At 74.3% G+C, this 54,007-nt stretch carries 56 protein-coding genes and 1 pseudogene (1 of these 57 cut by a window edge); 32 read left to right on the forward strand and 25 right to left on the reverse strand.

The window, feature by feature from the left end:
* Positions 1-1,437: tetratricopeptide repeat protein (locus TR49_RS11355; protein WP_042380414.1), on the forward strand; the 1,437-nt coding region annotated here is incomplete at its 5' end.
* Positions 1,438-1,496: 59 nt separating this feature from the next.
* On the opposite strand, the gene TR49_RS11360 is transcribed toward TR49_RS11355, so the two are convergent.
* The 3 genes from TR49_RS11360 to TR49_RS11370 are packed head-to-tail and all read right to left on the reverse strand — an operon-like array spanning position 1,497 to position 6,143.
* The gene (locus TR49_RS11360) at positions 1,497-2,354 is read right to left on the reverse strand and encodes a universal stress protein (RefSeq protein WP_042380416.1); all 858 of its coding nucleotides are present in this window, start codon (positions 2,352-2,354) and stop codon (positions 1,497-1,499) included.
* A 25-nt stretch (positions 2,355-2,379) separates the two neighbouring features.
* Positions 2,380-5,130, reverse strand: coding sequence for a bifunctional acetate--CoA ligase family protein/GNAT family N-acetyltransferase (locus tag TR49_RS11365; protein WP_042380419.1), 2,751 nt, complete (start codon positions 5,128-5,130; stop codon positions 2,380-2,382).
* A 26-nt stretch (positions 5,131-5,156) separates the two neighbouring features.
* Positions 5,157-6,143 (reverse strand): Acg family FMN-binding oxidoreductase, encoded by a 987-nt coding sequence (locus tag TR49_RS11370; protein ID WP_042380421.1) that lies wholly within the window; start codon positions 6,141-6,143, stop codon positions 5,157-5,159.
* Between the two features lie 499 nt (positions 6,144-6,642).
* Between TR49_RS11370 and TR49_RS11375 the strand changes: the two genes are divergently transcribed.
* Complete coding sequence (locus TR49_RS11375) at positions 6,643-7,185, forward strand: Rv1733c family protein (RefSeq protein ID WP_052434203.1); 543 nt, start codon at positions 6,643-6,645, stop codon at positions 7,183-7,185.
* A gap of 43 nt (positions 7,186-7,228) precedes the next feature.
* Here the strand turns inward: TR49_RS11375 and TR49_RS11380 are convergent, their stop codons facing one another.
* Together TR49_RS11380 and TR49_RS11385 are read right to left on the reverse strand one after the other, a co-directional pair.
* Complete coding sequence (locus tag TR49_RS11380; protein ID WP_042380424.1) at positions 7,229-7,963, reverse strand: response regulator; 735 nt, start codon at positions 7,961-7,963, stop codon at positions 7,229-7,231.
* A 148-nt stretch (positions 7,964-8,111) separates the two neighbouring features.
* A complete protein-coding gene (locus TR49_RS11385) occupies positions 8,112-8,984 on the reverse strand; it encodes a universal stress protein (RefSeq protein WP_042380426.1) in 873 nt (290 codons plus the stop codon).
* A gap of 265 nt (positions 8,985-9,249) precedes the next feature.
* Here TR49_RS11385 and TR49_RS11390 point away from each other — a divergent pair, with 265 nt between their 5' ends.
* From TR49_RS11390 to TR49_RS11415, 6 genes are all read left to right on the forward strand, one after another.
* A complete protein-coding gene (locus TR49_RS11390) occupies positions 9,250-11,001 on the forward strand; it encodes a sensor histidine kinase (RefSeq protein ID WP_236653325.1) in 1,752 nt (583 codons plus the stop codon).
* Positions 11,002-11,108: 107 nt separating this feature from the next.
* On the forward strand, positions 11,109-11,582 hold the full coding sequence (locus tag TR49_RS11395) for a hypothetical protein (protein ID WP_201776176.1): 474 nt from the start codon (positions 11,109-11,111) through the stop codon (positions 11,580-11,582).
* A 215-nt stretch (positions 11,583-11,797) separates the two neighbouring features.
* Positions 11,798-12,652: a universal stress protein gene (locus TR49_RS39870; RefSeq protein WP_052434204.1), complete on the forward strand. Its 855-nt coding sequence runs from the start codon at positions 11,798-11,800 to the stop codon at positions 12,650-12,652.
* A gap of 38 nt (positions 12,653-12,690) precedes the next feature.
* On the forward strand, positions 12,691-13,431 hold the full coding sequence (locus TR49_RS11405) for a helix-turn-helix domain-containing protein (protein WP_042380429.1): 741 nt from the start codon (positions 12,691-12,693) through the stop codon (positions 13,429-13,431).
* A 17-nt stretch (positions 13,432-13,448) separates the two neighbouring features.
* The gene (locus TR49_RS11410; protein WP_236653326.1) at positions 13,449-14,465 is read left to right on the forward strand and encodes an Acg family FMN-binding oxidoreductase; all 1,017 of its coding nucleotides are present in this window, start codon (positions 13,449-13,451) and stop codon (positions 14,463-14,465) included.
* A gap of 370 nt (positions 14,466-14,835) precedes the next feature.
* Positions 14,836-15,663: a universal stress protein gene (locus TR49_RS11415; protein ID WP_042380431.1), complete on the forward strand. Its 828-nt coding sequence runs from the start codon at positions 14,836-14,838 to the stop codon at positions 15,661-15,663.
* Between the two features lie 17 nt (positions 15,664-15,680).
* Here the strand turns inward: TR49_RS11415 and TR49_RS11420 are convergent, their stop codons facing one another.
* The gene (locus TR49_RS11420; protein WP_042380434.1) at positions 15,681-18,110 is read right to left on the reverse strand and encodes a glycoside hydrolase family 65 protein; all 2,430 of its coding nucleotides are present in this window, start codon (positions 18,108-18,110) and stop codon (positions 15,681-15,683) included.
* Positions 18,111-18,326: 216 nt separating this feature from the next.
* Between TR49_RS11420 and TR49_RS11425 the strand changes: the two genes are divergently transcribed.
* Positions 18,327-19,343 carry a zinc-binding alcohol dehydrogenase family protein gene (locus tag TR49_RS11425; protein WP_042380793.1) on the forward strand — a complete coding sequence of 339 codons (1,017 nt, stop codon included), beginning with the start codon at positions 18,327-18,329 and terminating at the stop codon, positions 19,341-19,343.
* A 47-nt stretch (positions 19,344-19,390) separates the two neighbouring features.
* Here the strand turns inward: TR49_RS11425 and TR49_RS11430 are convergent, their stop codons facing one another.
* Positions 19,391-20,116, reverse strand: coding sequence for an HAD family hydrolase (locus tag TR49_RS11430; protein WP_042380436.1), 726 nt, complete (start codon positions 20,114-20,116; stop codon positions 19,391-19,393).
* 152 nt (positions 20,117-20,268) lie between these two features.
* On the opposite strand from TR49_RS11430, the gene TR49_RS46380 reads away from it, so the two are divergent.
* Both TR49_RS46380 and TR49_RS11435 read left to right on the forward strand, forming a co-directional pair.
* Complete coding sequence (locus TR49_RS46380) at positions 20,269-20,397, forward strand: hypothetical protein (protein ID WP_268874072.1); 129 nt, start codon at positions 20,269-20,271, stop codon at positions 20,395-20,397.
* A 123-nt stretch (positions 20,398-20,520) separates the two neighbouring features.
* Positions 20,521-20,814, forward strand: coding sequence for a hypothetical protein (locus tag TR49_RS11435; protein WP_042380438.1), 294 nt, complete (start codon positions 20,521-20,523; stop codon positions 20,812-20,814).
* A gap of 99 nt (positions 20,815-20,913) precedes the next feature.
* Here the strand turns inward: TR49_RS11435 and TR49_RS41370 are convergent, their stop codons facing one another.
* The 3 genes from TR49_RS41370 to TR49_RS11450 form a co-directional block, all read right to left on the reverse strand.
* A complete protein-coding gene (locus TR49_RS41370; protein ID WP_084724795.1) occupies positions 20,914-21,291 on the reverse strand; it encodes a PASTA domain-containing protein in 378 nt (125 codons plus the stop codon).
* A 75-nt stretch (positions 21,292-21,366) separates the two neighbouring features.
* Complete coding sequence (locus tag TR49_RS11445; protein WP_042380441.1) at positions 21,367-22,227, reverse strand: universal stress protein; 861 nt, start codon at positions 22,225-22,227, stop codon at positions 21,367-21,369.
* Positions 22,228-22,608: 381 nt separating this feature from the next.
* Positions 22,609-25,392, reverse strand: a complete 2,784-nt coding sequence (locus tag TR49_RS11450; RefSeq protein WP_084724797.1) for a SpoIIE family protein phosphatase — start codon at positions 25,390-25,392, stop codon at positions 22,609-22,611.
* A 101-nt stretch (positions 25,393-25,493) separates the two neighbouring features.
* On the opposite strand from TR49_RS11450, the gene TR49_RS11455 reads away from it, so the two are divergent.
* The 3 genes from TR49_RS11455 (at position 25,494) to TR49_RS11465 (ending at position 29,935) form a co-directional block, all read left to right on the forward strand.
* A complete protein-coding gene (locus TR49_RS11455) occupies positions 25,494-27,680 on the forward strand; it encodes an ATP-binding SpoIIE family protein phosphatase (RefSeq protein WP_084724798.1) in 2,187 nt (728 codons plus the stop codon).
* Positions 27,681-27,762: 82 nt separating this feature from the next.
* Positions 27,763-28,782, forward strand: coding sequence for an alcohol dehydrogenase (locus TR49_RS11460; RefSeq protein WP_042380447.1), 1,020 nt, complete (start codon positions 27,763-27,765; stop codon positions 28,780-28,782).
* A gap of 139 nt (positions 28,783-28,921) precedes the next feature.
* Positions 28,922-29,935: a patatin-like phospholipase family protein gene (locus tag TR49_RS11465; RefSeq protein WP_160311574.1), complete on the forward strand. Its 1,014-nt coding sequence runs from the start codon at positions 28,922-28,924 to the stop codon at positions 29,933-29,935.
* Between the two features lie 23 nt (positions 29,936-29,958).
* Here the strand turns inward: TR49_RS11465 and htpX are convergent, their stop codons facing one another.
* On the reverse strand, positions 29,959-30,864 hold the full coding sequence (htpX, locus tag TR49_RS11470; protein WP_042380451.1) for a zinc metalloprotease HtpX: 906 nt from the start codon (positions 30,862-30,864) through the stop codon (positions 29,959-29,961).
* A 193-nt stretch (positions 30,865-31,057) separates the two neighbouring features.
* On the opposite strand from htpX, the gene TR49_RS11475 reads away from it, so the two are divergent.
* The gene (locus TR49_RS11475) at positions 31,058-32,188 is read left to right on the forward strand and encodes a sigma 54 modulation/S30EA ribosomal C-terminal domain-containing protein (RefSeq protein ID WP_052434205.1); all 1,131 of its coding nucleotides are present in this window, start codon (positions 31,058-31,060) and stop codon (positions 32,186-32,188) included.
* 6 nt (positions 32,189-32,194) lie between these two features.
* On the opposite strand, the gene TR49_RS11480 is transcribed toward TR49_RS11475, so the two are convergent.
* Both TR49_RS11480 and TR49_RS11485 read right to left on the reverse strand, forming a co-directional pair.
* Positions 32,195-33,253, reverse strand: a complete 1,059-nt coding sequence (locus TR49_RS11480) for a lysylphosphatidylglycerol synthase transmembrane domain-containing protein (RefSeq protein WP_084724800.1) — start codon at positions 33,251-33,253, stop codon at positions 32,195-32,197.
* Positions 33,254-33,452: 199 nt separating this feature from the next.
* Positions 33,453-33,809 (reverse strand): annotated as a pseudogene (locus TR49_RS11485) (peptidase S8); the annotation flags it as partial.
* Positions 33,810-33,928: 119 nt separating this feature from the next.
* Between TR49_RS11485 and TR49_RS11490 the strand changes: the two are divergent.
* Complete coding sequence (locus TR49_RS11490) at positions 33,929-34,300, forward strand: VOC family protein (protein WP_042380454.1); 372 nt, start codon at positions 33,929-33,931, stop codon at positions 34,298-34,300.
* 22 nt (positions 34,301-34,322) lie between these two features.
* Here the strand turns inward: TR49_RS11490 and TR49_RS11495 are convergent, their stop codons facing one another.
* The gene (locus TR49_RS11495; RefSeq protein ID WP_042380805.1) at positions 34,323-34,583 is read right to left on the reverse strand and encodes a hypothetical protein; all 261 of its coding nucleotides are present in this window, start codon (positions 34,581-34,583) and stop codon (positions 34,323-34,325) included.
* Positions 34,584-34,703: 120 nt separating this feature from the next.
* On the opposite strand from TR49_RS11495, the gene TR49_RS11500 reads away from it, so the two are divergent.
* The 4 genes from TR49_RS11500 to TR49_RS11515 all read left to right on the forward strand — a co-directional run bounded on the left by TR49_RS11500 (position 34,704) and on the right by TR49_RS11515 (position 38,763).
* The gene (locus TR49_RS11500; RefSeq protein WP_042380456.1) at positions 34,704-35,576 is read left to right on the forward strand and encodes a universal stress protein; all 873 of its coding nucleotides are present in this window, start codon (positions 34,704-34,706) and stop codon (positions 35,574-35,576) included.
* 100 nt (positions 35,577-35,676) lie between these two features.
* Positions 35,677-36,636, forward strand: coding sequence for a serine hydrolase (locus TR49_RS11505; RefSeq protein WP_084724801.1), 960 nt, complete (start codon positions 35,677-35,679; stop codon positions 36,634-36,636).
* Between the two features lie 59 nt (positions 36,637-36,695).
* Positions 36,696-38,129 (forward strand): amidase, encoded by a 1,434-nt coding sequence (locus tag TR49_RS11510; protein ID WP_042380458.1) that lies wholly within the window; start codon positions 36,696-36,698, stop codon positions 38,127-38,129.
* Between the two features lie 70 nt (positions 38,130-38,199).
* Positions 38,200-38,763 (forward strand): Chromate resistance protein ChrB, encoded by a 564-nt coding sequence (locus tag TR49_RS11515; RefSeq protein WP_042380460.1) that lies wholly within the window; start codon positions 38,200-38,202, stop codon positions 38,761-38,763.
* Between the two features lie 51 nt (positions 38,764-38,814).
* Here the strand turns inward: TR49_RS11515 and TR49_RS11520 are convergent, their stop codons facing one another.
* The 6 genes from TR49_RS11520 to TR49_RS11545 all read right to left on the reverse strand — a co-directional run bounded on the left by TR49_RS11520 (position 38,815) and on the right by TR49_RS11545 (position 44,583).
* Complete coding sequence (locus TR49_RS11520; RefSeq protein WP_042380463.1) at positions 38,815-39,066, reverse strand: hypothetical protein; 252 nt, start codon at positions 39,064-39,066, stop codon at positions 38,815-38,817.
* On the reverse strand, positions 39,063-39,836 hold the full coding sequence (locus tag TR49_RS45465) for a COG4280 domain-containing protein (RefSeq protein ID WP_042380465.1): 774 nt from the start codon (positions 39,834-39,836) through the stop codon (positions 39,063-39,065). Before TR49_RS45465 ends, TR49_RS11520 begins: the two co-directional genes overlap by 4 nt.
* Positions 39,837-39,876: 40 nt before the next feature.
* Positions 39,877-41,073 carry an ABC transporter ATP-binding protein gene (locus TR49_RS39875; RefSeq protein WP_052434206.1) on the reverse strand — a complete coding sequence of 399 codons (1,197 nt, stop codon included), beginning with the start codon at positions 41,071-41,073 and terminating at the stop codon, positions 39,877-39,879.
* Entirely contained in the window at positions 41,070-42,863 is a 1,794-nt protein-coding gene (locus tag TR49_RS11535) for an ABC transporter permease (RefSeq protein WP_042380466.1), read from the reverse strand. The genes TR49_RS39875 and TR49_RS11535 overlap by 4 nt, the downstream gene beginning before the upstream one ends.
* A gap of 3 nt (positions 42,864-42,866) precedes the next feature.
* Complete coding sequence (locus TR49_RS11540) at positions 42,867-43,946, reverse strand: ABC transporter substrate-binding protein (protein ID WP_084724802.1); 1,080 nt, start codon at positions 43,944-43,946, stop codon at positions 42,867-42,869.
* A gap of 202 nt (positions 43,947-44,148) precedes the next feature.
* Positions 44,149-44,583 carry a hypothetical protein gene (locus tag TR49_RS11545; protein ID WP_042380473.1) on the reverse strand — a complete coding sequence of 145 codons (435 nt, stop codon included), beginning with the start codon at positions 44,581-44,583 and terminating at the stop codon, positions 44,149-44,151.
* A 92-nt stretch (positions 44,584-44,675) separates the two neighbouring features.
* Here TR49_RS11545 and TR49_RS11550 point away from each other — a divergent pair, with 92 nt between their 5' ends.
* Positions 44,676-44,942: a GlsB/YeaQ/YmgE family stress response membrane protein gene (locus TR49_RS11550; protein ID WP_042380475.1), complete on the forward strand. Its 267-nt coding sequence runs from the start codon at positions 44,676-44,678 to the stop codon at positions 44,940-44,942.
* Between the two features lie 40 nt (positions 44,943-44,982).
* On the opposite strand, the gene TR49_RS11555 is transcribed toward TR49_RS11550, so the two are convergent.
* Complete coding sequence (locus tag TR49_RS11555) at positions 44,983-47,316, reverse strand: FdhF/YdeP family oxidoreductase (protein ID WP_084724803.1); 2,334 nt, start codon at positions 47,314-47,316, stop codon at positions 44,983-44,985.
* A 141-nt stretch (positions 47,317-47,457) separates the two neighbouring features.
* Here TR49_RS11555 and TR49_RS11560 point away from each other — a divergent pair, with 141 nt between their 5' ends.
* The 4 genes from TR49_RS11560 (at position 47,458) to TR49_RS43730 (ending at position 49,091) form a co-directional block, all read left to right on the forward strand.
* Entirely contained in the window at positions 47,458-47,853 is a 396-nt protein-coding gene (locus TR49_RS11560) for an STAS domain-containing protein (RefSeq protein WP_042380478.1), read from the forward strand.
* 54 nt (positions 47,854-47,907) lie between these two features.
* Positions 47,908-48,336 (forward strand): ATP-binding protein, encoded by a 429-nt coding sequence (locus TR49_RS11565; RefSeq protein ID WP_236653327.1) that lies wholly within the window; start codon positions 47,908-47,910, stop codon positions 48,334-48,336.
* 132 nt (positions 48,337-48,468) lie between these two features.
* The gene (locus TR49_RS43725; RefSeq protein WP_042380480.1) at positions 48,469-48,750 is read left to right on the forward strand and encodes a hypothetical protein; all 282 of its coding nucleotides are present in this window, start codon (positions 48,469-48,471) and stop codon (positions 48,748-48,750) included.
* A 113-nt stretch (positions 48,751-48,863) separates the two neighbouring features.
* Positions 48,864-49,091, forward strand: coding sequence for a hypothetical protein (locus TR49_RS43730; RefSeq protein ID WP_160311575.1), 228 nt, complete (start codon positions 48,864-48,866; stop codon positions 49,089-49,091).
* Positions 49,092-49,154: 63 nt separating this feature from the next.
* Here TR49_RS43730 and TR49_RS11580 read toward each other — a convergent pair whose 3' ends face one another.
* Positions 49,155-49,577, reverse strand: a complete 423-nt coding sequence (locus TR49_RS11580) for a cupin domain-containing protein (RefSeq protein ID WP_042380484.1) — start codon at positions 49,575-49,577, stop codon at positions 49,155-49,157.
* A gap of 236 nt (positions 49,578-49,813) precedes the next feature.
* Here TR49_RS11580 and TR49_RS11585 point away from each other — a divergent pair, with 236 nt between their 5' ends.
* From TR49_RS11585 to TR49_RS11595, 3 genes are all read left to right on the forward strand, one after another.
* On the forward strand, positions 49,814-50,101 hold the full coding sequence (locus TR49_RS11585) for a hypothetical protein (RefSeq protein WP_042380487.1): 288 nt from the start codon (positions 49,814-49,816) through the stop codon (positions 50,099-50,101).
* Between the two features lie 43 nt (positions 50,102-50,144).
* Positions 50,145-50,351 carry a hypothetical protein gene (locus tag TR49_RS11590; protein WP_042380489.1) on the forward strand — a complete coding sequence of 69 codons (207 nt, stop codon included), beginning with the start codon at positions 50,145-50,147 and terminating at the stop codon, positions 50,349-50,351.
* A 112-nt stretch (positions 50,352-50,463) separates the two neighbouring features.
* Positions 50,464-50,673: a hypothetical protein gene (locus TR49_RS11595; protein WP_042380491.1), complete on the forward strand. Its 210-nt coding sequence runs from the start codon at positions 50,464-50,466 to the stop codon at positions 50,671-50,673.
* On the opposite strand, the gene TR49_RS11600 is transcribed toward TR49_RS11595, so the two are convergent.
* Positions 50,666-51,340 carry a dienelactone hydrolase family protein gene (locus TR49_RS11600; protein ID WP_042380494.1) on the reverse strand — a complete coding sequence of 225 codons (675 nt, stop codon included), beginning with the start codon at positions 51,338-51,340 and terminating at the stop codon, positions 50,666-50,668. The genes TR49_RS11595 and TR49_RS11600 overlap by 8 nt on opposite strands.
* A gap of 200 nt (positions 51,341-51,540) precedes the next feature.
* On the opposite strand from TR49_RS11600, the gene TR49_RS11605 reads away from it, so the two are divergent.
* Entirely contained in the window at positions 51,541-51,777 is a 237-nt protein-coding gene (locus TR49_RS11605) for a hypothetical protein (protein ID WP_042380496.1), read from the forward strand.
* Between the two features lie 47 nt (positions 51,778-51,824).
* On the opposite strand, the gene TR49_RS43735 is transcribed toward TR49_RS11605, so the two are convergent.
* Positions 51,825-51,968: a hypothetical protein gene (locus TR49_RS43735; protein ID WP_160311576.1), complete on the reverse strand. Its 144-nt coding sequence runs from the start codon at positions 51,966-51,968 to the stop codon at positions 51,825-51,827.
* Positions 51,969-52,128: 160 nt separating this feature from the next.
* Between TR49_RS43735 and TR49_RS11610 the strand changes: the two genes are divergently transcribed.
* Positions 52,129-52,458, forward strand: coding sequence for a hypothetical protein (locus tag TR49_RS11610; protein ID WP_042380498.1), 330 nt, complete (start codon positions 52,129-52,131; stop codon positions 52,456-52,458).
* A gap of 184 nt (positions 52,459-52,642) precedes the next feature.
* Complete coding sequence (locus TR49_RS11615) at positions 52,643-53,017, forward strand: helix-turn-helix transcriptional regulator (protein ID WP_042380500.1); 375 nt, start codon at positions 52,643-52,645, stop codon at positions 53,015-53,017.
* Positions 53,018-53,225: 208 nt separating this feature from the next.
* Here the strand turns inward: TR49_RS11615 and TR49_RS11620 are convergent, their stop codons facing one another.
* Positions 53,226-53,618: a VOC family protein gene (locus TR49_RS11620; RefSeq protein ID WP_369405307.1), complete on the reverse strand. Its 393-nt coding sequence runs from the start codon at positions 53,616-53,618 to the stop codon at positions 53,226-53,228.
* A 71-nt stretch (positions 53,619-53,689) separates the two neighbouring features.
* On the opposite strand from TR49_RS11620, the gene TR49_RS11625 reads away from it, so the two are divergent.
* Positions 53,690-54,007 carry the 5' portion of a MarR family winged helix-turn-helix transcriptional regulator gene (locus TR49_RS11625; protein WP_042380503.1) on the forward strand. It continues 129 nt past the right edge of the window, so the window shows 318 of its 447 coding nt (coding positions 1-318); its start codon is at positions 53,690-53,692; its stop codon lies beyond the right edge, outside the window.

The following is a 54,007-nucleotide window of genomic DNA, read 5'->3' on the forward strand; positions in this document are numbered from 1 at the left end:
TGGCGGGCGGAGCGGAAGGTCGTGCAGGCGGCACACCTGGTCAGGCTCGCCCGCCGTTGGACGCCCTCGGAGCTCGAACGCGCGCGGCTGGTCGGCTCCGACCCGCGGATCGCCGCCGCGCTGAGGGCGGCCGACCGGTTCGGCGTCAGTGAGGTCCTCGCCGCCGGGCCGGAGCTCCTGGAGACGTGGGGTGATGCCTGGGCGCCGAAGGCCAATCCCCGTGGCGCCGCGCTGGTCGCCGCCGCGCTCGACTGTCGGCGAGCGGGCCTGGTGGATCCGGTGCCGCAGGAATGGCTGCGCGTTCTCCATCGCCGGTACCTCGAGGCGCGCGGCGGCGGCGATCTCCAGCCCGAGCCATTCGACGAGGCGCTCGCCTGGGCCTGCAAGGCCGTGCACGCGAGCAGCAGCCTGCTGGTGGGCAACTACTCGCAGGGTTACGCGGCCTTCGACTACCTGCTCGACAGCCCGGAGCTCGAACCCGTCCCCGATCACCTGCGGGAAGGCCTGCTGCCGCTCATCACCCCGGTGCAGGCGTACGACGTCGGGCTCGGAGCCTACCGGGACAGCAAGTACGCGATCGCCCGCCGGGCCCTGGCCGCCGCACGCGACGCCACCGTCCCGGGGGCCGACTTCGCGCTGGCCGTCGTCACGGGGGACAGCGGGCACCCGGCGCAGGCCGTGCGGGCACTCTCACGCATCGCAGAACAGCGCACCCGGACCCTCGGCCCGGACCATCCGGACAGCCTGGCCGCACGACACCAACGCGCCTACTTCACCGGGATCCAGGGCCGGGTGGAGAAGGCTGCGGAGCAATTCCGCTCGCTTGCTGCCGACTGCGCGCGGACGCTCGGCCCCGACCACTCCGACACGTTGGCAGCGCGACACCAACTGGCCTACTTCACAGGGGAATCAGGCCATCCGGAGATCGCCGTCCGGCAGCTGGAACAACTGGTCGCCGATCGTCGGCGGATCTCGGGCCTCGCCGACCCCCAGACCATCGCGGCCAGGCGGAGCCTCGCCTGGTACCTCGGGCAGAGCGGCCGATCCGAGAGGGCCTTGGCTGACCTGACGAGCCTGCGCCACGACGCCGAACTCGCCCTCGGCGCCGAGGATGCGCACACCCTCGCCATCCGCGTGGCGATCGCCCAGATCCTCCTTGAAAGGGGCGAGGCGAGGCGCGCCGCCGCACTGCTGTCCGTTCTGGTCTCAGCCCGCAGCCGGGTGCTGGGCGCTGATCACCCTCACACGCTCTTCGTGCGTCTGCAGCACGCTCTCGCTCTCGCCAAGGCCGGTGACCGGGCGGAGGCCCTGGTCATGTTGCAGTGCCTGTGCTCGGACGCCGCACGATGCCTGGACGTCGGTCATCCACATGCGAAGGCCGTCCGGGAGGCGCTGGACCGTGTCCGATCCGGCGGTGGCCCGGCTCGACGACGGTGACGTCAGGTCGTCGCTGTCTGCTCCCGGTTCACCGCAGCAGTCGGTCCGCCGAGGGCAGGTCAGGCGTGCGGGATGATCGCGACGGGGCAGCGGCCGTAGTGGAGGGCCGCGTGGACGGTGGGGCCGAGGGCGGGGGCGGCGGTGTGGCGACGGCGGCCGAGGACGAGGAGGCCGGCATGGTCGGTCTCGTCGACCAGGATGTGGGCCGCGCTGCCGGTCTGGACGTCGAAGGAGAGCCGGACGTGCGGGTGCTTCTCGGCGAGGGGGCGGATCGTCTCGCGTAGCCGTTCCTCGGCATCCCTGCGGACGGCCGTCCGCTCTGCCTCGCCGGGCGGGATCAGACCGGTGGTCCACCAGCGGGCCGGCTGCTGCGCGTGCACCACGCGCAAGGACGCGCTGCGGCGCTCGGCCTCGGTGAGGGCGAAGTCGAGGACCGGGGTCCTCTCCCCCTCGCCGAGGCGCAGGCCGAGGACGATGTCGTGGCCTGGGGGTTCCGGGTCCTCGTCGCCGCGGACAAGGACCACGGGGTGTTCGGCGCGGGCGGCCACGGCCAGGGACGTGGACCCGAGCAGCAGGCCGGCGAAGCCGCCGGTGCCGCGTGAGCCGAGGACGAGCGTGCTCCCGGGCTCGGCCGCGCGCAGGAGCTGTGTGGGCGCGTCGCCGGGCAGCAGGACGTGGCCGATCTGCAGGCCGAGATGGCGCTCGCGCATGTCCTGGACCGTGCGGGTGAGCAACTCCACTGCTTCGGACTTGAGTTGGAGATAGGCCTCGGGCGCGGGCACATCGTCGCGGTGCGGCCAGTGGGCGTGGGCCAGCCGCACCGGGGCACCGGTGAGCGTCGCCTCCGTCGCGGCCCACTCGGCGGCGGCCAGGCTGGGCTCGGAGCCGTCGAAGCCGACGACGAGCGGGAGTGCCATGGGTTCTGTCCCTTCCGCAGGAGACTCAGGCCGGTTGGCCGGGGGCGTCGGGGAGGCGGCGCAGGCGGCGCAGGTAGGGGTCGGGGGTGCGGCACGGGGCCAGCCGGACGCGGGCGTCGACGCAGACCACGCTGTCCGGGCCGCAGATCAGCGGGTTGAGGTCGGCCTCGGCCAGCTGCGGGACGTCGGCGGCCATCCGGTCGAGGCGGGCCAGCAGGTCCTCGATCCGGGCCAGGTCGACGGGCGGTCTGCCGCGGTAGCCGAAGAGGAGCGGCGTCGTGCGCAGGGAGGCGAGCATCGCGCCGATGTCGGCGTCGGTGAGCGGGGCCAGCCGCGCGGCGCGGTCGTCGAGCAGGTCGGCGGTGGTGCCGCCGGCGCCGAAGACGACGAGCGGGCCGAAGACCGGGTCCTGGACGACACCCGCGAGCAGCTCGGTCCCCGCCGCCCGACGCGCCTGGACGAGCACGCCGTCCATCCGCTCGCCGAAGCGGGCAGTGAAGTCCCGGTAGACCGAGCGGACCTGGTCGGGATCCGCCCCGGTGGCGCGGACCGCGCCGAGCTCGCTCTTGTGGATCTGACCGGGCCAGTGGGCTTTGAGCACCACCTCGCCGCGCTCGCCCGTCCGGGCCAGCACGGAGGCGGCCCGGACGACTGCGTCCTCGTCCTCGCACCAGAGCGCGGCCGCCAGCGGCAGGCCGTAGCAGCCCAGCAGCCCGGCCACGAGCGCGGGTTCGAGCCAGCCGCCGTCCGGGTGCCGTTCGAGGTAGCGCTCGACGAGCGCGGCGGCGTCGGCCGGGCGGCAGCCGGGCGTGGCGCGCACGGACGTGACCGGCTGCGCCAGCCAGCGCGCCCGGTCCAGGGCCCGCGCGAGGGCGCGGGCGGCGGACTGGGCGTCCGCGTAGGCGGGGATCCGCTCGCCGTCCGCGCAGCGCAGGAAGCGGACCGGTTCGCGCTGGTCCAGCAGCACCGCCGCGACGGGGCGAGGCCGCCGCCCGGGACCGGCGAGCAGCGGGGCCAGCGCCTCCTCGGTGGTCTGCGCCGTGCCCAGTGTCGTGGGCGCCAGGCAGAGCAGCACGGCGTCGACGGCGTCGTTCGCGGCCAGCGCGTCCACGGCCGCGACCAGGGACTCGGTGGACGCCGCGGCGGTGGTGTCGACCGGGTTGGCCGGGGACGCACCCGCAGGCAGCAGCTCGGCCAGGCGCGCGGCCAGCGGCGCGGGCAGCCCGAGAACGCTGAGGCCGTGGTCGGCGCAGGCGTCGGCCGCGAGGACACCGATGCCGCCCGCGTTGGAGACGACGGCGACGGCGCCGGTGGTGCCCGGCAGCGGCTGGGCGTCCAACAGTGCTGCGGTCTCGACGAGTTCGGCGATCGAGTGGGTCGCGGTGATCCCCGCCTGGGTGAACAGCGCCTGCCGGGTGACGGTCGGGGTGGCCGCGGCGGCCGTGTGCGAGGCGGCGCCGCGGCGACCGGCGACGGACCGGCCCGCGTCCACGGTCAGGACCGGGATGCGCCGGGCCACGCGGCGCGCGGTGCGGGAGAAGGCGCGCGGGTTGCCGAAGGACTCCAGGTGCAGCAGGGCGAGGCGGGTGCGGCCGTCCCGCTCCCACCACTGCAGCAGGTCGTTGCCGCTGACGTCGTACTTGTCGCCGAGGGAGACGAAGTCGGAGACGCCGATGCCGAGGGCGTCGAGCTGCTCCAGCAGGGCGATCCCCACGCCACCGGACTGGACGGCGACGCCCGCGCCACCGGGCTTCGGGTCGGCCCGGCCGAACTCGGCGTCGAGGCTGGTGGACGGATCGGTGACGGCCAGGCCCAGGCAGTTCGGGCCGACCAGGCGCATGCTGTGGCGGCGGCAGGCGTCCAGCAACCCGGCGGACTGAGCCCGCGTCAGGCCGGAGGCGAGCACCACCAGCGCCCGCACGCCACGCCGCCCGCACCCCTCGGCGACGGCGGTGACCTGCGTCGCGGGCACGGCCAGGACAGCAAGGTCGGGCACGCCGGGGAGCGCGTCGAGTGAAGGGAAGCACGCCAGGCCGTCGATCTGCGCGGCGTGCGGGTTCACCGGCCAGAACGCACCGGTGAACGCGCCGTGGCGGATCTTCAGCAGCAGGCTGTGCCCCACGGTCCCGGGTCGCCGCGAGGCGCCGACGAGCGCGACGGAGCGCGGCCGCAGCAGCGGTCGCAGGCTGGCGATGTCAGCCCGGCTGCCGCGTGCCTCCACGGCGTCCAGGTACGGCGTGGAGGCCTCGTCGAGGACGGCCTCGATCCGGACCTCGCCCTCGGCCCAGCGGCGTTTCACGGCCAGGCCGAGGTCGGAGAAGACCCGCTGCATCGCCTGGTTGTCGCCGAGGGTTTCGGCGACCAGGGCCTGGATGCCTTCGGCTCGTGCGGCGTGCACGAGGTGCTCGATGAGCAGTGTGGCCACGCCCCGGTGGTGCCAGTCGTCGGCGACGGCGGCGGCCATCTCGGCCCGGATCGGGGTCTCGGCCTCCGCCTCGTACTCGACGACGCCGAGCAACTGCCCGCCGTCCGGTGCGAACGCGCCCAGCGCGACGAAGCCGGGACGGGGTGGCGCACAGAGCCGGTCGGCGGTGAGCTCCGGCGCTCGGCGGCTGATGCCGAAGAACCGCAGCCGCTGGTTCTCCGGTGACATCCGGTGCGCGTGCAGCTCCAGGACCGCGTCGTGGTCGCCGGGGCGCAGCGGGCGGATGGTGACGACGGTGCCGTCAGCAAGCAACGCGTCGGCCTGGCGGGGCGGTTCGTGCGAGGTGACCATGGGTGGTGTCGCCTTGTCCGTCAGGTTCAGGCGAGGGCGGCGGTCGCGGCCCGGCGTGGGGTGGGCGCACCTTCGGGGCCGTAGCCGAGACGGATCAGGATCTGCACGTGCTCCGGCCCGCTGCGCGGGTCGCGCAGCATCCAGCGCAGGTCGGGCCACTCGACGGCCTGGTGCAGCAGCGAGGCCCGCACCTGGTCGCGGGTGGCCAGCAGCAGCACGTGCTGCAGGGCGAGCCCGGCGCGCAGCCAGTCGGCGGGCCGGTCGTGGTCGGTGGCGAGCACGGCCAGCTGCGGGTGCCGTTCGAAGGGCTGGGCCGGCTGGGAGGAGGGCGGGTGCAGTGCGGAGAAGTCCCGCATCGGGAGGTGCCCTTCGGCGTCATGGGGACCGAGTGCCTCCGGAGGGATGCCGAGGTCCGAGTCCGCCGGGGAGCGGATCCAGCGCCGGCTCTCCTCGCGGCGCTCCTGGTCCGCGATCGTGCGGGCCTCGGCCTCGTAGGTCAGGGCGAGCAGCCGGTGCGTCTCGTCCGGGTCCGGCAGGTGCAGCCTGGCGCCCTCGACCAGGGCGGCGTCGAGGAGCTCCGCCCACAGCGGACCCGGCAGCGGCCTGGGCGAGAAGGGGCTGCGGCTGGTGTGCCGCCGCCAGATCTGGTCGTAGAGGCCGTCCACCGCCGTGGCGGCAGCGGAGGTCGGGGACGGCCTCCGTCCGGCCAGCCGGACGGAAGCGAGGAGCAGCGGCTCGTGCGGGTCCGGGAGCAGCCGCAGCACCGGCTCCCAGCCGTGGTGGGCGACGGCCAGCCGAAGGTTGAACGCGGCGGCGCCGACGGAGAGGTGCAGCCCGCGCGCGTCCGGGTCCTCCGCCCGCAGTTCGCGGTCGAGCGCCGCGCGGATCTCGAGGGTGTGCGTCTCCGGACGCAGCCGGAAGCGCCACGGCTGGGTGTTGTGCATCGACGGCGCGGCCACGGCAGCGGAGACGAGGTCCTCCAGGACGGTGGCGTCCAGGGTCGCGGGAGTCATGGCGGCCTCCTTCGGCATGGCGCGGCAGGGAACGGCACCGCGTGGCACCGCCTGGCGCCGCGCGGCGATGCATGGCACTGCCTGGCACTGCGTGGTGCCACGAGGCGATGCGTGGCACCACCTGGCGCGCCGATCTCGCTTGCTGGTTCGAGCCTGCCGGGCCGCCGCACGACCGGAGCAGGGCCGCACGGTGCCCTGCAGCGCGCCGATAGGCCCTGGTCGCGTTCCGTCCGACCCACGCCGAGGGCCGGGTTGCGCCCCGCAGGAGGCGCGGCCAGAGGGTCGACGGGAGGGGCGGGCGCTCGATGGGGACGTTCGGCACCCCCGAAGGGCCCGCCCGGTCCTGCCCCGCTCAAGCGCCTGGGGAGAGGCTTGGACGAGTGGGCGAAGTCCGCCACTCCGAACGACGCCGCACGCACCGAAGGAGGGCAGTCCGATGGCCGCGCCGGCAGCCGATCCCCGTCCGTCCGCCCCGGGGCCGAGACGTTCGCGTCTCGCCATGGCGCGCGCCCGTCGCCGTAGCCCGCTGCGGCGGCGCAGCGACCGGTGGCGTTCCGCGCTGGTGCAGGTCCAGGCGCTGGGACTCGTCGCGGTCGCGGTGCTGTGCGTCCTGCTCGGGCTGTCCTTCTACCAGCAGGGCCGCGCCGACGCCCTGCGCACAGCGCAGAGCCTGCATCCGGTGCAGGCCCGCGTCGCCGACCGGCCGTACCCGTCCGGCGTGGGCGGCGATCTGGCCCAGGTGAGCTGGACCGCACCGGACGGTTCCACGCGCCAGGGCGTCGCCGGCGTGCCGGCCGCCGACCACGTGGGGGACCAGGTGCAGATCTGGCTGGACGGCAGCGGCAACGTGGCCGTCGGCCCCACCTCGACGGCGAACGTCGTCGGCACCGCTGTGATCTCGGCTCTTCTCGTGATGGCCGGGGCCGACGCGGTGCTCATCTCCGCCGGAGCGGTGGCCCGCTCGCGGCTCAACCGCATGGACCAGGAGGCGTGGGCGAAGGAGTGGCTGGTCTACGAGCCGCTGTGGTCCCGGCGCGGCTGAACGGCCGGAGTGTGGACCGGATCCCTGCTCGGTGCCTGCTGTCTCAGTCCCGGCTGTCCGGCCGTGCGGTGCCGCCGACGCTCGCGGCGGACGCCGCTGCGTGCTCGGCCGCCTGGGAGGCGATGACCGCCGCCTGGACCCGGCGTTCGACGCCGAGTTTGGCGAGCATCCGGGAGATGTGGTTCTTGACGGTCTTCTCGGCCAGGTAGAGGCGTTGGCCGATTTCGCGGTTGGTCAGTCCCTCGCCGATGAGGGCGAGGATGTCGCGTTCCCGGTCCGTCAGCCCGGCCAGCGCGTCCGGCTGTTGCGGCGGCTGGGCGGACTGGCCGCGCAGGCGGGCCATGAGGCGGGTGGCCGCGCCGGGGTCGAGCATGGACTGGCCGCGGCCGACGGTGCGGACGGCGGAGACGAGGTCGGTACCGCTGATCTGCTTGAGGACGTAGCCGGAGGCCCCGGCCATGATGGCGTCCAGCAGGGCGTCCTCGTCGTCGAACGAGGTGAGCATCAGGCAGGCGAGTTCGGGCAGTTGGGAACGCAGCTCGCGGCAGACGGTGATGCCGTCGCCGTCGGGCAGGCGCACGTCCAGCACGGCGACGTCGGGGCGCAGCGCTGGGACGCGGGCCAGGGCCTGGGCGCAGGTCCCGGCCTCGCCGACGACCTCCAGGCCGGGTTCGGCGTCGAGCATGTCGTGCACGCCCCGGCGGACGACTTCGTGGTCGTCCAGCAGGAAGACCCGGATCGTGCGGGCGGCGGGAGCGCCGGAGCTTTCGCCCGTCATCCCTCTCCTCCTGTTCGCCGCTTCTCGTCGGTCGAGCCTCGGTCCCGCCTTGGCGGGCATGGCGGATCGACAGGATGATCCCGCGCCGGCCGGGTCTCCCGGTAGGGCCGAACGGCCCCTCGCGGCCCCCGACCGCCGAAGCAGGGTGTCAGCGCGGGATCACCGCGACGGGCGCCTTGGCCAGGTGCAGGACGCGGTGCGGGACGCGGCCGATCGGCTGACTGAAGCGGTGGGTGTGCTTGCGGTGCGCGCCGACGACCACCAGGGAGGCGTCGGTGGAGGCGTTCACGATGACCTCCTCGGCCGGACCGAGCTCCACGCGGAGGTCGACCGCGACGTTCGGGTGCGCGGTCCGCGCCGGGGCCAGCAGCTGTGCGAGCTCGTCCGTCTCCTCGGCCTCACGCCGGGCCTGTTCCTGGGGCGGGACAGCCATATATCCGGGGAATGCCTGCGGATACATCCACGAGCGGACCACCCGCAGCGGGACGCTGCGCCGTTCGGCTTCCGCGAAGGCGAACTCGACCGGTTCGGGCTCGCCCGGGGCCACACCGACCACGACCGGACCGCGCTCGGCGGGGGCGCCCTCGGTCGGTACCAGGACGGTGGGCACGGTCGTGTGCGCGATCACGCCACCGCTGACCGATCCGAGTAGGACGCTCAGGAAGGTGTTGTGCCCCTGGCGGCCGGTGACCAGCAGACTCGCGCCGGACGACGACATCCGCAGCAGGCCCTCGACGGCGCCCTCCTCGATCAGCTCCGGCTCGACCTGGAGACCCGGATGGCGTGTGCGCGCCTCCTCGGCGGCGTTCTCGAGGAAGGTCTGCGCGGCCTTGCGCGCCTCGTCGACCATCTCCTGGTTGTAGGCCTCGGGCAGGCGGTAGGCCTGCATGCTCCACGCGTGGCCGATGCGCAGCGCCGCACCGCGCAGCCGGGCCTCCTCGGCCGCCCACTCCAGCGCCACACGGGAGTTCTCGGAGGAGTCGAGGCCGACCACGACGGCCTCGGTCGGCGAACTGTTCATCACTGCCTCCTGCTGGGGGACACTCCTGCTCGGGGGACGGCCGGGCCCTCGGGAGGCGGCCGGGCCGCCGGGCCTCGCCGGCGCGGATGCTCATGCTGCTGCTTCCAGGCTGACACCGCGCGGGCCGACTGGCCAAAGGGCTGACCGGCCCCCGGTTCCGGGCCGCCGGGCCCGGAACCGGAACTGGTGCGTCCGTCGCGCGGGCTGGGTACGGTGACCTTGACCGGGAAGCCCGGTCGACGCGCCATCGGGGGTGGAGGAACGGGTGTCCGAGGAACCCTCGCCGGAGACGGACACGGGAGACCTGCGCCTTCCTGACCTCCGCCTGGACCAGCTGCTCGAGGAGTTGCAGTCCCGGCTCGACCTCGCCCGCGGCACCCGGGACCGGGTGCACGCGCTGCTGGAGGCGGTCCTGACCGTCGGTCGCGAGCTCGACCTCGACCAGGCGCTGCAGCAGATCGTCGAGACCGCCGCCACGCTCGTGGACGCCCGCTACGCGGCCCTCGGCGTCATCGGCGAGAACGAGCTGCTGGCCAAGTTCCTCACCACGGGCATGACACCCGAGCAGGTCAAGGCCATCGGGCCGTTCCCGACCGGCCACGGCATCCTGGGCGAGCTGATCCGGCACCCTGAGCCGCTGCGCCTGCAGGACATCGCCGAACACGCCGCCTCCGTCGGGTTTCCGGCCAAGCACCCGCCCATGCACAGCTTTCTGGGCGTGCCGATCCGGGTCCGCGGCGAGGTGTTCGGGAACCTCTACCTGACCGAGAAGCGTGGCGGCAGCCAGTTCGACGCCGAGGACGAGTCGGTGCTGCAGACGCTCGCCGTCGCCGCCGGGGTCGCCATCGACAACGCCCGTCTCTACCGCGACGCACGGCTGCGCGAACGATGGCTGGTGGCCAGCGGCGAGATCACCAGCCGGCTGCTGTCCGGCGCCGCCGAGCAGGACGTCCTCGCCGAGCTGGTCCAGGCGTCCCTGGAGATCCTCGAGGCGGACCTGGGCGTCATCGCGCTGACCCTGCCGACCGCCGGAGGCACGGGACTGGCGGTGCAGCTGGCGGAGGGCCTGGACGCCGAGCTGCACCGCGGCCTGCTGCTGCCGCTCGAGGGCACCTTCATGGGCGCCGCCTTCACCGCTGCCAAGCCCGTCACCAGCGCCGACATCGCCCACGACCCGAGGGTCACGGCCGGGCCGCCGCGCTGGCAGGGGCTGGGCGCGGCCGTCGCCGTGCCGCTGGGCCGTGGCCCCGCGGGGCCACGCGGCGTGCTGATGCTCGCGCGCCGGACCGGTCTCTACCGGTTCACCTCGGCCGACGTGGCGCCGCTGAAGGCCTTCGCCGACCAGGCCGCGCTGGCCCTGGAGCTGGCCGCCCGGCGCAGCGACGCCGAACAGCTCGCGCTGCTGGAGGACCACGACCGGATCGCCCGGGACCTGCACGACCTCGCCATCCAGCGGATCTTCGCGACCGGGATGACCCTGCAGAGCGCGCAGCGGTTCATCGACCACCCGCAGGCCGCCGAACGGGTCGGCCGGGCGGTGGACGACCTCGACGAGACCGTGAAGATCATCCGCACCTCGATCTTCGGGCTCCGGTCGCACGCGTCCGCGCAGGAGTCCGCCGGACTGCGGGCCCGGCTCGTCGAGACCGTCTCGCGTTTCGTGCCCATCCTCGGCTTCACGCCCTCGCTGCGGCTGGAGGGGCTGCTCGACACCGACGTCCCGCCCGACCTGGCCGACGACGTGCTCGCGGTGCTGGAGGAGGCGCTGAGCAACGTGTCGCGGCACGCCTCCGCCAAGGCCGTCGACGTCTTCGCCCGGGTCATCGGCGGCACGGCCCCCGAGGTGGTGCTGACCGTCGCCGACAACGGCGTCGGCCTGCCCGAGGGCGGCCGTCGCAGCGGCCTCGCCAACCTCGAGGAGCGCGCTGCCAAGCACGACGGTGCGCTGCGCCTTGACCCGAACGCCGGGGGCGGGACCCGCCTGACCTGGCAGGCACCGCTGCGGCTGGAGGGCTGAGCCCCCGGACGCCCCTCGTCCGATACCCGTCCGACAGCCGTGAACCGATCCGCTCCCGGGTGCGTAGGTCAGCACAAACCCGGGCAGTGGAGGTGTTGAGGATGGCCATGACGGACACGACGGTGAGCGGAGCCGGACTGCGTCGCAGCGGCCGCGTCGCAGAGGCCGGGGTGCTGTGGTTCCTCGCCCTGGTCACCGCGGCGGCCCTGGCGGTGGACGCCTTCGTGCACGCGGACCTCGCACCCGGCTACGACGGCGTGACGGCCGACGTGAGCCAGGGCGACCTGTTCCGCATCGAGGCGGCCGCGGCGGCGCTGGCCGCGCTGGTGGTCCTGGTGTGGCACCGCAGACCGGCCGCGTGGGCGTTCGCCTTCCTGGTCGCCGCCGGGGGCGTCTTCGCCGTGATGCTGTACCGGTACGTCGACGTCGGCTCGCTGGGGCCGCTGCCCAACATGTACGAGCCGATCTGGTACCCGGAGAAGACCGCGTCCGTCATCGCCGAGGCGGTGGGCGCCGGCACCGCCCTCCTCGGCCTGGTCCTGGCCTGGCGCTTCCGACACCGTCGAGTCGCCGCCGCCTGAGCGCGCGCATCGAGGGACCCGTCCCTGACGGGTCCCTCGATGCGCGCGAGGGCCGTTCGGACCCGCAGGAGGGGACCGAGCGGCCCAGTGCTCCGCCGGAGCGACGGCACGGCGGAGCACCCTGAGGGGACCGGTCGGCCCTGTCCGCCGCTGCGGCGGGAGCGAACGCTGGGAGGTGAGCCATCCCCGCCGCGCCGCACGGAAGGAAGAGGGCCATGACTCCTCCGCTGATCGTCGGAGTCGACGGTTCCGACGCGAGCCTCGCCGCCGCCCAGTGGGCCGGACGCGAAGCCGCCGCCACCGGACGCCACCTGCGGCTGGTGCACGTCCGCCCGGACGGTCTGTGGATCCTCGCGGGCGACGAACGCGCCGAGGAGGCCGAACTCCAGACCCTCCAAGCGATGAACGGCCTCGCCGCCGAGCTGCGCCTGGCTCACCCCGGGCTACGGGTCGACGTCGAGCCCGTCACCGGCCCCGTGGACCTGATGCTGCTGCGCAGTGCCGACGACGGCGGCACGCTCGTCCTCGGGACCCGGGGGAGCGGGGGTTTCCAGGGGCTGCTGCTCGGCTCCGTCGCCCAGGCGGTGGCCGCCCGGTCGCAGAGCCCCGTCGTCCTCGTGCCGCGCCGCGCGGCCGCCGTGGGGCCCGGTTACCGGATCGTCGTCGGTGTCGATCCCGGCGGCGACTGCCGCCCGGTGCTCGACTTCGCGTTGCGCCGCGCCGAGGAGCACGGGGTCGTGGTGCGCGCGGTGCACGTCTGGCAGCCGCCGCTGCTGTGGGGTGCGGGCCCCGTGCAGCCGGGCGAGGCCGAGCGGCGCGAGCTGGAGCGGCACCACGCCGACGCCCTGCACGACGCGGTGACGGCCGCGCAGCACCGCTGTCCCGCGGCGGAGGCCACGGCCGCCGAGCTGACCGGCGACCCGGCCGCCGTCCTGGTCGAGGAGGCCGAGAAGGCCTCGCTGCTGGTCGTCGGGCGCCGTCGGCACCGGCCGGTCTCGGCGCTCGGACCGGTCCTGCACGCCGTCCTCCACCACGCCTCCTGCCCCGTCACCGTCGTCCCGCACTGGTGACCTCGGAACCGGCCGAAGCCGAAGAGGGAGTAGCGATCATGTTCGCAGCATGGGCATCCGCAGGACCGGCCGACGCCTCGCGGCAGCCCGCGGAGCGCCGCCACGCAGGCGACCTGGGGCGTCGGGTCAGCCACCGGCGGCAGGAACTCGGCCTCAGCGTCGCCGAGGTGGCCCGGCGGGCCGGGATGACGCCGGGCTTCGTCGACTGGATCGAGACCCGTCCGGCCGAGATCGGCCCCGGCGAGCTCGCGCGCATCGCCGCCGCGCTCGACACGACCCGCAGGGAGCTGCTCGGCGCCGACCACGACGCGGCGCCCGGCCGGGCCGGACCCGACCGCCGCGCCGTCTCCGTCGCTCTCACGGAGGACGAGTGCCGCAGTCGGCTCGGCCGCCGCGGCATCGGCAGGATCGCGTTCGACCCGGGCGAGAAGGCGGGCGGTGAGCTCGTCGTGCGCCCCGTCAACTACGAGGTCGTGGACGGTGTCGTGCTCTTCCGCACCGAGGAGGCCGGGGCCCTGTCGGGCGTCGTCGGACGGCCGGTCGTGCTCGAGGTCGATCGTCTGGACGACGTCCTCGCCCTCGGCTGGAGCCTGCTGGTCACCGGCCTGGCCGAGGCCGACCCCCGGGAGGAGGACCGCGTCGGAGCCGACGAGGAGGGTCCGCTGCCCTGGGCGGCAGGTCCGCGCGATCTCCTGGTGCGGATCCGCCCGGACCGGATCACCGGGCGCGAACTCCGCCCCGCCACGGACAGCGCGGCGCCGACCGAAGACAGCCAGTGAGAACGGAGGCGGCCGCCATGACCGACGACTCCCGCACCGCCCACAGCACCTACGCGTCCGACGCCCTGACGCCGGACCGGTTCGCCTTTCTGGCGGCCGCCGGGGGCGCGGCGCCCTCCCTGCACAACAGCCAGCCGTGGCGCTTCCGCGCCACCGACGACCGGCGCGGCCTGCTGGTGGACCGGGACCCGGCCCGTGCGGTGCCCGTCACCGACCCCACCGGGCGCGCGCTGCACGTCTCGATCGGCGCCGCTCTGCTCAACGTGCGTGTCGCCGCTGCCTCGCTCGGTCTGGAGATCCGACTGCGGCTGCTGCCGGACCCCGAGCAGCCGGACCTGGTCGCGGCCCTCGCGTTCGACCGGCCTCCGCCCGGTGCGGGACGGCACCCCGACGCCGAGCTGTATCCCGCCATAGCCGAGCGCCACAGCAGCCGACAGCCCTTCACCAACCGCGACGTGCCGGAGCGGCTCGTCGGCGAGCTGATCGCGGCCGCCGACCACGAGGGCGCGGTGCTCGCCGTGCTGGAGGAGGCCGAGACCCGCCGGGTCCTCGCGCTCACCACCGACGCCGAGCGCCGCACCGCGGCCGATCTGACGCGCGAGGCGGAGACCCGTGGCTGGGTCCGCCTGGAGGCCCCCGCGACCGACGGCATCCCCGTCGAGGCGCTCGGCCCGCTCGACCGGGACGCGCGGGTGCCCGTGCGCAGCTTCACCGGGCACCCGCCCCACGGCGTCCCGGCGTCGGCGCGCTTCGAGCCGCTGCCGCAGCTCGCCACGTTCACCACCCCGCACGACGACCGCAGCGCCTGGGTCCGCACGGGCATGGCCCTGGAACGGGTCTGGCTGCTGGCCACCCTGAACGGCCTGCGCTGTTCGGTGCTGCACCAGGCCGTCGAGTGGCCCGACACCCGCTGGCAGCTCCGCGACCCGGAGACCGGCCCGGGCTACGTCCAGATCATTCTCCGTCTCGGCTACGGCCCTCCCGGCGCCCCGACCCCGCGCCGACCCGTCACGGAGATCCTCCGCCTGGACTGACGCGCGCCGCTGGGGGGCGTGGGACCACATCCGTCCCGACGTCTCCGGCGGGGGTGGGCCCAGGCCCGTCCTCAGGCCCGAGGGGAGGAGCCGGGCCCGAGGCCGGCTCGCTCCCGTGTCTCGGGCCCGGGGTCCCCGGGCCCAGCCCCAGGTGCCCGCTGGGACGCGGCCCCACCGCCCCGACTTCGGCCGGGAGGCCCGCCAGGGCGCGCCCGGGGCACTGGACGCGACCCTGGCCGACGCGCGGAGCCGCAGGGGCGCATCTGGCGCGAGCTCTGAAAGAGCCGCTCTGCGCTGGTGGGTTCGCCGGGCAGGGGGACACTGGAACTGCCGGTCTTCGACACGGGCAGGTGCACCCCAGGAGGAAGCCATGTCTGGTCCCATCGTGCTCGGCGTGGACGAACAGGCCGACGACGGGCCCGCCGTCGGCTGGGCGGAGGCGGAGGCCGCCCTGCGCGGGGCGCAGCTGACGCTGCTGACCGCGACCGGAGGGGCCGTCGCGGACTACGCCCGCCAGGCCGTCGACGAGCTCGCCGACGTGGTGCGCAAGAGGAGCCCGGGCCTGCTGGCCGTCTCCGTCGAGGTCGCGGACGGTGAGGCGCGCGACGCGCTGACCGCGGCGGCGGAGACGGCGGAGCTGCTCGTCGTGGGGGCCCGCGGCTCGGGCGGGTTCCCGGGGCTGCTGGTCGGCTCGACCAGCCTGCACACGGCGGGCACGGCCAGCTGTCCCGTGGTGGTCGTCCCCGACCGAGGCAACGCGGGCGTGGACCGGCCCGGGGGCGTGGTCGTCGGCGTCGACGCCAGGGACCCGGACGAGGCGGTGCTGCGCTTCGCCTTCCAGGCGGCCGAGCGCCGGCAGCTGTCGCTGCGCGCGGTGCACGCCTGGCGCTACCCGCTGATCACGCAGGGGCGCGGGATGCCGCCCGTCTACGAGCGCGGCCACGTCGAAGCGGAACAGGAGCGGACGCTCGCCGAGGTGCTGGCCGGCTGGCGGGAGGAGTTCCCCTCGGTGACGGTGACCATGGACAGCGTCAAGTCCGCGGCGGCCAAGCCGCTGGTCACCCTCTCGGCCGAGGCCGACCTCGTCGTCGTCGGGCGTGAGGGCCGCCGCGCCGGACCGCTCAGGCGGCTCGGGTCGGTCAGCCTGGCCGTCGTCCAGCACGCGAGCTGCCCGGTGGCCGTGGTCCCGGCGAGCTGACGGCCGGAAGCGGAACTTCACCCACCGGGGAGATCGACCCGCACGACCTCGCCCGCCCGCAGGGTCGCCTCCGTGCCTCGGATGACGACGTGGATCGGCGGCGCGGTCCCGGGCGGGACGGTGATGGAGGCGTGGCGGTGCGCCAACCTGACCAGCACGTCGCCGTGGCCGTGGTAGTGCAGCGTCAGATCCAGCTGCCCGAGCTGCGGCGGCAGCACCGGATCGAGCACCAGCGCGTCCCGCCGCAGTGACAGGCCGGAGTAGCAGCGCTCCAGCAGGTCGACCACGCCCGCCATCGCGCCCAGGTGCACGCCCTCGGCGGTGGTGCCGCCCTGGATGTCGTGGACGTCCGCGGCGACGGCCTCCCGGAAGAACCGCCACGAGGCGCGTCGGTCGCGCCGGGCCAGCACCCAGGCGTGCACGACGGCGCTCAGGGTCGACCCGTGGGAGGTGCGGGCCAGGTAGTAGTCGACCGTGCGCTCCATCAGGTCGAGATCGACCCGGTAGCCGAGCCCGGTCAGCAGCCGCCGCACCTCGGCCGGGGTGAACAGGTACCAGAGCATCAGCACGTCGGCCTGCTTGGAGGCCCGGTAGCGGTTGACCGAGTCGCCCTCGGCCTCCAGGATCCGGTCCAGCCGGCGGATGTCGCCGTGGCGGGCGCGCAGCGCGGCCCAGTCCAGTTCCTCCAGCCGCTCGTAGCCGTCGAACTGGCTGATCACCCCGTCGTGGAACGGGACGTGGAGCCGGTGCGCGATCCGGTCCCAGCCGGCCAGCTCCGCCCCGTCCACACCGAGTCGTTCGAGCAGCTCGGCGCGCCGGTACGCCGGGAGCTCGGCCAGCAGTTCGCGGGCGGTGTGCAGGGTCCAGGAGGCCATGACGTTGGTGTAGGCGTTGTCGTCCAGGCCGGGGCGCGAGCTCCACGGGTAGCCGTCGTGGTACTCGTCCGGTCCCACGACACCGCGGATCCGGTAGCGGCCGAGTGCCTCGTCGTACTCGGCCGCGTCCGCCCAGAACCGGGCGACCTCCAGGACCACCTCGGCCCCGGCATGGGAGAGGAACTGCTGGTCGCCGGTGACCCGGTGGTACAGCCACACGTTGTACGCGACCGCCGAGCCGACGTGGTGCTGGAGCCGGCTGCGGTCCGGCAGCCATCGGCCGGACCGGGGGTTGAGGTGCAGCTCCTGGGTCTCCTCGCCGCCGTCGCTGCCGCTCTGCCAGGGGAACATGGCTCCGCGTCGGCCCGCAGCGGCCGCGTTCCGCCGGGCCCGGTCCAGGCGGCGGTACCGGTAGCGCAGCACCGCGCGGCTCAGCTCCGGCAGGTGCCGGTGGAAGTAGGGGAGGATGAAGAGTTCGTCCCAGAACACGTGACCCCGGTACGCCTCGCCGTGCAGGCCCCGGGCGGGGAGGCCGACGTCGAGGTCGACCGAGTTCGCCGAGAAGGTCTGCAGCAGGTGCAGGATGTAGAGGTGGACCGTTCCGGCGCCCTCGAAGTCCGCGCCGACGCGGCAGCGCCGCCACAACTCCTGCCAGTGCAGCCGGTGCTGCCGCTCCAGCACGGCGGTGTCCTCGACGTCGGCGACCAGCTCGGACGCGCTCGCGGCGGGCTCGGCGGCGCGTCCGTCACGGGAGGTGAACAGCGCGACGGTCTTCTCCAGGGTCAGCGTGCGACCCTGACGCACCGCCACGGTGAACACCCGGTCGACGCGGCCCGCCACGTCGAGCAGGTCGACGGCGTCGGGGTGCAGCGCGCTGTCGCCCGACCGCAGGCGGGTGCGGGCGGCCAGCCCGATCTGCAGGCCGGAGTCCTCCGTGGCCACCTGGAGCCGGATGACCTCGCCCTTGGCCCCCTGCCCGGCGGGGAAGAGGTGGCGGGAGGTCAGGCCCCGGTAGCGGGCCACGCCGTCGTTGACCACCCGGCCCTCGAGGCCGGAGCGGATCTCCACCGTTCCGGACCAGTCGACCGGGGTCAGCTGGGTGACCAGCACCCCGAGGTGCGGTCGCCCCATGTGGGCGAAGACGCGCTGGATGACGTCCGTGGTCCGCCCCGCGCCGTCCCGGCAGCGGCGGCGACGGGTGAGCACCGCGTGGCGCAGGTCGAACTCGAGGCGCTGGTCGAGCACCGCGAAGCCCGGCTCGCCGAACCAGGGGCCCTCGTCCTCACCGCCGTCACGGCCGCGCTCCCCGGCGGCGCGGAAGGTCAGCGGCAGCCAGTTCGGTCCGTTGACCAGGTCCTCGTTGACGACCGTCCGCCCGTGCACGGTCGAACTCGCGCGGTGGTAGCAGCCCGCGAGGTACGTACCCGGATAGTGGATGCCGTCCGCCGACGCCTCGGGCGCGGCGGCCCGGGTCACGAAGTAGCCGTTGCCGACCGCGCACAGCGCCTCGCGCAGGCCCACCTCGGCCGGGTCGAGACCCTCGTACCGGAGGGTCCAGGCGTCGCCGTTCACGGTGGCTCCAGGTGCTGGCCGGGGATGCCCTCATCGTCCCCGTTCGTGAGACGGGTCGCACTTCGGCGTCGCCACGCCGCCGTGTTCCGGCGCGCTTGCGGCGTGCTACCGGGGGAGGGACCGTCGAAGGGAAGCGGACGGCGAGCGGGAGCAGGTGGGCCGGTGGTCGTGACGGAACAGGAGACGGACGCCTGGGCCGTCGAGCGGCCGGGCCCGATGGCCACGCGCCCGCTCCGCCCGGTGCGCAGGGCGGTGCCCGAGCCCGGCCCGGGCGAGCTCCTGATCGAGGTCGAGGTGTGCGGGGTCTGCCGCACCGACCTGCATCTGGCGGAGGGCGACCTCGCGCCGCGCGCTCCCGGCCGCACCCCCGGGCACGAGGCCGTCGGACGCGTGGTCGCCGGGGGCCCCGAGCGGTCCGGCCCGGCCGGCCCGTCGGGCCAGTCGCACCCGTCCCCGGCCGTGCCGGGGATCGGCGACCGGGTCGGCGTGGCCTGGCTCGCGGGGACCTGCGGTGTGTGCCGCTACTGCCGGGCCGGCTGCGAGAACCTGTGCCCCGAGTCCCGCTACACCGGTTGGGACCGCGACGGCGGCTTCGCCCGGTACCTGACGGCGGACGCCCGTTACGTCTATGAGCTGCCGCAGGACGGGCGCGACGCGTCCGAGTTGGCGCCGCTGCTGTGCGCGGGCATCATCGGCTACCGCGCCCTCGAGCGCGCCGAGCTGCCGCCGGGCGGGCGGCTCGGCCTCTACGGCTTCGGCGCCTCCGCCCACCTGACCGCCCAGCTGGCGCTGGCCCGCGGTGCGACCGTCCACGTGCTCACCCGCGCCGGGGAGGCGCGGCGGCTGGCCCTGGAGCTCGGCGCGGCCTCGGCCGGGGACGCCTACGACGCGCCGCCCGAGCCGCTGGACGCCGCGATCCTCTTCGCTCCCGTCGGCGACCTCGTCCCGGTCGCCCTTGCCGCCCTCGACCGCGGCGGCACGCTGGCGGTGGCCGGCATCCACCTCTCCGACATCCCGGTTCTGAACTACGCCGACCACCTGTTCCAGGAACGGACGTTGCGCAGCGTCACCGCCAACACCCGCGAGGACGGGCGGTCCTACCTCGCGGAGGTGGCCGGCCTGCCACTGCGGGTGCACACCGTCCGCTACGCCTTCACCGACGCCGACCGCGCGCTCGCCGACCTGGCCGCCGACCGGGTGACGGGCGTGGCCGTGCTGGACCTCAGGGCGTGAGGCCGGACCTCGGAGCGTGACGGGACCTCAAGGCGTGACGAGAGGGATCACAAGCCCAGGAGCGGCGCCAGCTCGGTGAGGTCCGCCACGACGACGTCGGCGCCGTGCGCCCGCAGCTCCGCCGCGCCCGCGCCCCGGTCCACCCCGACGACCGGTGAGAAGCCGCCGTCGCGTCCGGCCTGGACGCCCACCAGCGCGTCCTCGACCACCATGGTCCGTGCGGGTGTGGCGCCCAGCCGCCGCGCAGCCTCCAGGAAGAGCGCGGGATCCGGCTTGCCCGGCAGGCGCAGCCGCGCGGCCTCCACCCCGTCCACCCGGACGTCGAAGAGATCCGTCAGCCCGGCGGCGGCCACCACCCGCTCGCAGTGCCGGCTCGCCGAGACCACCGCCGTGGCCACGCCCAGCCCGCGCAGCGCGACCAGCAGGTCCACCACACCCGGACGCGGCGGCGCGCCCTCGTGCCGCAGCAACGCGAGGTAGATCCGGTCCTTCCGGGTGGCGAGGCGGACGATCGCCTCCTCGTCCAAGCTCTCCAGTCCCCGCGACGCGAGGAAACCCCGCACCCCGTCCTCGCGGGAGCGACCGTCGACGTGACGCGGGTAGTCGGTCGCGATGTCGAACGGCGCCCGCGCCTCCTCCGCGGTGCTCCCCGGCAGTCCGCGCAGCAGGTCGTCGAAGGCCGCCTTCCACGCCATGGCGTGCAGCGCCGCGGTGTCGGTGAGCACGCCGTCCGTGTCGAAGGCGGCCCCGGCGAGGCTCTCGATCCCGATCACAGGGCCAGTACAACACCACGCGCCGTCACCCGCGGCCCGAGGCCGTGGCACCCGGCACGCTCCGTGATGCACCCGCTCGGGCGCCACGGCGGGCGGGCCGCGTCCGGTCCTGCTCAGCTGGGCTGCACCACAACCGAGCCGAGGAGTGCACCGTGCCGCAGAACGGCATGATCCCGCGAGACCGCGGCGACGACCCCATGATCTACGAGGGTCCCGAGGAGTCGGACAGTTCGGACGACGACTACTGCGACGACCTGAACATCGTCCTGGCCGACGAGTAGCCGCGCCCCTGCGCCCGGCGCGCACAACCGAGCGCACAGGTGCACGGCGTGTGCGGCTCCTTGCCGGACCGGGGCCGCCGCGCAAGCCTGAGCGCAACGTTCCTCCGCACCAAGGAGCCGCACATGGCCGTCTGCATCTCCGTCACGTTCCCGGGCGCGACGCTGGACACGTACATGGCCGTACTCGACGCGCTGGGCATGTCGGTCGGCGACCCGGGCGAGCGTCCCAAGGGGGCCGTGAGCCACGTGGCCGGCGCCGACGAGCACGGCCTGCACGTGATCGACGTGTGGGAGTCCCGCGCGGACTTCGACGCCTTCATGCAGGCGTCGCTCGCCCCGGCCCTGGCGAAGGCCGGGGTGACCGGCCAGCCGCAGGTGGACCACTTCGAGGTGGCGAACATGATGGCGCCCGAGTAGCCGCCATCCCGTTCCCACGGGCGCACGGCCCCGGCCCCGCGATGGTGGCCGGGGCCGTACGCGCTGCCATGGCTCCCCCTGCGGGGCGGTGACCGTCGGTCAGCAGTGCTTCCCGGCGGCGGTGTTCACGACCGTCACGGTGACGCTGTTGCTGCTCGTCGTCGTCCCCGCCGCGGGCTGCTGGGAGCACACCGTCCAGTCGCGGGGGCTCGTGATGACTGGGCTGGCGCCGTCCGCGGTCCGAGGGGTCGTGTACCCCCACGACGACCGTGCCGCCGTCTCCGCCCGGTCCAGCGTCATGCCGGACAGATCGGGGATCAGGAACCGTCCCGCGAAGCTGAACGACGGCGGCGACGCCGAGGGCGCCGGAGCGGAGCGGACCCCGGTCGCGGGGACTGCGCTCCCGTGGCTGCCCCCGCAACCGCAGAGCGCGAGCAGGCCGGCGGCGACGGCGGAGAGTGCGGGGATTCGGGTCATCCGGGCAGCCTCCAGCACCCGTGAAGGCGGCGCGGGCGATGTTACCGGGCCGTGACAAAAGCAGGCGAGGGCGCGTCAGTTGGGCACGACCGCCACAGGCAGGTCGGCCAGGTGCAGGACGCGGTGCGGAACCTGGCCCAGGGGGAGGCCGTAACGGGAGTGGCGGCGGTGACGGCCCACCACCACGAGCGAGGCGCCCCCGGAGGCGTTGATCAGTGCCGCCTCGGGGCTGGCGAACTCGACCTGGACGCGGACCTCCACGGTGGGATGCTGCTGGTGGGCCGCGTCCACGAGGGAGCGCAGCTCCCGGTCCTCCTCCGACTCGATACCGGTCACCGCGTCGGGACTGCTGGCCACGTACGGGTTGGAGAGCGTCCAGGCGCGCACCGCGAGCACCGGCGCGCCACGGGTCTCCGCCTCGGCGAAGGCGAACGCGAGCGGCGCCGCGACCTCGCGGGCGACGCCGACGACCACCGGCCCGCGCTCGGGCGCCGGCACGGCCGACTCCGGCACCACGACGACCGGCACCGGGGAGTGCGCCACGAGCTGCTGGCTCACCGAGCCCAGCAGCGCCCGCAGGAGGTTGTTCATGCCGCGCCGTCCGACGACCACGAGGCCCGCGTCCTCGGCCAGCCCCATCAGGCCCTCGACGGGCTCGTCGCCCATGAGCCGGGTGTCGACGTCCAGACCGGGATGCCGCTTGCGCATGTCGGCGGCGGCGTCCTCCAGGAACTGCGTCGCGGCCCGGTGGACGGGCTCGGCGATGTTCGGCTGGTACTCCTCGGGGCCCTCGTGTTCCAGCCCGCTCCACGCGGTGGCGACCAGCAGCGGCACCCCGCGCAGCGCCGCCTCGGCGGCGGCCCAGTCGAGTGCTGCTCTGGCCCCGTCGGACTGGTCGAGTCCGACGACGACGGACTTCGACGGCGCAGTGCTCATCCTTGGCTCCTGTCCCGCGTGGGCTCCGGTTCCGGCTCGGCGTCTCCAGCTTCGACCCCGGGATCGCCGCCCGCATCCGCTCGTCCACGTGCACGCGCACCCGGCGGATGGGGCCGTCCGGCGGCGCGTGAGGGCCGGGAGGCCCAAGTGGCGGGGCGGGACGGCGGGAAGGATCGGGTACGCAGGGTTCCCCCGGCCCTGCCAGGGCGTCGGGATCGGCCGGCGTCCGGGATCGGCGTCCGGGCGGTGACGGGCCATACGGTCTTGCCGCACCGGACGCCGGTTCCTGTGGGCACGCTCCGTGCGGCGGCCGGGGCGTGAGGGTGCCCCTTCCGTGCTGAGCGGCCCGTGAGGGGCACCTGTCCGCGCGTCGGCGGCCGCTCACGGCAGCGGCTGCTCGGCCCAGATCACCTTGCCGTCGGCGGTGTAGCGGGTTCCCCACCGCTCCGAGAGCTGCGCGACCAGGAACAGCCCGCGCCCGCCCTCGTCGGTGCTGGCCGCGTAGCGCAGGTGCGGGGACGTGCTGCTGGCGTCGGAGACCTCGCAGATCAGCGCGCGGTCGCGGATCAGGCGGACCCGGATCGGGCCGGCCGCGTAGCGGATCGCGTTCGTGGTGAGCTCGCTGATGATCAGTTCGGTGGTGAAGGCCAGCGCGTCCAGGCCCCACTCGGCCAGCCGTTCGTCGACCTTCGCGCGGATCCCGGCGACGGCGGCCGGGTCGGCGGGGACCTCCCAGGCCGCGACCTGGTCGGCCCGCATCGCCCTGGTCCTGGCCACCAGCAGCGCGACGTCGTCGGTGGGATGCGCGGGGAGCAGAGCGTCGAGCACGGCCTGGCAGGTCTCCTCAGGGCCGCGGGCGGGTGCGTCGGGGGGCTGGGTCAGCGCGGAGCGCAGCCGCTCGAGTCCGACGTCGATGTCCCGGGAGCGGTCCTCGACCAGGCCGTCGGTGTAGAGCACCAGCCGACTGCCCTCGGGCAGTTCCAGCTCGACCGTCTCGAAGGGCACGCCGACCAGGCCGAGCGGCGGCCCGGCCGGCAGGTCGGGGAACTCGACCGAGCCGTCGGGGCGCACCAGCGCGGGCGGCAGATGCCCGGCCCGGGCCATGCTGCAGCGCCGCGAGACCGGGTCGTAGATCGCGTACAGGCAGGTCGCGCCGGTGATGGCGGTCTCGCCGTCGACGGCGGCGCTGTCCTGGTCGATCTGGTTGACCAGGACGTCGAGATGGCCGAGCAGCTCGTCCGGCGGCAGGTCCAGGGTGGAGAAGTTGTGCACGGCCGTGCGCAGCCGGCCCATGGTGGCCGCGGCGTGCAGGCCGTGCCCGACGACGTCGCCGACGACCAGCGCGACCCGCGCGCCGGGCAGCGGGATGACGTCGAACCAGTCGCCGCCGACGCCCGCGTGCGCGGGCAGGTAGCGGTAGGCCACGTCCAGGGCGCTCTGCTCGGACAGGCGGCCGGGCAGCAGGTTGTGCTGCAGGGTGACGGCCATGCGGTGCTCGCGGGTGTAGCGGCGGGCGTTGTCGATGGACACCGCGGCGCGCGCCCCGAGCTCCTCGGCGACCGACAGGTCGTCCGCGTCGAACGGCTCGGGCTTCTCCGCACGGTAGAAGTGCGCCACGCCCAGCAGCGTGCCGCGGGCCAGCAGCGGCACGGTGATCAACGAGTGGATGCCCTGGTCGATGAGCCGTTCGGTCCGGTCGGGGTCGGTCCGTCGCCAGTCGTTCGCCGGATCGGTCAGATCGGCCTCCAGGACCGAGCGCCCGTCCAGGGCCTGGGCGTGCGGAGTGCCGGACATCAGCGGGATCGGCGTGCCGACCGGGAAGAACGGCATGTCCGGCCGGGCGCAGTGGAGCGCGGCGCGACGCAGGCTCACCACCTGGCCCCGGTCCGGCTCGTCGCCGTGCAGCAGCGCCTCCGCCAGGTCGACGGTGGCGAAGTCGGCGAACCGGGGGACGACCGCCTCGGTCAGCTCCTCGGCGGTGCGGGTCACGTCCAGCGTCGTGCCGATCGCGCCGCTGGCCTCGTAGAGCAGCTTGAGCCGCTTGCGGGCCTGGTCGGCCTTGCCGGACAGGGCGCGCAGTTCGGTGGAGTCGCGCAGGGTGGCGACCACTCCGGGCGGGCCGCCGTTGCGGTCGGTGGGCCGGATGTTGACCACGATCAGCCGGTCGCCCGCGCTCACGACCTCGTCGGTGACGGGCCGCCCGGAGGCCAGCAGGTCGGTCAGCCGGTGGTCAAGGCCGAGGGCGGTGACGAGCGGGCTGTCGTGCTCGCCGACGGGCAGGTCGAGCAGACGGCAGGCCTCGTCGTTGGCGAGCAGCACCCGGCCGTCGTCGCCGACGATGAGCACGCCCTCGCGGACCGCGTGCAGCACCGCGTCGTGGTGCTCGTACATCCGGGTCATCTCGGCCGGGCCGAGTCCGTGGGTCTGCCGCCGCAGGCGTCGCACGACCAGCCAGGTCCCGGCGGTGGAGAGGGCCAGGGCCAGGGCGCCCGCCCCGAGCACGACCGGCACCCGGTGCTGGGAGGCGCTGCTGATCTTCTTGAGCGTGATGCCCGCCGAGACCGCGCCGATCACCTTGTGGTGGGGGTCGAAGACCGGAACGATCGCCTGCACCAGCGGGCCGATGGTGCCGTTGACGGTCTCGGTGACCGTGTGCCCGGCCAGCGCCGGGCCGATGTCGCCGACGAACTTCTTGCCGATCCGGTTGGGGATCGGGTGGGTGTAGCGGATCCCGTGGTCGTCGGTGACCACGACGAAGTCCACCCCGGTCGCCAGACGGGTGGCCTCGGCACGCGGCTGCAGCAGCGCGGTCGGATGCGCCGACTCCATCGCGGCGACGATCCCGGGCGAGTTGGCGAAGGTCTGGGCCACCGCGAGCGAGCGGTTGCGGGCCTCCACCGTGGTGTCCTGCTGGGCCTGGACGAAGATGTCGATGCCGGCGGCCAGCACCAGCAGCACGATGATCACCACCTGCAGGATGAACACCTGCCCGGCGACGCTGCGCATGCCGAGGATCGCCCGGCGGCGTCGCTCGGGTGGGAGCCGCGGGTCCGGGCGCCCGTCGCCCTCCTGATCCCGTTCCGGGCGCGAACCCCGGTCCGCCGGGTTCCCACCGATGGAACCGGGCCCTGCGACGGCCCGGGATCGACCCCAGAACCGGGCCATACGCCTATGAAACACTGCCCGACTGCCGGAGGCCAACGGGCGGCGGCCGCTCCGGGAGAGCGAGCCTTCCCGCCCGCGTGCAGGATGGAGGCAGGGGCCCCATGACCCCGGGCCGACGCTGCGGCTCGCCGTCGGCCGCCGGCTGGCGATTGGACACGGGAACGATGGACGAGCACGGCGGTCCGGGGACGCCCGACCTCCACGACGCCGCCATCACCGAGGTGCTCGACAGCGTCTTCCAGGGGACGCCCAACGGCCTCGCGGTCTACGACACCGAGCTGCGGCTCGTCCGGGTCAACGCGGCGCTGGAGCGCATCCTCGACGCGCCCGCGGCGCAGGTGCTCGGACGCCGGGCCGAGGAGCTGTTCGCCAACGTCGAGGGCGAGCGGATGGCGGCCAGGCTCAAGGCCGTGCTGCACACCGGCACGCCCGTGCTCACCACCGAGCACCGCGGCCGCACCGCGGCCGACCCCGAACACGACCACGTCTGGGCGATCACCTCGTTCCGGCTCGTCGCCGCCGACGGTCGCGTCCTCGGCGTGGCGTCCGCGGTCGTCGACGTCACCGAGCGCGACCACGCGCGCGAGCGGCTGCTGGCGCTGAAGGAGGCCGCCGACCGGATCGGCTCCACCCTGGACGTCAACCGCACTGCGGAGGAGCTCACCGAGGTCGCCGTGCCGAGGCTGGCCGACTTCGTCGCCGTCGACCTGCTGGAGGGCGTCGCCCGCGGAGCGCCCGAGCCGCGCGGGCCGGTCCCCGGCACGGCGGTGCTGCGCCGGGCCGCGCACCGCTCGGTGACCGACGACGCGCCGGAGGCGACCGTCCCGGTGGGCACCGTGACCAGGTACCACCCGTCGACGCCCTATGCCCGCTGCCTGGCCTCGGGGGTGCCGCTGCTGGTCCCGGTGCTCGACCGGGCGGCCGACTGGCTGGCACAGGACCCGCTCCGTGCCGCCAAGATCCTGGCTGCCGGCACGCACTCGCTGATCACAGTGCCGATCAGGGCCCGCACGGTGACCCTCGGCCTGGCGCACTTCTACCGCTGGCGGCTGCCCGGCCCGTTCGACCAGGAGGACCTGGCCCTGGCCCAGGACCTGGTCGCCCGCGCCGCCGTCAGCATCGACAACGCCCGCCGCTACACCGAGGAGCACCGGGCCGCGCTGACCCTCCAGCGGAGCCTGCTGCTGCGCGGCAACGTGCCCGACCCGAGCCCGCTGGAGATCGCGCACCGCTACCTCCCCGCCGAGGCCCACGCCGGGGTCGGCGGCGACTGGTTCGACGTCATCCCGCTCTCCGGCGCCCGGGTCGCCCTCGTCGTCGGCGACGTCACCGGCCGTGGCATCCACGCCGTGGCCCGCGCCGGTCGGCTGCGCACGGCCATCCGCACGCTCGCCACCATGGACCTGCCGCCCGACGAGCTCCTGTGGCGCCTCGACGCGCTGGTGCACCGCCAGATCGACACGCCGACGGCCATCCGGACCCCCGACGAGCCCGAGACGCCGGGGATCAGCGGCACCTGCCTCTTCCTCCTCTACGACCGGGTGACCGGCCGGGCCAGCGTCGCGAGCGCCGGGCACCCGCCGCCCGTCGTCGTGCCGCCGGGCGGGGGCGCCCACCCCGTCGACCTCGTGCCCGGGCCGCCGCTGGGGCTCGCGATGCTCCCCTTCGAGGCCACGGACATCGACCTCGCCGACGGGAGCGTGCTGGCCCTGTGGACCGACGGACTCGTCAAGGAGCGGGAGCCGGAGCCGGGCCTGGACGTGCCGCGGCTCCTCGCCGGGCTCGCCTCGCGGGCCGAGACCCTCGACGAGCTGTGCCAGACCGCCGTCGACGCGACCCTGAAGACCCGCGATCCCGGCGACGACGCCGTGCTGGTCCTGGTGCGCACCCGGATCCTGCCGCCCGACCGCGTCGCCACCTGGGACCTGTCCGCCGATCCGGCCGAGGTCCGCCGCGCCCGCGCGGAGACCTCACGGCAGCTGTCGTCCTGGGGGCTCGACGAGGCGGTGCCGGCCACCGAACTGATCGTCAGCGAGTTGGTGACCAACGCGATCCGCCACGGCCGCGAGCCGTTCCTGCTGCGCCTGATCCGTGACGGCTCGCTCATCTGCGAGGTCTCCGACAGCTCCAGCACCTCGCCCCACCTGCGCCACGCGGGTGACACCGACGAGGGCGGCCGGGGCCTCTTCCTGGTCGGCCAGCTCGCCGACAACTGGGGCACCCGCTACGTGCCGCGCGGCAAGACCATCTGGGCGGAGCAGTCCATCCCGGACGGCACGGCCGAGTGAACCGACCGGCCGAGGGCCGGGGTGCGCGGCCGGACGGCCTGGCGTCTACTGGCCCGGGGGACGACCCGACGGAAGGAAGCCCATGGGCACGTACCGAGTCGCACAGGTGGCGGCGGCGGGTGAGCCGTTCGCCGTCGTGGAGCGGGAGACGGCGTCGCCCGGCCCGCGGCAGGTGCGCATCGCGGTGGAGGCCTGCGGCGTGTGCCACAGCGACGTGTACATGGTCAACAACGTCCTGCCCGGCATCCGCTTCCCCGTCGTCCCCGGCCACGAGATCGCCGGCCGGATCGCCGAGGTGGGCGAGGGGACACCCGACCTGTGGCGGGTGGGCGACCGGGTGGCCGTCGGCTGGTTCGGCGGCAGCTGCGGGGTGTGCCACCCCTGCCGGCAGGGCGACTTCATCGTCTGCCGCGACCTCAAGGTACCCGGCTGGGCGTACGACGGCGGCTACGCCGAGTCGGTCGTCGCGCCCTTCGACGCCCTCGCCCGCATCCCCGACGGCCTCACGGCCGAGGAGGCCGCACCGCTGGGCTGCGCGGGCGTGACCACCTTCAACGGGCTGCGGACCAGCGGCGCGAGGCCGGGCGACCGGGTCGCGATCCTCGGCATCGGCGGGCTCGGCCACCTCGCCGTCCGCTACGCGGTGGCGATGGGGTTCGAGACGATCGCGATCGCGCGCGGCCAGGACAAGGCGGGGTTCGCCCAGGAGCTGGGCGCACACCACTACGTCGACAGCAGCGACCCGTCCGCCGTCGCGCCGGCCCTGCGGGCGCTCGGCGGGGCCGACGTCGTGCTCGCCACCGCCACCAACTCCGAGGCCATCAGCGCGACCGTGGACGGGCTGGCGCCGCGCGGCGAACTGGTGGTGGTCGGCATCGACGCGGTGCCCCTGGCGATCACCCCCGGGCAGCTGATCATGCCCGCGAAGATCGTCCGCGGCCACCCCTCCGGCACCGCCCAGGACGTCGAGGACACCATGGCCTTCAGCGCGTTGCACGGCATCCGCTCCCTCAACGAGACGATGCCGCTCGCGCAGGCCGACGAGGCCTACCAGCGGATGCTCGCCGGCAAGGCCCGGTTCCGCATGGTGCTCACCACCTGAACCGCACCTGCCAGGCTGCGAGCGCTCCTGGCTCGCGCGGGCGCGCCGGATCATGGACCCTGGAGTAATCCGGTCCTCCGGCGGCTGCCCACCCTGCGGCTTGCGGAGACCGGGAGCACCAGGGAAGGCGGCGAGAACCATGGCTGGCCTTACGGCGGATCGGGGGGAACAAGGAGCTTCCGACGCGCCCCCCGGACCTTCAGGGCCGCGCCGCGGCCTGGTGCTGGGCGGCGGCGGAAGCCTGGGCGCGGCCTGGGCGGTCGGGGCGCTGTGCGCGCTCGAGGACGCCTGCGGATGGGATCCACGCACCGCTGACGTCATCCTCGGCACCTCCGCCGGCGCGATCGTCGGCTCCCTGCTCGCCGTCGGGGCGAGCCCGCGGGAGCTGCTCGACCACCAGCGGGGCCTCGACGAGGTCGCCGGGCCGGTGGGCGGGGTGCGGCTGGACTACGACACCTGGGTCGGCGGAGCGCTGCCGCGCATCCCACGGCCCGGCTTCGGTTCGCTGAAACTGCTGCTCGACCTGGTCGAGCACCCGCACCGGATGCCGCTGAACACCGTGCTCGCCGCCGCCGCGCCTCCCGGCCGGGGCAGCCTGAGCGGCGTCCGGGACCTCTTCCACCAGCTGCGCATGGACGACCACTGGCCGGACAACCCGGCACTGCGCGTCGTCGCGGTGGACCTCGACACCGGCACCCGCGTCCTCTTCGGGGCGGAGCAGGCCCCGCCCGCCGACCTCGGCTCCGCCGTGACGGCCTCCTGCGCGCTGCCGGCCTGGTTCGAGCCGGTGCGCATCGACGGCCGCCGCTACGTCGACGGCTGCGCCTGGTCGGACACCAACCTCGACCTGGTCGCGGGGGAGGCACTGGACGAGGTGTTCGTGCTGGCCCCGACCTGCGCCCACGAGACCGACCACCCCCACAGCATCCCCGCCCGCGTCGAGCGCCGGCTGCGCCGCGGCTCCACGGCCCGCCTGCTGCGCGAGGCCCAGGAGGTCCGGGCGACCGGGACGCTGGTGCACGTGCTCGTCCCCGGCCCCGAGGACCTGGCGGCCATGGGCGCCAACCTGATGGCGCCGCAGCACCGGCTGACCGTCCTGGAGACCTCCCTGCGGACCACCAAGGCGGCCCTCAGCGCCCCCGCGCGTACCTGAAGCCGGGCACCGCGCGCTGGGTTTCACTCCGACGGCTCGCCCAGCTCCTTGGAGAGCTCGGCGAGGGCGTCCAGGCGGCGCTGGAGGCTGGGGTGCGTGGAGAGGATCGAGGCCACGCCGGAGTCGCCGGACAGGGCCGGAGCGAACAGGAAGGCGTTGAACGCCTGGGCGGTGCGCAGGTCCTGGCTGGGGATCCGGGCGATCTCGCCGCTCACCTTCACCAGTGCGGAGGCCAGCGCCGAGGGCCGCCCGGTGAGCTGCGCCGCCGAGCGGTCCGCGGCCAGCTCCCGGTAGCGGGACAGAGCCCGGATCAGCAGCAGGCTCAGCAGGTAGACGGACGCGGAGACGGCCATGACCAGGGCCAGCAGCAGCGCCGTGTTCTGGTCGCGGCGGCGCCCGCCCAGCAGCTCGGAGTAGAAGGCCATCCGGACCATCAGCCCGGCCAGCACCCCGAGGAACGAGGCCACGGTGATCACCGTGACGTCCCGGTGGGCGACGTGCGAGAGCTCGTGGGCCAGGACCCCGTCGAGCTCGTCGCCCTCGAGCCGCCGCAGCAGGCCGCGGGTGACGCACAGGACGGCGTGGTCCGCGCTGCGGCCGGTGGCGAAGGCGTTCGGCAGGTCGGTCTCGGACACGGCCACCCGGGGCTTCGGCATGTCGGCCAGCGCGCACAGCCGGTCGACCGTGCCGTGGAGCCGCGGCTCCTGCTCGGGGGAGACCTCGTGGGCGCGCATCGCGAACATCGCCATCTTGTCGGAGAACCAGAACTGGAGCACCAGAACCCCGGCCGCGATGACCACGATGAGCACGACGGACTTCAGCAGCAGCACCAGCGCGGCGACGAACGCCGCGTACACCAGCGCCAGCAGCACCAGCACGAAGGCCATCCGTGCCGTGAGCTGCCGGTCGGGAGCGAACCGTGATCGCATCGTCTTCTCCTTCGCTGCGAGTCCGGCCTCCGCATCGTCGTGGGCGGTGAACGCGTCGAGCTGGTCGTACTCCTGCCTGGTTCCTGCCCGGTCCGCCCATGGATACGCCGCCCGCCCGGGGCCGTCCGAGTGCCGCGGGACGGCGGACGGCTCACAGTGGTAACAGGGACCCGACCTCACGGGGGTACACGTCATGGACCGACAAGACCGTCCGCAAGCGCTGCCCGAGCTGCAGGTGACCGTGCTCGGGGAGCTGTCCCCCGTGACCAGTGACCTGGCGCGCTCGACCGTCGAGGAGGTGCTGGCGGAGTCGCGGCAGCCGGTGCGCTCCGCGCAGGTCCGGCTGGCCCGGATGCGGCACAAGGAGGGACGCGCCGCCGTGGCGCAGGCGCTCGTCGACGTCGACGGGCGACTGGTGCGGGCCCAGGTCGCCGCGCACACGATGACGGACGCGATCGCGCTGCTGCGCACCCGGCTGACCGCGCAGCTGACGCGCCTGGAATGGGCCCGCCGCTGGGATCCCGGATACGACGCCGACGGCTCCGGGCCGCTGGACTGGCGGGACGGCACCGAGGCCGTGCGCCGCCCGGTGCGGCAGGTCCTGCCCAAGGGCGAACGGACGGTGGTGCGCCGCAAGGATTACACGCTGACGGTGGAGACCGTGGACCAGGCGGCGCTCGCCATGGAGATGATGGACTACGACTTCTCGCTCTTCACCGAGTCCGGCAGCGGCCAGGACAGCGTGGTCTACCGGTTCGGTCCCGGACCGTTCCGGCTCGCGCAGGTCGAACCGCAGGCCGACCGGATCGCGCCGACCGCGCTGCCGGTGAGCGTGCTGAAGACCCCCGCGCCGGTGCTGACCGAGGACGAGGCGAGGGCCCGCCTGGACGCCACCGACTACCCCTTCCTCTTCTTCAAGGACGCGGCGACCGGGCGCGGCAGCGTCCTGTACGGCCGCTACGACGGCCACTACGGCCTGATCAGCCCCGTTCCCTCCGGTGTTCCGGCCACCCCCGCGACCGCCGGGACAGCCGGAGGGGCGGCCGGCACGACGGCGGCTCCGGCCGCCGCCCCCGCTGCCGGAACCGTCACGCGCGCCGCCGCGTCGCCGCCGCGCCCGGCCAGGCCGGTCGGGCACGACCTGGAGGCGCTGCGCGAGCGTGTGGAGGTCCTGGAAGGCCAGGTCACCGCCCTCGCCGAGGTCCTCGACCAGCTGACCGGCGGCCTGGAGTCGGTGCCCGGGGCGCCTGTGGACCCGGAGGAGGTCCGGCGCACGGCGCGGCTGGCCAGGGACATGCTGCTCGCCGCCGGATTCGGCCGCTGAGCGGGGTCACGCCGCCGACGTCCTGGGCCGGTGCAGGGTGACACCCAGCCAGCAGGCCCAGCCGATCGGTTGCAGCACCCAGAAACTGAGACCCCGGTAGAGCAGCGTCGCCGCGATGGCCTGGTCGGCCGGCAGGCCGTACACGACGAGCAGGGCGGTGAGGGACGCCTCGGTGATCCCGAGACTCCCCGGCGTCACCCGCAGGGCGCCGAGGAGCTGGGTGAGCGTGTAGGCCAGCAGGAAGCCGCGCCACGGGACCGGCAGCCCGAGGGCCCACAGCGAGGTCAGCAGGCAGGCCGCGTCGCAGCCCCAGTTCAGCGTCGAGAGCAGCAGCGGCCGTCCCCAGCCGCGCGGGTCGGGGCCGAGGCCGCGCAGTTCGCGTCCGATGCCCTCGACGGAGGCCTGGAACCGTGCGACGCCCGGCCGGCCCGCGCCCAGACGCTGCCAGGCACGGGCGCCCGCACGGCGCAGACGGGGCCACAGCGCGAGCGCGCCGAGCAGCAGGCCCAACCCCGCGGCCGAGGCGACGCCCAGCAGCACCCCCTCGCGCAGTTCGGGCGCCGGGCCCGACGGATCGGCGACCAGCGCGCCGACGGTGAGCAGCAGCACCAGGACCACGATGCTCACCGCCCCCGCCGCCGCGAGCGCGGCCGCTGCGGTCGCGAAGGCGACGGCCCGGCGCTGGAGTTGGCGCACCGTCCAGCCAAGCGACAGCACGCCGCCGCCGGGCAGCGCCCCGGCCATCGCGTTCGCGCCCGCGGTGATCGCGGTGACCACACCCAGGCGTACGGGCGAGCCGGCCGCACGCAGCAGCCAGCGTTGCAGGGCGGCCAGCGCGACGATCGACGCCGCCTCCAGGGCCCCGGCCACCGCGAGCCGGTCCAGGTCGACCCGGTGCAGCAGCCGCAACGCGGCGTCGAGCTCGCGCCGGTGCGTGAGCGCGAACAGTCCGCCCGCGACCGCCACGACCACCGCGCTGAGCCACCAGGCGTAGCGCCGCCAGGCGCGACGCGGCTGATCGGGGTCGGGGGCGCCCGGCCCGGCCGTCTCCGGAAGCCCGGACACCGTCCCTCGCCGCTCGTCCGGGGCCGCTCAGTTCGTTTCGACGTGCATGGTCTCGTCGTGCTCGGTTGCGTCGTGCATGGCGGTCGGCTTCCTCAAGCGCCTGCGCGCGCGGAACCTCCGCGACCCGCACGGCGTCCCGCGTTTCGATCGTAGCCCGCCCGGCCGCTCCGGGCCGGACGGGCGGTGACGCGGACGGGGTTCAGAAGGCGCCGGTGCCGTTGGGGGTGCCGAGGCCGGTGCGGCCGTCGTAGCCGGTGCCGGCCGTGCACAGGTAGCTGCCGCCGCAGGAGCCGTTGCTGCCGGAGGTCACGTCGTTGAGGGCAGAGGTGTGCGCGTAGGGGTAGGAGCCCGCGGTGACCGAGGAGGTGTTCCCGGCCAGCGCGTAGACGCTCGCGATGATCGGCGAGGAGGCGCTGGTTCCACCGACCTGCACCCAGCCGTCCGCGCCCTGAGCGAGGCCGAGCGCGAGCAGGAAGTCACAGCACGCGCCGCCGCAGCTGCTGCAGGTGTCGTACACGGCGACGCTGGTGTTCGGGTCGGCGGCCGCCGAGACATCGGGGTGTCACGAGAAATCTGACGATCAGTCAATGTCCGTGAACGCAACCGTTCGCAAACGTCCGCCACGGCGCGGCGCGGCGCGGTCGGCGGGAGGAGGAGACGAGAGAGGATGGGCGCATGCTCGATCACGTGTCGATCCAGTGCGCCGACACCGCGGCCAGTGCGGCCTTCTACGACGCCGTGCTGCTGACCATCGGCGGCACGCGGGTCATGGACTTCGGACAGGTCATCGGTTACGGAGTGGGCGGCCAGCCGTCCTTCTGGATCGGTCCGCGCGCCACCGGCGAGGGCTTCCGCGAGAGCCATCTCGCCTTCACTGCGCCCGATCGCGCCGCCGTGGACGCCTTCCACCGCGCCGCCGTCGCGGCCGGGGCCGAGGTGCTGCACGCCCCCCGGCTGTGGCCCGAGTACCACGACGCCTACTACGGCGCCTTCGTCCGCGACCCGGACGGCAACAACATCGAGGCCGTCTGCCATCGTCCGGAATAAGGCCGGGTTCGGGGACGTGCGGTCACCGGCCCCGCGTCGCCTCCTCGGCCTCGGCCTGGCCGGCCTGCCGTACCAGCAGCGCGGCGAGCGCCCGCGCCTCGTCCGGCGTCAGGCCCGCCCACGCGCGGGACTCGCCGCCCGGCTCCGGACCGACGTCCAGGGTCACCCGCAGGTGGGCGCCGCGACCCGCGCCCCTGCCGATGCGGAACTCGCCGATGCGGATCCGCCGCCCGCACGCGGTGGTGAACCCCTCGCGGCGAAGGTCGTCTGCGTTCGTCTCCATGGTGCCCACCTCTTCGAGAACCCTCGTCGTACCTCATCGACAACGGCCTGCGGGGGCAGCGCATTCCGCCCACCGCGGGGGTGCCGTCCCCGTCGAGCTGTCCAAAAAGGAGCCGCACGGATGACCACACACGAAGGGCCGCGCGTCGTGGTGGGCGTGGACCCGTCCGAGCACGCCGCCACCGCGCTCGACTGGGCCGCGGACGAGGCGCAGCTGCGCGGGTGGCCGCTGCGGATCGTGCACGCCAGAGGGGCCGGCGCCGCCCGGCTCGCTGAGGTCTCCAGCCAGCACCAGTGGGACGAGGCGGACCGTGCGGCCCGGACACTGCTCGACGACACCGAACGGCGAGCCCGCGAGGACCGTCCCGCCCTGCCGGTCCGCACCGACCTGGTGGACGACGCGCCCCTGCCGGGGCTGATCGGCTTTGTGCGGCCGGAGGACCTGCTTGTGGTGGGCAGCCGCGGCCACGGACTGGTCGCCTCGTTGGTCGTCGGGTCCGTCAGCCAGGGCCTGGCCGCGCACGCGGCCTGCCCGGTCGTCGTCGTGCCTGACCGGGGCGCCTCGCTCCCCGGGGCGGCGGTCGTCCTCGGCGTCGGGCCGGACGAGGCTGCGGACACGGTGGCGTTCGCCTTCGCCGAGGCGGCCTGGCGCGGTGCGCCGCTCCTCGCCGTCCGGGCCTGGAGCCTGGTGAGCGCCTATCCGGGGCTCGCCACGGCCTCCGCTGAGGAGCGGCGCGGGCGCGACGAGGCGGAGTCCGAGCAGCTCGACGGACTGCTGTCCGCCGCACGGGAAGCGCATCCTGGGGTGGCGGTGCGGACCGAGATCTCCGAGGGCGCTCCCGACGCCCCGCTGGTCAGCGCCTCCGAGGACGCCTCGCTCCCGGTGCTCGGAGCGCAGCGCGAACACGCCCGTTTCGCCCCGCCCCTGGGACGGGTGGTCCAGCACGTCCTGCACCAGGCGCAGTGCCCGGTCGCCCTCGTGCCGCACACCTGAAGGAGACGCCCGAGCGGGCGGAGCGTGGTCGAACGACTGTGAGGCGAACACCAGGTGACTCCCAGCCCGGTCTTATGCCGGGTGCCTACCGTCGCCCTCCATGTCCCAGACCGGCGCACGGCGCGCATTCCTCATCCTGGCGGCGGCACTGGCCGCCCTCGTCGTCGGCGCTTTCGTGGTGCACGCCCCGCCGGCGCACGGCTCGGCCGTGGCCGCCGCGGCCCGGACCTCACCGAGTCGCGTCCCCTCGCCCGTGGCTTCCCCCGGAGGAACCTCCAGCTCGCCGGCTCCGTCCGCACGCAGACCCGCCTCGCCCTCGCCCTCACCCTCCACCCGGGCGGCGGGGACGGAACAGGAGCTGGACTCCGCGCTCGACGCAGCGGCCGGCCACGCCGCCGTGGCCGTCGCCGATCTGGACACCGGGGAGTCACTCAGCCGGGGGGAGACCGGCCATCTGTTCGACACCGCCAGCATCGTCAAGGCGGACATCCTGGCCGCGCTGCTGCTCCAGCACCAGGAGGCGGGCACCACGCTCACGGCCGACCAGCGCGCGCTTGCCACCAGCATGATCGAGCAGAGCGACAACGACGCGGCCACCAGCCTTCTGGCGCAGGTGGGCGGGCCGGAGGCGTTGGACGACGTCAACGTCCGGCTCGGCCTGCGGCACACCACCGTGGGCACCGGCGGCTACTGGGGGTTGACCACCACGACCGCCGCCGACCAGCTGACCCTGCTTCAGCAGATCTTCGGTACCGGGCCCTCCAAGCTGAGTACCGCCTCCAGAAACTACGTGCGTTCCCTGATGGGCGAGGTCGAGGCGGACCAGGACTGGGGCGTCAGCGCCGCCGCCGGTGCGGGCGGCGGCTACGCGGTGAAGAACGGCTGGCTGAGCAGGTCCGCCACCGGCCTGTGGGTGATCAACAGCATCGGCCGGGTCGAGCGGGACGGTCACACCTACCTGGTCTCCGTGCTCTCGGACGGCAACCCGACCATGGCCGACGGGATCTCCCTGGTCGAGCGGATCGCCGAGGCCGCCGTCGCACGGGTCAGCGGCCCCTGACGGCCGGATCCGTTACTGTTCAGTAGGAATCGCCCTGCGAGAGAAGCGGACGCCCCGTCATGACCCCCGCGAACCGCCCGCAACCCGGACTCACCGAGCTGGCTCGCTTGCTGAGGGAGGGTCGGCTCAGCTCGCGCGAGGCCGTCGAGGAGGCGCTCGCGCGGGTGGTGGAGACGCAGCCGACGCTGAACGCGTTCCGGCGGGTGCGGGCCGAGGCCGCGCTCGGGGAGGCGGAGGAGGCGGACCGGCGGCTGGCCGCCGGGGAGCGGCTGCCGTTGCTCGGGGTGCCGGTGGCCATCAAGGACGACACCGACATCACGGGGGAGCCCACCGCGTTCGGGTGCGCCGGGGAGTTCCCCGAGGCGCGGGCGGACGCCGAGGTGGTGCGGCGACTTCGTGCGGCCGGGGCCGTCGTCGTGGGGAAGACCAACACGCCCGAGATCGGCCAGTGGGCCTTCACGGAGGGCCGGGGCTTCGGCGCCACCCGCAACCCGTGGGACCTGGAGCGCAGCCCGGGAGGCTCGTCCGGTGGGGCCGCCGCCGCGGTCGCGGCCGGGGTGGTGCCCGCCGCGATCGGCTCCGACGGGGCGGGATCGATCCGCATCCCCGCCGCCTGGACCCATCTCGTCGGCATCAAGCCGCAGCGCGGCCGCATCTCCGCCTGGCCCGAACCGGAGCCCTTCCACGGCCTGACCGTGCTCGGTCCGCTCGCGCGGACCGTCGCCGACGCCGCCCTGCTGCTCGACGTCGCGTCCGGCAACGCCCCCGGCGACCCGCACCGGCCCGCCCCGGAGGCGATCCTGCCCGCGGCCGGGCGTGACCCGGGCCGCCTGCGCATCGGGCTCTCCTTCCACACGGCCTGGGCGATCCACCCGCTGCGGCTGGACCCGGAGATCCGCGCCGCCACCCTCGAACTCGCCGAGACCCTGGCGCGGTTGGGCCACGACGTGATGGAGGCCGACCCCCGCTACGGACTGATCGGCCCGGCCCAGCTGCCGCGCGCCCTCGCGGGCGTCCGGGCCTGGGCCCGGCGTGTGCCCGACGCCTCGCTGCTCGACCCGCGGACCCGCAGCAACATGCGCCGCGGTGCACTTCTGGACGGACCCGTCCTGCGGGCCGCCCGCGCGGCCGAGCGTCCTCTGCAGCGTCGGATCGGCGCGGTGTTCGGCCACGTCGACGTCCTGCTGACGCCCACCACGGCCGCCCCGCCGCCGCGCATCGGCGCGACCGACGGGCTCGGCTCGGCCGCCATGGACCGGACGATGATCACGACCTGCCCCTATGCCTGGCCCTGGAACGTGGTCGGCTGGCCCGGCGTGAACGTGCCCGCCGGCTTCACCTCGACCGGCCTGCCGATCGGCTGCCAGCTGCTCGGACCGGCGGCGAGCGAGGCCCGACTCGTCTCCCTGGCGGCCCAGTTGGAGGCGCAGCGCCGCTGGGACCTGCTCCGGCCGCCGGCCCATGCGGCGGCGACCGCCGCGAGCGGGGACTGAGGCGTCACCGGCACGTTGCTTCCACCCAGTAACGTTGCAGGTAGCAGCAAGCGTGTGCGGGAGGACGGACGTGGGGCAGAGCGCCTCTGAGGGGCAGGCCCAGGGCCTGCGTTGGCTGGTGCTGGTCTACAAGATCCCGGCAGAGCCGACGCGGTTGCGTGCCGGCGTGTGGCGGAAGATCAAGGGGATGGGCGCCATCTACCTGCAGAACTCGGTGGCCGCGCTGCCGTCGAGCACGACCGCGGAGCGGGCGCTGCGGCTGCTGCGCAAGGAGATCGTGGAGATGGGCGGCACCGCCTCGCTCCTCGACGCGGGCGTCCTCGGCGGCGGGGCCGAGATGGAGGACCAGTTCAACGCGGCCCGTGACGACGAGTACGAGGAGATCGTCGACCGCTGCCAGGACTTCCTCGGGCAGATCGACAAGGAGTACCGGGCCGAGCACTTCACCTACGCGGAGCTCGAGGAGAACGACGAGGACCTGGTGAAGCTGCGGAACTGGTTCGCGAAGGTCGAAGCCCGCGACGTGCTGGGCGCCTCGGGCAAGGCCGCGGCCGTGACGGCGCTGGAGCGCTGCGCCAAGGTCCTGGACGAGTACGCGGGCCGCGTCTACGCCGAGGAGGGGGAGGGCCGCTGAGCCACCCCCTCCCGCGGGCGGATTCAGGCTCCGGACGGCGCCGGAGCCGCTCTACGCGCCGCCCGGCCCCTGCGCGGCGGCGCGGGCGGCCCTGACCACCCGGAACAGCGACAGGGCGAGCAGCAGGGCGACGGCGACCGGCAGCAGCCACCACGCGTTGACCCCGGACCGGGTCAGCCCCCAGGTGGCGGCGAGCGCCACGGCGACGCCCAGGGCGACGCGCCAGTCGTCGCCGACGACGAAGTCGTACCAGAAGCGGCCGAAGGACCGCAGGGCCGAGCCGGCGCGTTCGACGACGCTCATGTGAGACTCCCTTCGGTGGGGTGGGCCGTGCGGAGCGAACCCGAGGCGCGGGCGCGGCGCAGCACGGAGGTGTAGCCGAGCGCCAACAGCGCCACGGCGGGGACGACGACCAGCAGCGCGGCGTCGGAGCCGGGCCAGTCGGCGCCCGCGCCCTCGGTGGCCCAGAAGACGCCGAAAGCGGTGAGCATGGTGCCGACGACGAACTTCATCGTGTTCTCCGGCACCCGCGCGAGCGGCGCCCGCACCGCGAACCCGGCGACGGCCACGATCGCGACGGCGACGACGGCGCCCAGCACCGCGACGGGGATGTCGTGCTGGTTGTCGCCGAAGGTGACGACGATGAACGCGACCTCCAGCCCCTCGAGGAAGACGCCCTTGAAGGACAGCGTGAACGCGTACCAGTCCTTCACGCGGCCCCGGCCGCCCTGGGCGGCGCCGGACGCGGCCGCGACCTCGTCCGCGTAAGCCTGGGTCTCGTCGTGCAGGGCCTTGTACCCGGAGCCGCGCATGATGGCCTTGCGCAGCCACTGCAGGCCGAAGACCAGCAGCAGCGCGCCGACGAGCAGGCGCAGCGCCCCGAGCGGGATCTGTCCGACCGCGGGGCCGAGCACGGCGACGGTCGCCGCCAGCGTCAGCAGCGCGGCGACGGTGCCCTGCCAGGCGGAGCCCCAGTGCCGGCTGGTGCCGGCAGCCAGGACGATCGTGAGCGCCTCGACGGCCTCGACCGCGCAGGCGAGCAGGACGGTGAGGAAGAGCACGAAGGTCGTCATCGGTCACCTCCAGGGCGTGAACAGGGACGGCGACGGACGGTCATGGGACCTCCACGGGTGTGCGGTCGGACAGTGGGGCGGCGTCCTGCCCGGCCCCGGTGGGCCTTGAGGAGGACGCGGGGTAGGCGAAACACCCGTCGGGGTCCAGGGTGACCCGGACGCGCGCGCCGCGCGGGCAGGCCCGCCGGTCGAAGACGCCGGTGAGGCGGGAGCCGTCGGCGAGTTCGACGACGTGGTCGTAGCCGCGTCCGCGGTAGGCGGTGTCGGCGACTGTGCCCGAAAGGCCGTGCGAGGCGTCGGCCGCCTCGCCGGAGTCCTCCGCGATCGTGACCGCGGCCGGGCGGAGCAGGACGTGGACCGGAGCGCCGTCGCCGTGCTCGCCCATGGCGGTGGCGACCAGCGAGCCGGCCGCGGTGGCGCACATGACCCGCCCGGCGTGCGAGGCGCCGTCGGCCTGCCCGTCGAGCTCGCCCGCGAGGCCGGTGAAGCGGGCCACGAACGGGCTGGCCGGGCGCTGGTAGACCTCCTCGGGCGCGGCGAGCTGGACCAGCCGGCCCTGCTCCAGCACACCGACGGTGTCGGCGAGCGCGAAGGCCTCGGCCTGGTCGTGGGTGATGTAGACGACCGTTGCGCCGCTCTCGCGGGTCAGCGCCGCGATCTCCACCCGCAGCCGCTCGCGCAGGTCCGCGTCGAGGTTGGACAGCGGCTCGTCGAAGAGCAGCAGGCCGGGGCGCGCGACCAGGGCGCGCGCGAGCGCGACGCGCTGCTGCTGGCCGCCGGAGAGCTGGTGCGGGTAGCGCTCGGCGTGCCCGCCGAGGCCGACGCGTTCCAGGGCCGCCGCGACCTGGGTGGCGGACTGGTGCTTCGTGGGCCGTCGGCGCTTCAGCGCGTAGGCGACGTTCTCGGCGGCGCTCATGTGCGGCCACAGCGCGTAGTCCTGGAAGACCATCGCCAACTCCCGCCGGTCCGGCGGCAGATGGGTGCGACCCTCGGCCAGTGTCCGGGCGCCGAGGCGGATGCTGCCGCCGTCGGGGCGCTCGATGCCCGCCAGGCAGCGCAGCAACGTGGTCTTGCCCGAGCCGGACGGGCCCAGCAGGACCAGGAACCGGCCCGGCTCGACCGAGAAGGAGACCTCGTCGAGGACCCGGGTCGCGCCGAAGGACTTGCTCAGCCGGTCCACCACCAGGGCGTCGGTCGCGCCGGAAGGGGGCGTGGCGGAAGGGGGCGTGGCGGTCATGCGAGGGCCTCCAGGCGTCGGGCCGTGGGAAGGAACAGGCGCAGCGCGCCGAGCACCAGGCCGATCAGGACCAGCGCACCGGCCACGACCACGACGGTCATCGCCGCGCCCGCGCCCAGGTCGTATCCCTGGAGCTGCCGGGTGATCGCCACCGACAGCGGCTCCTGGCCGGGCGGGGCGAGCAGTTGGGACACCGGCAGCTCCAGCAGTGTGCCGCAGAACGCGATCAGCCAGGTCCACACCAGTGAGCCGGCCACCAGCGGCAGCACGGCCCCGGCCCAGGCGGCCGCCGGACGGCGGCCGTGGATCCGGGCCGCCCACAGCAGCGAGTCGCTGACCTGCCCGAGCGGTCCGGACAGCAGCCGGGCCGCCGACGGCAGCGCGCCCGCCAGATAGCCGAGGACCAGCAGCGTGGTCGTCCCGTACAGGTCGATGCCGAGGCTCGAGGCGAACGGCAGGTTGTAGGTGAAGATGTAGCCGCTGGCCAGCAGCACGCTCGGCAGCGCGATCGCGGCCAGGAGCAGCAGGTCCAGCAGGCGTCCGGCCCGGCCGCCGCCCTGACGGGCCAGCGCGCGTCCGGCGACCGCGCCCAGGACGACGGCGGCGCACGCGGTGATGGCCGCCAGTCGCGCCGAGTAGCCCAGCGCCGACATCATCTCGCCCGAGCCCAGCACGTGCCGGAAGTTGGCCAGGCTCAGCGACGCGGCGCTGACCTTGCCGCCGGACGGCAGCAGGGAGGCCGCCGCCGCGCCGAACGCGGGCACGCCCGCGGCGGCGAGGAAGAAGCCGCCGACGCCGACCAGCGCGGCCGTCTGCCGGACGGCGCCGAGGCGGGCCCGGCGGGCCGGGCGGGTGCGGCCGGAGAGGACCTGGTAGCTGCGCCCGCGCAGCGAGCGGCGCTGGGCCAGCAGTGCGAGGCCGACCAGGGCCAGCAGCAGCCAGCCCATCGCCGAGGCGAGCGGGAAGTCGGCCGGGAAGGTGGAGATGGACTGCTCCATCGCGCCGGTCAGCAGCGGGAAGTTCCCCTGGGAGGCGAGCGTCGCCGCGACCCCGTAGTCGGAGATCGACTCGGCGAAGACGGTGGCGAACGCCGCCCACAGCGCGGGTGCGAGCATCGGCAGCACGACCCGGGCTGTGGCGAGCCGCCCGCCGCCGTGGGTGCGGGCGGCGTCCTCGAACTCCCGGCCCAGGCCGCGCAGCAGCGCGGTGACCGCCAGGTAGGCGAAGGGGACCCCGCGCGTGGCGAGCACCCAGATCACCCCGGCGGGCCCGAAGACCACGGAACGCAGCCAGACGGGATCCTGGCCGAGCAGCCGGTCCAGCACGCCCTGCGGTTCCACCAGCCAGGTCCAGCCCAGCGACTCGAGGTAGGAGGGGGCCAGCAGCAGCGCCCACAGCAGCAGCCGCCACAGACCCTGCCCCGCGAGCGTGGTGCGCTCGGTCAGCCAGGCGAGCGCCAGCGCGACCGCGGTGGCCAGCAGCGCCGCGCCCGCGCCGACCGCGAGCGAGTCGAGCAGCGCGTGCGCCGTCCATCCGGACAGCACCTGCTGGAACGGCGCCCAGGTGAACCAGGCGTCGCCCTGGTCGAACAGCCGTGGGGAGACGGCGACCAGCAGGAACCCGGCGACGGGGAGCAGCAGCACCGCGGCGAACAGCCCCCAGGGCAGCAGCCGCAGCGCCCCCGCGACCCGCGGCTGCAGCAGCCGGCCGGGACGCGGCGGCCCGGCCGGGGACGCCTGGTCTGCGCCCGCGGCGGTGCGCGGACCAGGGGTGAGCATGGTGTCGGTCATGGGTCAGTGGACGATCGTGTTGGTGAACCAGGTGTTGACGGTGCCTTCCTTGGGGCCCCAGACGTAGGGGTCGATCGCCTGGGTGGGCACCGCGGCAAGGGCGGGCAGCTCCGGGTCGGGCGTGACGTCCTGGACGATGGGCCAGTACAGCGAGTCGCCGTTGCGGTCGCCGGTCAGCATCACCTGCTGGCCCTGGGGGCTGAGCACGAAGGAGGCGAACTTCTCGGCCTCGGCCTGCTCCTGCGCCGACACCTTGCCGTCGATGCCGATGACGCTGGGCAGCGAGGTGACCTTGGGCAGGTAGGCGGTCTTGATGTTCTTGTCCTTGATCCCTGCGGCGATGCCGGCGGAGCTCTGGATCAGCGCGACCTTGATCTGGCCGGTCTGCAGCGCGTGCAGGGTGTCGCCGTTGGTCTGGAAGACGTGCAGGCCGTTCGACTTGAGCGAGCTGTAGAACGCCTCGCCCTGGCTGTCGCCGCCGAGCTGGTTGAACATGCCCGCCACGAACGGGTAGGTCGGGCCGGAGACCGCCGGGTCGTTCATGCCCACCGCACCCTTCCAGGTGGGGGAGAGCAGGTCCTGCCAGCTGGTCGGCGGGTTCGGGGTCTTGCTCGCGTCGTAGACCAGCGCCGCAGTGACGGTCAGGCCGGTCGGCACGTAGCTCCTGTCCTTCGGGACCACGGCCTGGCCGGCCGCGTTCAGCTGCACGTTCGGCTCGAAGTTCTTCACCAGCATCCCGGCCTGGTCGAGGGCGGCGAACGCCTCGTCGCCGTCCACCCACAGCACGCCCCACTGCGGGTTGCCGCGCTCGGCCTGGACGCGGGCCAGCAGCGGGCCGGTGCTGTCGTCGACGAGCTTGGTGGGGATGCCGGTGGCCTTCTGGAAGGCGGTGACCATGGCCTGGTCGTAACCCTGGGCGGAGTACACCACCAGCGGCACCGGGGCGCCGGTGGCGACCACGCTGCCGCCGGATCCGGCGCTCTGGCTCGATCCACACGCGGAGAGCACGGCCATCACCAGTCCTGCGGCGACGACGACGCCGACCGACCGTCTACGCGCGCCCACAGCGGTTCGAAGAGACATGTTCGCTCCAGCACAAGTGAAAAGTAACAGTGGTTAGAACCGTGGAGCAACGGGTCAAACGGACGAGACGCGTCCGGCCAACCGCACATGAACGCGCGGCGAACGTCGGGATGCGGGGCGGCAGGGGTGCGCCCGCGCGACAGCGGAGCGAGCCTAACGACCCCGTGGAGGGGTCGGGCGGCGGTGCCCGAGGGGCGAGAAGTCACCGCCGCGCAAGGCGGCGGCCGGGCGCGCGGACGAGGCCTGGACGCCACGGGAAGAGCAGGCCGGTCTGTTCCGCGCGGCTCTCGTCCCAGTGCAGGGAGGGTTTCCGGTGGCGCTGCCGAGCACGCGAGGGGGCCGTAGCCGGCTTCGGCGAGCGGGCCCCGGCGGCCAGGTGCAGCAGCGGACGCGGACGCCCCGACGCGCCCTGGGCGAGGGTGGCGGCGAGCAGCAGGAGCGGCGGTGCGGCGTCCTGCCAGAAGATGGACGCGGGGGTGCTCGCCCCGTCCGCGGTGTGAGGGGCGCTCAGGCCGTAGGCCAGCAGCGCCACGGCGGGCAGCGCCGCCAGGAGCCGTGCGAGCCACCACCGGTAGCGCCGCAGCCGACCGAGCCGAGCGGCGAGCGTCTTGCTCGCGACGCCGAAACCCCCGTCCAACCCCGCCCCTTGGCCCGTCCGCGGCTCCCCGGTGTCCTCCGGCAGCTCACGCCGGTTCACATGAGACGCCGGAAACGGGGCAGGCGCTCGGTATGGCTGCGTACGTGATCTACCTCGTCATCATCGGCCTCGTCGCCGGCGCCGTCGCGCGCCTGCTCGTGCCGGGCCGCGATCCCATCGGCGTGCTCGGGACGATCGTGCTCGGCGTCGTCGGGTCCTTCCTCGGCGGCTTCCTCGGCGACGAGTTCCAGCTGCACCACTGGTCGCACACCTTCCACGCCGGCGGCATCCTGTGGTCGATCCTCGGCGCGGTGGTCGTGCTCCTGATCGCCCGCCTCACCACGCATGGTCGGGCGTGAACCTGTCGTGTGAAACCGGGTCCGACCGCCGTCAGGCCGGTCAGGCCGCCCGTGCGGGTTCGAGGCGGATGACGACCGACTTGGTGTTCGGCGTGTTGCTGGTCTCCGCCGTCGAGTCCAGCGGGACCAGCACGTTGGCCTCGGGGAAGTAGGCGGCGGCGCACCCGCGCGGGGTGGGGTAGCGGGTCGCGCGGAAGCCAGGGGCGCGGCGTTCGCCGTCGGGGTACTCGCTGACCAGGTCGACGAGTTCGCCGTCGTGCAGACCCAGCTCGACCAGGTCCTCCGGGCTGACGAACACCACCCGGCGGCCGCCCTCCACACCGCGGTAGCGGTCGTCGAGACCGTAGACGGTCGTGTTGAACTGGTCGTGCGAGCGGACCGTCGTCAGCAGCAGGCGGCCCTCGGGCACCTCGGCCGCCGTGACGGGGTTGACCGTGAAACGGGCCTTGCCGGTCGCGGTCGGGAAGGTGCGCGAGTCGTGCGGCCCGCGCGGCAGCATGAAGCCGCCGGGCTGCGTCACCCGCGCCTCGAAGGCGTGGAATCCCGGGACGACGTGCTCGATGTGACGGCGGATCACCGCGTAGTCCCGCCCCATCTCGCTCCAGCCCAGCGCGTCACCGAACAGCTGCCGGCCGAGTCCGGTGACGATCTCGACCTCGCTGCGCAGCTCCCGCGAGCCGGGCAGCAGCCTGCCGCGCGAGGCGTGGACCATCGCCATCGAGTCCTCGACGGTCACGAACCGCTCGACGCCCTCCTTGACGTCCCGTTCGGTGCGGCCCAGGCACGGCAGCAGCAGTGCCTCGGTGCCGTGGCACACGTGGGAACGGTTGAGCTTGGTCGCCACGTGGACGGTCAGCGAGCAGTTGGCGAGCGCGGCCTCGGTGACGGCCGTGTCCGGGGTGGAGGCGGCGAAGTTGCCGCCGAGCCCGAAGAAGACGTCGACCTTGCCGTCGCGCATGGCCCGGATGGAGTCGACGGTGTCCAGGCCGTGCTCGCGGGGTGGCTCGAAGCCGAACTCGTCGCGCAGCCGGTCCAGGAACGCGTCCGGCATCTTCTCCCAGATGCCCACGGTCCGGTCGCCCTGGACGTTGCTGTGGCCGCGGATCGGCGCGGGCCCCGCGCCCGGACGGCCGATGTTCCCGCGCAGCAGCAGGAAGTTGACGATCTCCCTGATGGTCGGCACGGCGTTGCGGTGCTGGGTCAGGCCCATGGCCCAGCAGACGGTCACGCTGCCCGCGTTCAGGACGTCGGCCGCCGTGTACTCGATCTGGCGCCGGGTCAGGCCGCTCAGCTCCTCGATCCGGGCCCAGTCGAGGGTCCGCCAGCCCGCGGCGGCCTGCTCGAAGCCGTCGCAGTAGCGGTCGATGAAGTCGTGGTCGAGCACGGTGCCGGGCGCCGCCTCCTCGTCCGCCAGCAGGGCGCGGTTGAGGCCCGCGAAGAACGCGAGGTCGCCGTTGACGCGGATCGGCAGGTGCCGGTCGGTCAGCTGGGTGCCGGGACCGGCCAGGCCGCGCAGGCTCTGCGGGTTGCGGAAGCGCCCGAAGCCGGCCTCGGGCAGCGGATTGACGGCGATGATCTTGGCGCCGCGGTGCTTGGCCTGCTCCAGCGCGGTGAGCATGCGCGGGTGGCAGGTGCCCGGGTTCTGCCCCACGATCATGATCAGCTCGGCGTGGTCGGTGATGTCCTCCAGGGTGACCATGCCCTTGCCCACGCCGATGGTCTCCTTCAGCGCCGCGCCGCTGGACTCGTGGCACATGTTCGAGCAGTCCGGCAGGTTGTTGGTGCCCAGCCGCCGAGCCAGCAGCTGGTAGGCGAAGGCCGCCTCGTTGCTGGTGCGGCCGCTGGTGTAGAAGACGGCCCGGTTCGGGTCGTCCATCGCCCGCAGCCGGTCGGCGGCAAGCACCAGGGCGTCGTCCCAGGAGATCGGTGCGTAGTGCGTCGCCCCCGGCGCCAGGTACATCGGCTCGGTCAGACGGCCCTGGGACTCCAGCCAGTAGCCGTCGTGCCCGCGCAGCTCGGCGATCGAGTGGGCGGCGAAGAAGGCACGGTCGACGCGCTTGCGGGTGGCCTCCCAGGCGACGGCCTTGGCGCCGTTCTCGCAGAACTCCGCGTGCTTGCGCTCGCCGGGCGGCGGGTCGGGCCAGGCGCAGCTCGGGCAGTCGAACCCGTGGACCTGGTTCAGCGCGAGCAGCGTCCGCGCGCCGCGGACCGGGCCCGTTTCCTCCCGGGCGTACTTGACCGTCTCGGTGACGCTGTGGACGCCCACGCTCGACCGGTGCGGAGCGCCGGTGCGCAGCTCCGGCTCCCGTCCCTGCCGATCCGGCCGCCCCTCCTGGTTCTCCCGGCCCGGTCGGGTCGGGTCCGGCTGGCTCATGGCCGTCTCCTCCGCGGGAAAACGCGTCTATGACAGCGGATAACCGTCCCGATGGTGGGCAAACCCAGCAGGAGCTGCCCGTTTCCTGCAGCTGGGAGATGATGGCCGGAAGGGGGACGGCCCGAATCCGGGAGCGTGCACATGACGTCCGGCACGGACGGAACCGGCCACACCGCCGCCGAGCGCTTCGCCGTGGCCGAGGACATCGGCGCGTCGGAGGCCGTGCTACGGCTTTCCGGAGAGCTCGACCACGACACGGCCCCCGCCCTGCGCACGGCCCTCGACCGCTGCGAGAGCGCGGGCTCGGCACGCATCCTGGTCGACTTCTCCGACCTGCGCTTCTGCGACTCCACCGGCCTGAACGTGCTGCTGCAGGCGCGCGCCCGGGCCCAGGAGCGCGATGGGGCGGTCGAGCTGGTCGGACTGGGCCGCGGCGTCGCCCGGGTCTTCGACCTCACCGGCGCCGGAACGCTCTTTCCCCGCTACGCGACCGTGGCCGAGGCGCGCTCGGCCGGCGGCCCGGACCCGGGACGCTGAGGGACCGCGCACGCTGACGGGAGTCCTGGCAGGACCAAGGAGCGGAGGCTCACGGTGGACGGCGCAGGCGGTTCGACGGGCGCGGCGAGGGTGGACCGGCTGCGCCTCGGGGGAGCGACCGGAGTGGTGGGCCGGTGCCGCGACTTCGTCAGCGCCAGCCTCGCCGCGCGCGGCTGGCTGGACGACCCCGCCGAGGAGCAGCAGGCCGTCGTGGAGGACGTGCTGCTGATGACCTCCGAGCTGGTCACCAACGCCTGCCTGCACGCCGGAGGACCGCGGGAGCTCGCCGTGTCCGCGGCGGGCGACCGCCTGCGGGTGGAGGTCGCCGACGCGAACCCGGTCCGCCCCGAGCTGCGTTCGCTCACCGCGCCCGCCTACCCCGGCGGCCACGGCCTGCGGGTCGTCCAGCAGCTCTCCCACCGCTGGGGGAGCGAGGTCACGGACGGCGGCAAGGTCGTCTGGTTCGAGATCGACCGCGCCTGAGCACCGGCCGAAGTTGGCCGGGCAAACGGGGAGGTGTGTCCCGGTCCCGACGGGGAAGGCGCCCCCGGAAGTCGCCGCCCGCCCCCGGCCGACGCGTGCGCCGGGTGGCGGCCCGATCAGGAGGAGCAGCGGATGGCATCCATCAGCTTCCCGCTGGTGTGGCGCGGGGACGGCCAGGTCCTGGTACCGGCCTCGGTCCTGTCGCGCATGCTGCGGGAGATCGACGACCAGCTGGCCGGGTGGCCGGCCCAGGGCGCGGACACCAGCACGGTCGAGGCAGTCCGCACCCTCCTGGGCGAAGTCGCGGACCAGATCGACGTCGACTGCATCGCCGTCGCCTCCGAACTGGAGGACCGGATCACCGACGACGCGGGCGGCGGCGCCGGTGCGGACGAGGGCGACGCCGGGGACTGAACCGGGGCCTGACCCGGGCGGGGGTTGGGCGGCGGTGCCCCGGGTAGCCGCGCAGCAGGGCCGCCGACGGGCGGCCGCCCGACGCGGAGCGAGCCGACGGAGGAGTGGTCGCGGTGAGACGGGTGACGATCGAGCTGGTCTGTCTGGTGGAAGGCGAGGTGCTGGTGTCGGCGGTGACCCTCTCCGGACTGCTGCGGCACGTCTCCGAGGAGGTCTGCACGTGGACCGGCCGGGCCGCGGACCCGGCCACCCTGACGGAGGTCCGGGAGATGCTCGACGGCCTCGCCGACCGGATCGACGTGGACTGCATGGCTCTGGTGTCCGAGCTCGACGACGAGTGATCCGCGTTTGCGGCGCGGGCATCCGGTTCTCCGAACGACGCCGACTCGTGAGGGTTTCCGGTCTCAGGCGCTCTCGGGGCGGGGGCGGGAGCGGATCTGCATGCCCGGGCGCCGCCGGTGGACCGTCAGGTAGGAGAGTCCGCCGTCTCCGGCGGTCAGGCTGCGGGTGGACCCGTGGGGGAGCCAGTAGAGCGAGCCGGCGGTCAGTTGCCGATCTCCCTCCGGCGACGTGAGCGTGCCGGATCCGGACACGACCAGCAGCAGCACGTCCAGGTCGGGCTCAGTGTGCGTGCCGACTTGCCGGCCGGCCTGCAGGTGGATCAGGTTGGCGTCCAGTTGGCGCCCGGACTCGGCCAGTTTCCACAGGGCTCCCGTAGCCGCCGTGTCCGGGGCGGAAGCGAGGGCGAGGACGTCGCAGAGTAGACCCGGCACCGGTCCGGCGGACCCGCCGTCGGCGAACGATTCGCCCGCGTCCTCGTCAGTCACGGCCTCGTCCCCTTCTGGTGCGGTCGGCCGCACCGGCCTCGGCCATTATTTCGCGGCGAGGCCCCCGCTGCACCACACGTCCAGTGCCACGGTCCGCGCCATGTGGGCGCGGCGCGCCCCGAAGGCGCAGTGACCCCGCCTCAGGTGGTCGCGTGGTTGCAAGGCGCGAGCCCGGGGGAGACGCTGAGGTACCCGACCCATCTCTCACGTCCACCCGGGTCAAGGGAGCGAACGCCATGTCAGCGAGCATCCAGATCGAATCCATCGGCGACCACGAATACCTGGTGAGGTTCCCTGCCGGGGCCGAGACGGTCCTGTCCCGGTTCCGGGCCACCGAGGAGACACTCGGCAAACTCGGCCCCACGGGATCGGACGAGAGCCGGATCGTGGCCGAGACTGCGGCGTATCTCGCCGAGCACCAGCAGGTCATCGACATGCCGGCCATGGTCGACCTCTACGACGTCGAGGCGGCCTACGGCGGCGACTACCTCCGCACCGTGACCCGGCGGCTCAGCCCCGCATGACCGTTCGCTCCTTCTCCTGCCAGCGCGACTCTTCCTCGCGTCCATGCGGGGGGACCGCCGGGCCGCCGCGCTCCCGATCGGCCCGGTGCTGCGCGCCCTGCCGGGCGTCGACTGGCTGACCACGCGGGACATGCTGCCCCGTGCGGGCGTCCGGCACGAGGACACTTGCGTCGGGCTGATCAGCGGATCCCAGCGGGCAGCCCTGGCGACCGAGTTGGCCCAGGGCCCGAACGCCCGCGAGGATCGCTGACGCTCAGGACGGCGGCCTGACGCTGACGAAAAGCGAGGGTGCCGGCAAGCCACTCGGCGAAACGTCGACAAGGACGGCGCGACCTCGGCGACCGCTTCTCGTTGGTTGTGGCGTGACCAGCGCGGAACCGGTTCCCCAGCCTGAGGAAGGCGGCGCAGCCTCGTCGTCCGACACCCCGCTCTTCCAGGAGATGGCGGAGGCGTGGGCGCTGCTCGGCCGCGCGGTGCCGGGCGGGCCCGATCCCGCGTGGGACCGGCTGATCGCCGGTCGGGGCGACCGACCGCACGCCCCGGTCCCGTCGCCCCGACAGGAACTCACCTGACGTCAGGGGCGAGGAAGCCAGGGAAGTCGAGGAACCAGTCCCGGGCCGCCGTCGCGACCTGCTCCAGCGTGCCCGGTTCAGCGAGCAGGTGCGTCGCTCCCGGGACTACGATCAGGTGACGCGGCGCGGTCATCCGGTCGGCGGCGGCACGGTTGAGGCGCAGGACGTCCGCATCCAGACCGCCGACGAGCAGCAGTACGGGTGCCCGCACCTGCGGCAGCGCCTCCTCCGCCAGGTCGGGCCGTCCCCCTCGGGAGACCACGGCGCTCACCCGCTCGGGGCGTTCGGCCGCCGCCCGAAGCGCGGCGGCCGCGCCCGTGCTCGCGCCGAACAGGCCGACGGGCAGGCGGGCGGTGTCCGGCCGCGTGCCGAGGAGGTCGATCGCCGCGACGAGGCGACGGGCCAGCAGTGGGAAGTCGAAGCGCAGCCGGCGCGTGATGTCGTCTACGCGCTCCTCCGGCGGGGTCAGCAGATCCAGCAGCAGGGTGCCCAGCCCGGCGTGCTGCAGGACCGTCGCGACCGCGCGGTTGCGCGGGCTGAACCGGGAGCTTCCGCTCCCATGGGCGAAGACCACCACTGACGGCGACGACGGCGGAAGCGCGAGATCGCCGTGGACGGCGTCGTCGCCGGCGCCGATGACGAGGTCCCGGACCGTGACGGCAGGCACGACCCCACCTCCCTCTTCCGGTCGCAGACCCCCTGCCCGCGCTCCACCCGCCGAAACGCGGGCCGGATGTTGCAGGGACGGGCCGGTGCCGACGCGTCGTCCAGACTCGTTCGGCCCAAGCTCGGTGCGGGTCGGGCTGCGGCGCGGCCGACGGCGAGTAGCGTCGTGAGCGCTCATCTCCGCCTCGAGAGGAATGGCTCATGCTCGCGCTGCCCGGAACATGGCAGGTGCTTCGGGCGATCGGCGCACACGCGGTGCGCGGCCTCGCAGCCGTGGAGCCGCGCGGATGGAACCGGCAGGCCCAGCGCAACGCGGCCGCGGCCGCCGCGTCGGCCCGCGCCTGGAGGCTGGAGGCCGAGGAGGCCGAACAGTGGGCCCTCCTCCGGCTCGCCGTCGCCGACGCGCCGACCGCCCAGGCCCGCGCCACCCGGGGCTGACCGCCGCGAGCACGCGAGGTCCGGCGCGCGCGACCGGATGCGTGGCCTCAGCCCACCGCCACGATCACGACGACGCACATGACGAGGATCACCAGGACCCCGATCCAGAAGGTTCTGAGGCTCGGGCCGAGATGCTCACCCGGGTTGCCGCTCGGCGGGCGGTCGCGTGTGGAGAAGTCGGGGTCGGCCATGACTGTCAGCTCCTTTCGCGTGCGGTGGCGGCCCGAAGGGGGGGCACCGCGCGGGTGCCCGGCCGCCGCCGGGTGAAACGAGCGGGGCACTGATACCCGCCGCCATTGCGGGTAGACGCCGAACGCAACCGCAACGTCACCGTCAGGGAGGGCTTTCCTCATGGGCAGCACATTCACGCAGGCCAAGGAGAAGACCACCACCGCGGCCCACTCCGTCGGCGACGGCGCGGCCGTGGTGGCCGACCGTGCCGCCCGGATCGCGCGGCTCGCCGTCGGCCGGACCACGGCCGCGCTCGACCGGGCCCAGCGCCAGTTCGACCGGGCCCAGCACCAGGCGGCGGCCACCGCGAAGAGCGTGAAGGACACCGCGAAGAGCACGAAGGGCGCCGACACCGGGGCCGGTGTCCGCACCAAGACGCTCGTCGGATTGGCGGCGGCGGCCGTCGTCGCCGCCCTCGCGTGGCTGGGGCTGCGCGGCCGGGTCGACTGATCGGGCGCGGATCGGTGACACCGGCGGGAACGGGCACCCATCGCGGTGCCCGTTCCGTTTGCCCGGGCGGGGGGTTGGGCGGCGCGGTGCGGGCGAGTAGGCACTGGTCGACCTGCGGTCGTGAACGCACGAAAGAGGTGTCGGCTGTCGCGAAGCGTGAATCGACGGTCCTACGATGGTGCCCATGGACCAGGTGCCGGGCCCGCACGCGACGTGGACCTTCCTGACCAACCACGCTCGGGTGCTCGTGCAGATCTCCCGTGACCCCGGGATGCGGGTGCGGGACATCGCGGTGCGCTGCCTGCTCACCGAACGCGCCGTGCAGCGCATCATCGCCGACCTGGAGCAGGGCGGCTACCTCGCCCACACGCGCGTCGGACGCACCAACCTCTACGAGGTCACGGCCACCAGCCCGCTGCGCCACCCCGCGGACGCGGGCCCCAAGGTCGCCGACCTGCTGGCGCTGCTGATCAGCCACCACGCCGGTCAGTCCGGGTCGCCCAACGGCGACGGCGCGCCGCCCGCGCCGCTGCCGCTGCCGCCGCGCGACGCGCTCTGACCTCCGCACGCCCTCCGGGTTGCGCACGGCGAACGGCGTTTGCCCGGACGGTCTTCGGACGGCCGCCGGGAGCGCGAACGCGCCCGGCACGACGGACGGAGGCGGCCGTGGCCGCTCGGAGGGGCGGCTTCTGGTTGCCGCTCGTGCTGGTGGAGACCGCCCGCCTGGCGGGACGACGCCGAGGAAGCCTCTCGCGGACGCCGAGCGGTCAGTAGGACTGGAACTCCAGCAGGCGGCCCTCAGGGTCACGGACGTGGGCGGTGCGGCAGGTGGGACCCCAGTCGGGACGGTCGGTGGGTCCGGCCACGTCGTGTGCGCCTCGGGCGAGGCAGAAGGCGTGGGCCGCCGCGACATCGGGGACGCGGCAGACCAGCATCGTCGAGTCCTGCGACACCGGCTGGGGCAGGTCGGCGGTGCCGGCGAGCGCCGCCATCGCGGCCCGGTCGAGCATCGACACGGCTCCCTCCTCGCCGAGGTCCCAACTGGCGTAGGGGCCTTCCTCGCCGCCCTTGGTGAGGTGGGCGCCGATCAGCTTCGGCAGGAAGGCGTCGTAGAAGCGAAAGCTCGCCGCGAAGTCGGCGACGAGCAGGCGCGGGTACATGGCGTCCACGGAACCGAACCCCCTGAATAGTAGGAGTAGACCAACGATTGGTGGCCACCTACTATAGACGGGTGATCGAGACGCCGCCCACCCTCACCGCCCTGACCACCTACCTGCTCTCCAAGGTCGGCCGGGACGCCCGCGCGCAGCTCGCGGATCGCCTGGCGCGTAAGGGGCTGCGTCTGTGGCACATGGCGACCCTCGCCGCTCTCGTGGACTTCGGACCGCACGCCCAGCGGGAGTTGGCGGTGCGGCTGGCCGTACACCCGAGCGACATGGCCAAGCTCCTCGACGAACTCGCCGGGCGCGGCCACGTCGCCCGCGAACGCGACCCCGCGGACCGCCGCCGGGTGCGGGTCACCATCACCCCGGAGGGACGCGCCGCCCTC

Origin of the sequence: Streptacidiphilus melanogenes (genome assembly GCF_000787835.1) — a bacterium.
Lineage (GTDB): Bacteria > Actinomycetota > Actinomycetes > Streptomycetales > Streptomycetaceae > Streptacidiphilus > Streptacidiphilus melanogenes.

Excerpts from the sequence above, each read along its gene's own strand:
- TR49_RS11605 (WP_042380496.1), top strand. The coding sequence starts at position 51,541 with ATGCTCGCGCTGCCCGGAACATGGCAGGTGCTTCGGGCGATCGGCGCA.
- TR49_RS11360 (WP_042380416.1), bottom strand. The coding sequence starts at position 2,354 with ATGGCACTCCCGCTCGTCGTCGGCTTCGACGGCTCCGAGCCCAGCCTG.
- TR49_RS11560 (WP_042380478.1), top strand. The coding sequence starts at position 47,458 with ATGACGTCCGGCACGGACGGAACCGGCCACACCGCCGCCGAGCGCTTC.
- TR49_RS41370 (WP_084724795.1), bottom strand. The coding sequence starts at position 21,291 with ATGACCCGAATCCCCGCACTCTCCGCCGTCGCCGCCGGCCTGCTCGCG.
- TR49_RS39870 (WP_052434204.1), top strand. The coding sequence starts at position 11,798 with ATGACTCCTCCGCTGATCGTCGGAGTCGACGGTTCCGACGCGAGCCTC.
- TR49_RS11365 (WP_042380419.1), bottom strand. The coding sequence starts at position 5,130 with ATGGTCACCTCGCACGAACCGCCCCGCCAGGCCGACGCGTTGCTTGCT.
- TR49_RS11500 (WP_042380456.1), top strand. The coding sequence starts at position 34,704 with ATGACCACACACGAAGGGCCGCGCGTCGTGGTGGGCGTGGACCCGTCC.
- TR49_RS11555 (WP_084724803.1), bottom strand. The coding sequence starts at position 47,316 with ATGAGCCAGCCGGACCCGACCCGACCGGGCCGGGAGAACCAGGAGGGG.
- htpX (WP_042380451.1), bottom strand. The coding sequence starts at position 30,864 with ATGCGATCACGGTTCGCTCCCGACCGGCAGCTCACGGCACGGATGGCC.
- TR49_RS39875 (WP_052434206.1), bottom strand. The coding sequence starts at position 41,073 with ATGACCGCCACGCCCCCTTCCGCCACGCCCCCTTCCGGCGCGACCGAC.
- TR49_RS11495 (WP_042380805.1), bottom strand. The coding sequence starts at position 34,583 with ATGGAGACGAACGCAGACGACCTTCGCCGCGAGGGGTTCACCACCGCG.
- TR49_RS11550 (WP_042380475.1), top strand. The coding sequence starts at position 44,676 with ATGGCTGCGTACGTGATCTACCTCGTCATCATCGGCCTCGTCGCCGGC.
- TR49_RS11375 (WP_052434203.1), top strand. The coding sequence starts at position 6,643 with ATGGCGCGCGCCCGTCGCCGTAGCCCGCTGCGGCGGCGCAGCGACCGG.
- TR49_RS11405 (WP_042380429.1), top strand. The coding sequence starts at position 12,691 with ATGTTCGCAGCATGGGCATCCGCAGGACCGGCCGACGCCTCGCGGCAG.
- TR49_RS11510 (WP_042380458.1), top strand. The coding sequence starts at position 36,696 with ATGACCCCCGCGAACCGCCCGCAACCCGGACTCACCGAGCTGGCTCGC.
- TR49_RS11505 (WP_084724801.1), top strand. The coding sequence starts at position 35,677 with ATGTCCCAGACCGGCGCACGGCGCGCATTCCTCATCCTGGCGGCGGCA.
- TR49_RS11370 (WP_042380421.1), bottom strand. The coding sequence starts at position 6,143 with ATGACTCCCGCGACCCTGGACGCCACCGTCCTGGAGGACCTCGTCTCC.
- TR49_RS11410 (WP_236653326.1), top strand. The coding sequence starts at position 13,449 with ATGACCGACGACTCCCGCACCGCCCACAGCACCTACGCGTCCGACGCC.
- TR49_RS11535 (WP_042380466.1), bottom strand. The coding sequence starts at position 42,863 with ATGACCGACACCATGCTCACCCCTGGTCCGCGCACCGCCGCGGGCGCA.
- TR49_RS43735 (WP_160311576.1), bottom strand. The coding sequence starts at position 51,968 with ATGGCCGACCCCGACTTCTCCACACGCGACCGCCCGCCGAGCGGCAAC.
- TR49_RS11395 (WP_201776176.1), top strand. The coding sequence starts at position 11,109 with ATGACGGACACGACGGTGAGCGGAGCCGGACTGCGTCGCAGCGGCCGC.
- TR49_RS11615 (WP_042380500.1), top strand. The coding sequence starts at position 52,643 with ATGGACCAGGTGCCGGGCCCGCACGCGACGTGGACCTTCCTGACCAAC.
- TR49_RS43725 (WP_042380480.1), top strand. The coding sequence starts at position 48,469 with ATGGCATCCATCAGCTTCCCGCTGGTGTGGCGCGGGGACGGCCAGGTC.
- TR49_RS11475 (WP_052434205.1), top strand. The coding sequence starts at position 31,058 with ATGGACCGACAAGACCGTCCGCAAGCGCTGCCCGAGCTGCAGGTGACC.
- TR49_RS45465 (WP_042380465.1), bottom strand. The coding sequence starts at position 39,836 with ATGACGACCTTCGTGCTCTTCCTCACCGTCCTGCTCGCCTGCGCGGTC.
- TR49_RS11520 (WP_042380463.1), bottom strand. The coding sequence starts at position 39,066 with ATGAGCGTCGTCGAACGCGCCGGCTCGGCCCTGCGGTCCTTCGGCCGC.
- TR49_RS11455 (WP_084724798.1), top strand. The coding sequence starts at position 25,494 with ATGACCCCGGGCCGACGCTGCGGCTCGCCGTCGGCCGCCGGCTGGCGA.
- TR49_RS11460 (WP_042380447.1), top strand. The coding sequence starts at position 27,763 with ATGGGCACGTACCGAGTCGCACAGGTGGCGGCGGCGGGTGAGCCGTTC.
- TR49_RS11490 (WP_042380454.1), top strand. The coding sequence starts at position 33,929 with ATGCTCGATCACGTGTCGATCCAGTGCGCCGACACCGCGGCCAGTGCG.
- TR49_RS11585 (WP_042380487.1), top strand. The coding sequence starts at position 49,814 with ATGTCAGCGAGCATCCAGATCGAATCCATCGGCGACCACGAATACCTG.
- TR49_RS11425 (WP_042380793.1), top strand. The coding sequence starts at position 18,327 with ATGGCCACGCGCCCGCTCCGCCCGGTGCGCAGGGCGGTGCCCGAGCCC.
- TR49_RS11450 (WP_084724797.1), bottom strand. The coding sequence starts at position 25,392 with ATGGCCCGGTTCTGGGGTCGATCCCGGGCCGTCGCAGGGCCCGGTTCC.
- TR49_RS11435 (WP_042380438.1), top strand. The coding sequence starts at position 20,521 with ATGGCCGTCTGCATCTCCGTCACGTTCCCGGGCGCGACGCTGGACACG.
- TR49_RS11465 (WP_160311574.1), top strand. The coding sequence starts at position 28,922 with ATGGCTGGCCTTACGGCGGATCGGGGGGAACAAGGAGCTTCCGACGCG.
- TR49_RS11540 (WP_084724802.1), bottom strand. The coding sequence starts at position 43,946 with ATGTCTCTTCGAACCGCTGTGGGCGCGCGTAGACGGTCGGTCGGCGTC.
- TR49_RS11415 (WP_042380431.1), top strand. The coding sequence starts at position 14,836 with ATGTCTGGTCCCATCGTGCTCGGCGTGGACGAACAGGCCGACGACGGG.
- TR49_RS11380 (WP_042380424.1), bottom strand. The coding sequence starts at position 7,963 with ATGACGGGCGAAAGCTCCGGCGCTCCCGCCGCCCGCACGATCCGGGTC.
- TR49_RS11610 (WP_042380498.1), top strand. The coding sequence starts at position 52,129 with ATGGGCAGCACATTCACGCAGGCCAAGGAGAAGACCACCACCGCGGCC.
- TR49_RS11590 (WP_042380489.1), top strand. The coding sequence starts at position 50,145 with ATGCGGGGGGACCGCCGGGCCGCCGCGCTCCCGATCGGCCCGGTGCTG.
- TR49_RS11445 (WP_042380441.1), bottom strand. The coding sequence starts at position 22,227 with ATGAGCACTGCGCCGTCGAAGTCCGTCGTCGTCGGACTCGACCAGTCC.
- TR49_RS11620 (WP_369405307.1), bottom strand. The coding sequence starts at position 53,618 with ATGTACCCGCGCCTGCTCGTCGCCGACTTCGCGGCGAGCTTTCGCTTC.
- TR49_RS11385 (WP_042380426.1), bottom strand. The coding sequence starts at position 8,984 with ATGAACAGTTCGCCGACCGAGGCCGTCGTGGTCGGCCTCGACTCCTCC.